Source organism: Lysobacter sp. CCNWLW3 (genome assembly GCF_036697405.1).
Taxonomy (GTDB): Bacteria; Pseudomonadota; Gammaproteobacteria; order Xanthomonadales; family Xanthomonadaceae; genus Lysobacter.
Genome location: NZ_JBAHWA010000006.1, coordinates 1 through 45,517, shown reverse-complemented (window position 1 = coordinate 45,517; position 45,517 = coordinate 1). Strand labels below are relative to the sequence as shown.

Genomic DNA, 45,517 nt, shown 5'->3' with positions numbered 1-45,517 from the left:
CAGGACGCGGTAAGCCGGTGAACCTGCACGCGCCGCCGGCGACTTCGGCGTGGTGGCGCACGGGGCGTTGATCCAAAACGAAGCCGTAGGATGCGGTAAGCCGCGGGCGCACCGCATCGTGCGCGCAAACTCGGAATCGCGGCGTGACCTCGCCGCCGCGCCACCGGCTGCTCGAACGCGCGCCTCACTCTCCGATGGCGAACAAATCCGACTGCGCGACGTAACCGTCCTCGTCGACAAACCCCGACAAGCCCACGCCGACCAGACGGTACAGGGTGTCGGCCGGATGCTCCACGCGCGCGCGCAGCGCGCAGGCGATGTCGGCCAGCTCCTGCTCGCTGGCCGGCGGCGCCGGCTGGGTCAGGCTGCGGGTGAGGGTGCGGAAATCGGCGGTCTTGAGCTTCAGCACCACCGTGCGCGCGAGCCGTCCGGGTTCGCGCTGGTAGCTGGCCCAGGTCTTGCCGGCCAGGCGACGGATATGCGGCTCCAGCTCGTCCAGGCGCAGATCCTCGGCGAAGGTGTCCTCGGCGGAGATCTGCAGGGTCGGCCGCTCCGGCTCGACCGCGCGCTCGTCGAGGCCTAGCGACAGCTCGTGCAGGCGCCGGCCCCAACGGCCGAAGCGCTGCTCCAGCGCCAGCGCGCCCAGCGCGCGCAGGTCGGCGACCACGCTCACGCCCAACTCGGCGAGCTTGGCTTCCATCACTTTGCCCACGCCGGGCAGGCGGCCCACCGGCAGCGGCTCGAGAAAGGCCTGGACCTGGTGCGGGCGGATCACGAACAGCCCATCGGGCTTGCGCCAGTCGGAGGCGATCTTGGCCAGGAACTTGTTCGGTGCCACGCCCGCCGACGCGGTCAGCCGGGTTTCCTCGCGGATCGCGGCGCGGATCGCCTCGGCGGTGGCGGTGGCCGAGGGCAGCCCGGTCTTGGTCGTGGTGACGTCGAGGTAGGCCTCGTCCAGCGACAGCGGTTCGATCAGATCGGTGTGGCGGGCGAAGATCTCGCGCACCTGCCGCGAGACCGCCTTGTAGCGCACGAAATCCGGTGGCACGAAGATCGCGTGCGGGCACAGGCGCTCGGCGCGCACCGCCGGCATCGCCGAGCGCACGCCGAACTTGCGCGCCTCGTAGCTGGCCGCGCACACCACCGAACGCGCGCCACGCCAGGCCACCACCACCGGCACGCCGCGCAGGGCGGGATCGTCGCGTTGTTCGACCGACGCGTAGAACGCGTCCATGTCGACATGCAGGACTTTGCGGCTGGGGACGGACACGGCGATGCGGGATGCTGCGAAGGCGGCATGGTAGCGCGCCGCGGCGGGGCGCAGCGGTGGTTTGCGCCGCCCGCTTCTTTAGGCGCGCAAGTACGAGGCCCAAGCTCTGTGCATGCGAGCGACGGCCGCAAGGCCGGCCCCGCCTGACGGGGTAGCGATCATGCGATCGGCGCCCTCTGTGGGAGCGACGTAAGTCGCGATCAACGGCCGACGCAGCCGCGAAGCTGCTCGCAACGTCCATCGCGGCTTACGCCGCTCCCACACAAAGCGGGCACGGCCTCGCGGTTCCCGCTGCGGATGCCGCCAGCGGGCAAGGCGAAGCCGTGCCGCCGCCCCCATTCCTGCCAGCGGCCCAAGCCCGGCGCGGCGGCGCCCCACGCGCCGCCGCGCCGTCCCCACCGACGCTCAATTCGGCGTCGGATAGGCCGTGTACACCACCCAGCGGTTGTTGATCCGCCGCATCACGATCTGCACCGCGTTGACCTGCACGTCGTGGCCCGCCGTGCATAGGCCGTTGCCGTCGGCGGCGGTGCACTGGCGCGCGAAGTACTGCCATTGCAGCGTGCGCGCGGCCTCCGAACCGTTGGGCGCCGGCTCCGGGCAATAGAGCGGATTGGGCTGGCGCGTCAGCCGGTCGAAGGCCTCGGCCCAGGCCTGCGCGTCCCAGAACAAGGTGCGGCCGTACTGGCTGAAGCCCGCCGGCGGCTGCACGCCGGGGATGTGCGCGGCCAGGTGGCCGCCGCCCTGGGCGTTCATCTCCGGAATCGCGCTCATCTGCACGGTGACCAGATTGGCGCAGGGATCCACGGCATGGGCGGGCAGGACGACGGCGGACAGCAATGCGGCCAGGGCCGCGGCGAGGATGCGCGTGCGCATGAGCTTGCTCCGGTTGCGGTGCGTGGAGATCAGTAGGTCGGTTCCAGCGCCGAGGCCGGAGCGGCGCTGATGCCGGCGCCGTAGGTGCCGTCGGCCAGCGAATAGATCTGCGCATTGGGCAATGCCGCGATCAGCGCGTTGTAGGCCGCCAGCGCCGACGCCTGCCAGACCGCGGTCTCGCCGATGATGAAGCACTGGTTGGGGTTGTAGTTCTGGCCCTGCAGGATCGCGGTCACCGTCGGCACGTCGGCCGCGGTGAACGCATTGCTGTTGGCGTCGTAGAGCGCCAGATGGACGCCGATCACCTGGGTGCCGGCGAGGTTGCGCGCGGCGATGCCGATGCAGGAAGTGAAGGCGGTGAACTGGATCGTCGGCTGGGTGTCGCCGGTGGCGGTGGCGGCGACGTTGGCGGCGGCCGCCCATTCGCATTCGGCGATGGCCAACGGCGCGGCGCCGGCGTTGATGGTGTAGGGCATGACGGACTCCGGAGCGGGATAGGGAGTGGACCTTGTAGGCCCCTCGCCAGCCCGGCGACATGCGGAAGCTGCGCCCAGCCGCGGCGCTTCACAGGCTTTCGGCCGCCCGCGTTGCCGTTTCACGGCCGCGGCGACGCCGCGTTGTGGTCGGTATGGACATCCTCGCCTCGTCGCACCCCAAGCCGCCCGCATCGCGGCCGCCTGCCGCTACTCCCGGCGCCGCCGCCGCGGTACGTGCGCCGGCCGCGCTGTTCCTGGGCCTGCCCTGCCCCGGCACCCCGGCCTTCGACGCCTTGTGCGACTTCTGCGACGAGCACCGCGTCGCGGTGCTGGCCTCGCTGCCCTGGGTCGCGGCCGAGATCGCCGGCCACGACGGCTTCGACGCCATGCTGCGCTTCGTGCGCGCGCTGGGCGGGCGCCGCGTCTACGTGCCGCGCGATCGCCGCGGCTTCGCCGACCGCCTCGGCGTCGAACTCAGCGCCACCACCCACGCGCGCCTGCTCGCCCATACCAGCGAAGCCGGCACCGTCGAGGTGCCCTCGGCCTGGGGCGTGTTCATCGCCCTGCGCCGCATCGCGATCCGCGCCGCGATGGCGGCCGGCGGCGACCTGCGCTCGGTGGCGCAGTCGTTCGGGGTGAGTGAGCGGCATTTGCGGTGTAGGTGAGCGCTACCGCAAATCGCATCATCCAGCGCGTCCCCTGATGGCGATGCGACCAAGATTAAACATCGAAATTCACTCTAACGCGCTGCTACCACCAATGAAACGAGTAGCTTCTCGTCGAACTCGCTGTCACCGGCTCCTGAGTAGTATCTTGAAGCCAAATCGATCTCATTGCGTAGAAGAATGACCTTCAGCCTGTCGGCAAAGACCCGGGCGGAGTACTTTGCGATGGGTTGATCGCATAGTTCTAGCAAAGCAAAGCGACGATCGACTTCTCCCACTATCTTTCGCCTAGCCACCGACGAGTTCTTTGCCTGACTCTGCGCCTCGATCTGCGTCGCGGTCGCTGCAACATCACGAAATATCTGCCTCTCCTTCTCGGGAAGCGCTTGTAGCAAGTAGACAAAGAATTGGTTATCTAAAGGCCTCTCGTAGACCGGACGCAATGCGGGCTCAAGCCTACTGTCTATAACTGCCATACAGCGACTCTGAACCTTGGCAGCGATCGAAAATCCCTGCAAAGGCATATCTGTGCCCCCTCTAGGATTGGCACACGCTGATAAACTGATGCTAAGAAAAATCGAAGCAAAATACAGAGCCTGCGAGCGTATAGCCATTACTGACACCCTCCGACGCATTCACCGTTGACTCCGCCATTCGCTTGAATGTATCCATTCGTACGCTCCTGATTTCCGTCGCAGCCCATGACGTTTACGACTCCGTACGGCGCCGTTCGCGCGCCCGCAACGGCGATCCGGCCCGAAGCAGAGAAGGTTGCGGGCTAACGCGATCACTGCGTAACCGCGGGCGTCCGCCCCAGCACTGCCGGGTCGGTAGCTTGCCAAAGAACATAGATCGCGAGCAGGGCCACCCCGGCTGCGATCAGATAGGAACACAGAACGCAGGGTTTCGACGCACCGACCCCGAAGCGCAGCGGCCTCCCGAAAATCAGGAAGGCCAGGACAAAGACCCCATAGATCGGCAGCAGACGGAAGCCGAGCGCGAAGCTGCGCCCCGCCGCCGCCATCCCCAGGACGATGCAGACCAGCGTTGTCATGCCGAGCGCCGCGCGAGCGCATAGGGACCTCAATCTGCCGGTTACTGCGGTCATGTCGGCCTCGTTTCGACTTTCGGCTCGGCGGGCTGTGAGTCTGCGCTTTCCGATGCTGGAGCGAGCGCAATGGCCAGCGATGGTCTGGACGGGTTCATTTAGCGGTCTCCACGATGATGTCATGTATATGCTGTCAATCGCTCGCTTTTTTTCGGGCCCGATACGTTCGAACGGCCTCGTCGGTGTAAGTCCGCTTGATCATGGAAAACCCTGCCACCTTCGATCCATGCATGTTCACGGAAGCTAGGCAAATGTGGACGGGGGGACGCTCCGCGTACTCGTCGCAGACGATTTCGAAACCGACGGAATATACCGTGGGGTTCGGGTGGCCTTGCGTGTAGGTCAAGTAGAGATTGCTTGGAATGATCTCGACGTCCGCCGGCAGCATCTGTTCCGTGATCCGGTACGTCTTGCCGGCGAGCTTCACGTTAAGGTGACAAGGCCCTTGTTTCCTGCAAACTGCCTCGACGCTCGCCGAGTCGCCGTAGTGCACGATCGCGCGCGTGCGTTCTGCCTCCATCAACGCGATCGCATGCGCCGAGGTGCAACAGGCAAGCAGCGTCAACAGGCACAGTTTCGTTTTCACGCAGCCCCCTTCGGTTGCGACGCCATCGGCTGAACGGCGGATGCCGCTCGAGAGTGATCCGGCGCACATGCGAGGGTCAAGCCGGGGAGCCCGAGCGCCATGGTTTCGTCCTCGGCCGCTTCGGGCTAGCAGCGCAGGTCGCGGTGCTGCCTGGACGACAGGGATAGGCGACAATGGCGGCTTCGCCACCGCCTCCAGCCCCGCCATGACCCAGGCCCCCAGCGCCAGCACCGCCGTATCCCTCACCCGCTACCTGATCGAGGAGCAGCGCGCCGGCCGGATCAGCCCGGACCTGCGCCTGCTGATCGAAGTGGTGGCGCGCGCCTGCAAGACGATCTCGATCGCGGTGGGCAAGGGCGCGTTGGGCGGCGTGCTCGGCGATGCCGGCACGGGCAACATCCAGGGCGAGGCGCAGAAGAAGCTGGACGTGCTCAGCAACGAGATCCTGCTGGAAGCCAACGCCTGGGGCGGCCACCTGGCCGGCCTGGCTTCGGAGGAGATGGACACCTCGCACCCGATCCCGGACGTGTATCCGCGCGGCAATTACCTGCTGCTGTTCGATCCCCTGGACGGTTCCAGCAACATCGACGTCAACATCTCGGTCGGCACCATCTTCTCGGTGCTGCGCTGCCCGGACGGTGTGACCCAGGCCCAGGACGAGCACTTCCTGCAACCGGGCACCGAGCAGGTCTGCGCCGGCTACACCACCTACGGCCCCAGCACGATGCTGGTGCTGACCATCGGCAACGGCACCCACGCCTTCACCCTGGACCGCGAGGTCGGCAGCTTCGTGCTGACCACGCGCGACATGAAGATTCCGGAAGAGACCAAAGAATTCGCGGTCAACATGTCCAACCAGCGCCACTGGCAGGCGCCGATGCAGGCCTATGTGGGCGATCTGCTGGCCGGCAAGGAAGGCCCGCGCGGCAAGGACTTCAACATGCGCTGGGTGGCGTCGATGGTCGCCGACGTGCACCGCATCCTGACCCGTGGCGGCATCTTCAGCTATCCGCTGGACGCCAAGTGCGCCGCCCAGGGCGGCAAACTGCGCCTGATGTACGAGGCCAACCCGATGAGCTTCCTGGTCGAGCAGGCCGGCGGCGCGGCCAGCACCGGCCGCCAGCGCATGCTGGAAGTGCAGCCCACCGGCCTGCACATGCGCGTGCCGGTGTTCCTGGGCAGCAAGCACGAGGTCGAGACCGCGGTGCGCTACCACATCGAGCACGACGCCCGGGCCTGACCGGCGCGCGGCCGCGGTTCGTCCTCGGATGAACCGCCCGTGGCGCGATTCGTGCTTGGGCCCGCGCGGTCGGCTACACCGCGACGATCGTCATCGCGGTGACCGCTTCGCGTCACCCGCGGCGTTGAATACTCTGCCCACACGGTATCGGCGCGCATGCGCCACGGGCGGGAGGGCACGATGGCCAACGGCGGACCGCGCAAGCCCAGCGTCCGAGGCGTGGGCAAGCACGATCCGGCAGGCACGGATGCGGCCCCGTGCGAGCCTGTGCCCCGGCCGGCCCTGTCGCGCGAACTGATCTACGTCGCCCGCGGCAGCGCCGGACGGGAGTTGTCGCTGGCGCCGCTGCAGCGCATGGGCTGGAATCTGCGCCACGCCCCGGACTCGCGCAGCGTGCTGCGCATCCTGCAAGGCGACCCCCGCCAGCCGCACGCGGCCCTGCTGGACTTGCGCGAGGGCTTCAGCCACCACGACCTGGCCGAGTTCGGCAGCGCGCTGTCGGCCAATAACGTCGGCTGGGTCGCCGGCGTCGAGGCCGCCCAGCTCGACCAGGAGCCGGTACGCCGGCTGATCCGCGACTACTGCTACGACTACGTCACCCTGCCCTGCCCCGAGGCCGTGCTCAACACCGTCGTCGGCCACGCCCACGGCATGGCCACCCTGGCCTGCGAACGCGGCGAGACCACCAGCGAAGCCGGTTTCGACGGCATGATCGGCGAGAGCGCGACGATGCGCGCACTCTGCCGCACCCTGCGCAAGGCGGCGCTGACCGAGGCGCCGGTGTTCATCGCCGGCGAGACCGGTACCGGCAAGGAACTGGCCGCGACCGCGGTGCACCGGCATTCGCGCCGGCACGCGCATCCGTTCGTGGCGATCAACTGCGGCGCGATCCCGCACAGCCTGGTGCAATCGGAGCTGTTCGGTTACGAACGCGGCGCGTTCACCGGCGCCCAGCACCGCAAGCTGGGCCGGATCGAGATGGCCAACGGCGGCACCCTGTTCCTGGACGAGATCGGCGACCTGCCGCTGGAAAGCCAGGCTTCGCTGCTGCGCTTCCTGCAGCAGGGCAGCATCGAACGCCTGGGCGGCCACGAGCAGATCCCGATCGATGTGCGCATCATCTCGGCCACCCACCACGACCTCGACGCCGCGGTCGCCGACGGCCGCTTCCGCGCCGACCTCTACCACCGCCTGTGCGTGCTGCGCCTGCAACAGCCGCCGCTGCGCGACCGCGGCAGCGATATCGACCGCCTGGCCGAGCACGCGCTGCAGCGCTATTCGCAGGAAAGCCAGCGCAGCCTCAAGGGCTTCTCGCCCTGCGCGCGCCACGCCCTGCACAGCCACCCTTGGCCCGGCAACGTGCGCGAGCTGATCAACCGCGTGCGCCAGGCCGTGGTCATGGCCGAGGGCCGCCTGATCACCGCCGCCGACCTGCACATCGACAGCGCCGACAGCGCCCCGCCGCCGACCCTGGACGAGATCCGCGACGCCGCCACCAAGGACGCGATCGAACGCGCCCTGCAGCGCAATCGCGGCCGCCTGATCGACGCCGCCCGCGAGCTCGCGGTGTCGCGCGTCACGCTGTACCGGCTGATGCAGCGGCATGGATTGCGTAGCGGCGACGATCCGGGGGCGCCGGACAGGATCAGTGCGGCTTAGGCCTGCCGCTGGCAGCCGTAGGCGCCGTCCGTCCTGAGTTCGTCGAATCTCGAAGGGCGGACTCCGCCGGCGCACGGGGACGCGGCCCATCGGCGCGAGCTTCGCGACACATATCTAAAATATTGATTTATCTATTGTTTTTATCGATAGCCGGGAAGGCAGCAAGACGCGCCCCGCCCGGCCGAGCCTGCGTTTTTGCAAGGCCGTTTGCGCGTGCGAGGATGTCTGCTTTCCCGAAGCTTTGCGTAGAGCCGCGCATGACCGACGCCCCATCGCTGGACGACAGCAACGATTTCATCGAGGTCTACCCGCAGGCGCTGGACCGCGCCGCCTGCGCCGCCTTGTTGCAGCGTTTCGATGCCAGCGGCGATGTCGCGCCCGGCCGTGTCGGCGGCGGCGTGATGCCTGAGCTCAAGGACAGCCGCGACCTGACCATCTCCGGACGCGAGGAATGGCGCGACGCCGAGGCGGCCTTGAACAACGCCGTGTTCGCCGGCCTGCTGCACTACCTGCGCCGCTATCCGCACACCCTGATCGCCCCGCTGATGCTGGAAGTGGCCGGCACCGACGGCCAGGGCCGTCACCGCCTCACCGGCGAGCGCCTGGGTGCGATGGACGACGCGGCCCTGGCCCCGGTGGTGCAGGCCGTGCTGCGTCCCGGCGCGATCAATCTGCAGCGCTACACCGCCGACCGCGGCGGTTATCCCTATTGGCATTGCGAGTTGTTCCCTCGCGACGCCAACGCCGAAACCCTGCACCGCCACTTGCTGTGGACGATCTACCTCAACGACGGCTTCGAACAAGGCGAGACCGAGTTCCTCTATCAGCGGCGCAAGGTCGCCCCGCGCACCGGCGACCTGCTGATCGCGCCGGCCGCCTTCACCCACACTCATCGCGGCAACCGGCCCAAGGGCGGGGACAAATACATCGCGACGAGCTGGATCCTGTTCCAGCGGGCGGAGCGTTTGTACGGGGGCGGGTGAAAGCCGGCATTGGTTTGAATGTGGATGGCCGTGATGATCGACGCCGAAGAAATGCTCCTGAAGGCGGCCGCAGAGGGAGACGAAGCCGCGGCACGTCGCGCCCTTGGCGACGGTGCGGCCGTCGATGCGACCAACGACGTGGGATCGACGCCGCTGATCTACGCGGCCACGAACGGCCACGCCTCGCTGGTCAGGATGTTCGTCGCCGCCGGCGCCAGCATCGAGCACCGCGCGCACTACGGATTATCGGCGCTGCATCAAGCCGTCGCCTGGCAGCATCCACAGATCGTGGAGATTCTTCTCGATGCCGGCGCGGCCGTCGACGGCGTGAGCGATGTGGGCATCACGCCGCTGATGATTGCGGCGGCAAGGGGAAACCTGGCGCTGGTCCGCTCGCTTCTGGATCGCGGCGCAACGGTCAACCACCGCGACGTCGACGGCTTCAACGCCTGGGCCTGCGCGGTCGAGAAAGGACACGACGAGATCGCGGCGCTACTTGTCGACAACGGAGCGGAGCCGTTTATTCTTGAGCAGGATTGACGTGTCTCCCTGGAAATCCGGAAAACGTCCATTTCAACTCAAGCAGCAGGCACGCGAGCCCATGTCCGAGATCACTTTCAGCAAGGAAGAAAAGACCCTCATCGTGCGGAAGCTGCAGCTGTATTTCTCCGAGGAGTTGAAGCAGCAGATCGGGCAGTTCGACGCGGAGTTCCTGCTCGACTTCCTTTCCAAGGAGTTGGGGGCGTACTACTACAATCGCGGCCTGTACGACGCGCAGGCGGTGTTGAACGCCAAGCTCGAGGATGTGCAGGACGCGATCTATCAGCTCGAACAGCGCACGGACTTCAGAAGGTAAGCGCGTGCGCAGGTCGGTGGGCATGTCCGTGTTCCTGGGCTGGGGCGCGATCTTTCTCTCCGCGGTTTAGCGGGATCGTACTGGGACGGCTATATGATCTCCCGGGATTCTGTGGCCACGTCGACGCCGGTAGCCGGAGCTATGGCGAGCGTACAGTCGGTTGGCCGGGTTTGGGCCGCTTGCTCCGAACGCGGGGCGAGGTTTGCTGGAAATCGTGCGGGCTTGCCGGCTCGGGCCCGCTCGCATTCGCGTCGCAACCAACCTTCCACCACTCGGTGAGGCCCCATGAGACACAGCGAACGACATCGAACACATCGAACGGGCTGGCTGCGCGCCGCGGTGCTCGGGGCAAACGACGGAATCGTGTCCACGGCCAGCCTGGTGCTGGGCGTTGCGGCCGCTGGGGCCGATACCCGCGCCATACTCGTCGCTGGCGTCGCCGGCCTGGTCGCCGGCGCCATGTCCATGGCCGCCGGCGAGTACGTGTCGGTAAGCTCGCAAGCCGACACCGAACGCGCGGACCTTGCTCGCGAGCGCAAGGAGCTGGACGACAACCCCGAGCAGGAACACGAGGAATTGGTGTCGATCTACGTCCAACGCGGACTGGATCGGTCGCTGGCTTCCAGCGTCGCCTCGCAGCTGATGAGACACGATGCCCTGGGTGCGCATGGTAGAGACGAACTGGGCATATCCAATACCTTGGCGGCCAAACCGGTCCAAGCGGCCTTCGCTTCGGCCGGAACGTTTGCCGCGGGCGCGGCACTGCCCTTGTTGACCGTCCTGATTCTGCCGAAATCCTCGCTCATGTGGGGCCTGGCCGGCAGCTCGCTGTGCTTCCTCGCGTTGCTGGGACTGCTGGCCGCGCGCACCGGCGGCGCGCCCGCGCCCGCCTCTGTACTGCGCGTTTCTTTCTGGGGCATGCTGGCAATGGGTTTGACCTCAGCCGTGGGCGCCCTGTTCGGAGTCTCGGCGTGAGTGCGGGCCGCCAAGACGCGAGTGCGGCATAGCTCCACCAGCAAGGAGTCGGCGTAGATGCGTTGGCGCAGCATGACGAAACTGGTTCTCGTCGCGATCTTCTTTGCAGTCACCTTCTTCATGTTGGCCGACGTCATCGGCTACCGCTCAGCCTGGCTGGGCCTGTTGCTGATGTTCTATTTCATGGGACTGGCCAAATTCGCCGAACCGCTGTTCGTTCTGCGTATGCCCGGCGCCCTGCGCGCCGTTGCGCGCGATTTGCCCGACAGCCCCTGCTATCGCCGGCTGGGCGTTCGCGTTTTCGGCCGTCTTCTGCGCGATACGCCGCTTCGGTATTTGAACAACACGGTATATCGCGCGGCCGGCCGGCGCAGCCTGGCGGCGCTGCAGCGTCAGGCGGAGTCCGCCGAGGCGACCCATTTCTGGGCGGCGGTGCTGTTCACTCCGTACATCGTCTACGTCGCGGCCCGCGGATTCGTACTGGAGGCGGCGGTGTTCGTGCTGGTGCAGATCGCGTTCAATGTCTACCCGGTGCTGCATCTGCGGGGAGTTCGCGCACGTCTGGCCGGGCTGGTTCGCCGCGGCGCCGGCAACTAGGCCAGGAGTTCGCGAGCCTCTGTCCTGCGCACGCACCGCCGATTGTCGCATAGCCTGATGATGTCCTGGATTCTATAAGGGGAAGTCGCCAATGTCCGAGCTATCGGATCGCATCGCCGCGAGCTTCGCGGCCCAGGGCCTCATGGCCACCCTGGGCGCGCAGCTGGTCCTGGTTGCGCCGGGCGAGGTACAGATCGCACTGCGGCCGCGCCCGGAACTGTCCCAACAGCACGGCTATATCCATGCGGGCGCCCTGACCAGCGTGCTCGATAGCGCTTGCGGCTACGCCGCCCTGAGCGTCGCGCCGCTGGGGCTGGACGTGCTTACCGTCGAGTTCAAGATCAACTTCGTCCGTCCCGCCGTCGCGGACCGGTTCGTGGCGATCGGCAGGGTTGTCAAGGCGGGTAAAACCCTTACCGTTTGCCAAGGAGAGGTGATCGGTGAGCGCGGTTCGGAGCGGGACGCTATCGCGGTCATGCAGGCTACGATCATCAATGTCCCGGGGCGGACTTAGACGTACCTCGATCCCCTCTCGCGCGTTCAAGCTAACAGGCCTAGGCTTTCACGATGCAGTTCATGGTTCGACCCGCCCATGCCTCCGACGCCGATGAGATCAGCGGCCTGATCACCGGCTGGGCGCACCACTACCTGGAAGATCCGGCGCCACCGGAAGCCGGACCGTTTCTGGCCACGCTGACGCCGTCGGCCACGGCCGAGCGCATCGAATCGCCGAGCTTTCGCTATTACGTGGCGGAGGGCACGACCGGCCTGTGCGGGGTCATCGCGTTACGCGAGCGATCGCCCCTCTACCATTTGTTCGTGCGCTCGGATTCTCACGGGCAAGGCATCGCTCGCGCGCTTTGGGAGCAGGCCAGGTCCGATTCCGGCAGCCAGACGTTCGTCGTGAACTCCTCGCTGCCCGCGATTCCCGTGTACGAGCGTTTCGGTTTCGTCGCCAAAGCGGAACCGCAAACGAAGAATGGATTGGTGTACGTGCCTATGGAGTGTGCGCATGGCGTTTAGCGATATCGTCGATCCGCGGCCGGTACCGGCCGGATCGACGCGGTCCGTCGGCCGGGCAACGTCGGCATGACGTCCGGCCCCCTGGAGGCGAAAGCGCTCGATTCGCTGGAGCCGCAGATCGGCTTCCTGATCTACGACGACTTTTACTACGGCCCCGATCGCCATCCGGAGGTGTCGGAGCGGAGTATGGTGCTGAAGCTGGATCCGCCGGCGATACCGCGCGAGTTCCCGTCGGTGGCGCGCAGCTTCGAAGTCTTGGGCCACGAGCAGGCCTTGGCCGACTACTACTGGCGGATCGTGGCGGCGGCCCGGAGCCGCGGCAAGGACTTCAACCAGATCCGCAGTTACTTTTGGATGCGGCTTTGGCTGTCGCAGCCGAAGGACGGCCTCAGCATCTCCTTCCCCTGGTACGACTCTCTATCCGAGATGCGGCGTTTCTCCGACGCCATCGCATCGCAGAGCGTCGGCGACCTTTACTGGGATGCGGACCAAGGCTGGGGCCTGGACGTCAAGGGCACGCACGATCGCCTGGCGATACACGAGCACGATCCGGACGACGGCGGCGAGGGGCTGCTGGTATCCGTCCCGCGCGCCGAGTTCCAGCGGCGGATGAGCGCCGTCATGCAGGACGCCGAAGCGATCGTGGCGCGCTTGGCGCACGAGTTGGGCGTGGATGTCTGGACCGCTTATGTGCGCGACGAGCCGCGTTTCACGCGCCGCGGCTCCTGATCGGGAATGCAGTTGGCGCTGGCGGATCGTCGACCGAGGCCGTTTAGCGGGCCAGAGAGCCTGTGGCGCCGATTACGGTGCCGAGGTAGCGCAGACTTCGCGACTGCAAGGCTGATCGTTCACGGCCGGACAGGCTCGCCACGAGCGCTATGGAGTACGGCGCTGCGTCCTTAAGGCGTGCGCGGGTGGTTCAGCACCAGCCAGTACAGACCGACCTGCTTGACCGCCCACACGAACTGTTCGAAATCCACCGGCTTCTGGATGTAGCTGTTCACGCCCAGGGCGTAGCTGGCTTCGACGTCGAAGGGTTCGGTGCTGGTGGTCAGCACGACCACCGGCAGGGTACGGGTGGCTTCGTTGGCGCGGATCGCCTGCAGGACTTCGCGGCCGTCGACCTTGGGCAGGTTGAGGTCCAGCAACACGATCGAGGGCAGGTCGGCGGGGGCGCGGTCGGCGTAGCGGCCGCGCGCGAACAGGTAGTCCAAGGCCTCGGCGCCGTCGCCGACCACCACCAGTTTGTTGGCGACCTTGGCCTCTTCGAACGCGAGCCGGGTCAGCTCGACGTCGTCGGGGTTGTCTTCGACCAGCAGGATGACCTTATGCATGCGTGGCTTCCTCGCCCACGGCTGCGGCGGGCAATTCGACGGTGAAAGTGCTGCCCACGTCGGGCTCGGATTGGGCGCGCAGCTGGCCGTGGTGGCGGTCGACGATGCGCTTGGCGATCGCCAGCCCCAGGCCGTGGCCGCCGCCCTGATCCGGTCCGTGCAGGCGCTGGAAGGGTTCGAACAGTTTGTGAGCGTATCGCATGTCGAAACCGGCGCCGTAGTCGCGGATCGCGACGCGCAGGCGGCCGTCGGCGCGTTCGCCGGTGATCTCGATGCGGATCGGGTCGCGATCGCGCGAGAATTTCCAGGCGTTGCCCATCAGCTGGGTCAGCAGCAGTTTGAGCAGGCGTTCGTCGCCTTCGACGAACAAGCCGGGCTGCACGCGGATGTCGGCGCGGCGATGCGGATCGGCGTCCAGCAATTCGGCGCTGACCCAGTCGGCGAGCAGGCTCAGGTCCACGCGCGTCGGCCGCATCGCGGTGCGGGTGACGTGGGAAAGATCGTTGAGCGCGGCCAGCAAGGCGGTCATGCGGCCGGCGGCGGCGCGGATGCGGTCCAGATAGTCGCGATCGGTCTCGTCCAGGCGCTCGGCGGCGCGGTCGGCGAGCAGGCCGGAAAAGCTTTCGATCGATCGCAACGGCGCGCGCAGGTCGTGGGCGACCGCGTCGGCGAACAGTTGCAGATGACGATTGGAGGCGTCCAGCGCGTTCGCGAACTCGTCGACGTCGGTGCGCGCCTGGGCTTCGGCCGCGAGCTGCGCGCCGATGTCGCGGATCTGCACCAGCAGGCAACTCGGCGCGCCCTCGGCGTTGCGCACCAGGGCCACGTTGGCGTGGGTCCAGATCGCCGTGCCGTCGCTGCGCAGGTAGCGCTTGCGCATGTCCAGGGCCGGAATGCCGCCGTCGCTCAGGCCTGCGAGGAAGCTGCGCGAAAGCGCGACATCGTCGGGATGGGTGAACTCGGCGGTGGGGCGGCCGATCATGTCGGCGGCGGAGTAACCCAGCAGACGCTCGAACACCGGATTGACCTCGACCCAGCGACCTTGCAGATCGACGATGGCCATGCCGATGCCGGAGGCCTGCATCGCCATGCGGAAACGGTCCTCGCCCGTTTCGTGAGCGGCGGCTTCGGTCATTCGGTACGGGCTCGGGGTTCCTCTGGCGGGCAAGTGTACCGGCTGCGACCGTGATGGCGCGGTGCAGGGTGGGCCCAGCGGCTGAACCGTCCGCTACCGTCGTGGCGCATGCCGCGACCGTTCCGGCGCGGGTCGGGGGCGGCGGTCCGCGACCTTCCGTCCGCAGCCGGCCGGAGGCCGGCCGGGGCCGTCGGAACTGTCGCCCTGCGGCGAAGCCGGGCGCGGCGGGTGTCAGCGCAGCGGCGCCAGGTGCGCGCCCCTACTTCACGTATCGCGACAGCAAGCGGATGTAGGCGGTCTGGTAGCCGTTGGAGTTCTCGGTGACCGACCACGAATTCAGCGGCCAACTGTCGTTGAAGTCCTTGTACGCCTTCTGCCCCGGTTGGCCATACGGCGGCGAGGGTCGGGCCGAACCGCATCGGGCCGATATGCCGGGGCAGCGGCCGTCCCAGTCGTACTGCGTGTTGTTGGCGCCGCCTACCAGGAAGCCGGGCGCGGGGCCGTACTGCGAGTCCCGCACACTGTCCCACGGGCTGCCGTCGGCGAACCACGAGTGGTAGAACTGATCCACCGAGTTCTCCGCGCCGTAGGCCCCCATGTTCGACAGGTAGGCCTTGCCCAGCGGATTGACGCCATGCAGGTAGTGCAGATACGCCGCGCCCGCGTCCGCGATCTCCGCGGCATTGTGCTGGCCCATGCCGTACAGCCCTTGGTCGGCGAACATGCCGCCCGCGAGCGCCTTGATGCCGTTGCTGCCCCATACGTAGCTATCGAGATAGGCACGATAGGGATCGCGCTGCGCCGCGATGGCGCCCCAGCCGCCATAGTCGGGGCGATCCCACAGCTCGGTATAGCGAGTGCGGATGTTCTGCGCGACGCTGGCGGTCGCGCCCGGCAGCGATGCGTAGTAAAGCAGCGGACGGTTCACCCCGGAGCCGTAGGGCGACAACCACCAGGACGAGAACATCTGCATTTCGGTGTAGTGGCTGTCGACGTAGCTGCGATAGGCGGCATCGCCGGTCAACGCATACAGATAGATCGCCGCCACCAGGCGCAACTGGGCACGGCCGTTGTCGTCGGTTTCCTGTTGACCGGCGCCCAGGCCCTGAGTGCCGCGGGACGCGTCGTTGTTGTAGAAGAGCACGTTGGGATTGGCGCTGGCCCAGTTCCAGGCCCGCACCGCGCGCAGCCTCAGGTCGGCGGCGTAGGCGTCGTAGGCCGGCTTGTCCAGTGAGGCGTAGACCCGGGCGCCATGGGCGTAGGCCGCCGCCGCGGCCAACGTCGCCGAGGTGCTCGCATCGCCGTACAGGCTCTGCCCGGTGGCCGCGGAAGGCCGGCCACCGCCGTCGGCCGAAGCGAGCCCGACGATGGACAGCACGGAACCGTCGCTGTTCTGCATCCGCACCAGCCAGTCCATGCCCCATTTCACTTCGTCCAGGACATCGGGTATGCCGTTGCCGGATTCGGGCAGGTTGAAATCGTCGGTCCACACCGCTTGGTTCTCGGCATAGGCATGCAGCAGGTCGACGACATAGTTTGCTCCCCAACTGGTGTACTTGTTGAAGTCGCCGGCGTCGTACCAACCGCCATGCAGGTCGCGCTGCGTCGATGCATCGCCGGTCGCGTTGTAGCGGCGCGCCTGCGTGTCCTGCAGCGGGCCCATGTGGCTCGCGCCGTCGGCCCACCTGGCACCCGCGTACTGCGCAAGCTTGGCGTGACCGGCGCGTTGGTAGAAGAAGCTGCGCACCGCCTGCACCAGCACGGGCCGGTATACGTTGGCGCCGACCTCGAACCTGGCCGATCGGATGTTGCGCGCCGGGTCCACCACCTCGTAGGTCCCCGGTGCGGTGACGGCGCTGAAGTCGAAATGCCAGGCGCGATCGCCGGACGAGGTGTCGACATCGCCGTTCTTCCAGGGCGTGGGCGAACCGCTGAACACCACGGTTTTCGTCGCCGCATCGACCACCTGCAACATCGCGCCCGGCACGTACTGGTCCGCGCTGTCGAAGCCGTCCGATGGATCGCGCAGCACCGCCACCTTCTTCAGGCTGGGCAAGTAGCCGAACTGATCGACCACGATGAACGGGCCGTTGCCCACGAGCTCGCTCAGAAGCGGCGGGAGTCGGCCTCCCGTTGCCCGCTGCGACGAAGCAGCGGATATCGCAGCGGTATTCGCGCCCGCCCCGGCGACGGTTACGGCTCCGGTTGCGGTTGCGGTTGCGGCTGACGCTCCAGCTCTGGCACCGGGTTTGCGCGCGGCCGCGGCCGGTGACGAGGTACCGCCGCCTCCGCAGGCCGGCAGGCCGGCCACCATGCCGAGCAGAACCGACAGGACCACCCCGCCCCGCAGATATCGTTGTGTCATTGCTTTACTCCACTTGCCGTCAGTCGCGACGGCTTTTACGGGTCGGGTTTCGGACCGGCGAACTAGGCTGAGACAGGTCGGTGCTGGCTCGATAACGCTCATCGATCGACGACTGCGGGCCCGAAGCGGACCCGTCGCATCGTCGCGGAATGCCGACAGGCGCTACCAACTGTGCCGCAGCCCTGCCTGGACGGCCCAATGCCGCCTCGTTTCGACGCCTGTGGCGCCGGATGCCTCCAGGAACAGTGAGCTGCGCTGGTTGCCGAAGTCGACATCGCCGCCCAGCATGAACTCGCCGCTCATGCCTTTGCGGTCGGACGTGTCGGGGGCGATGCTGCCGCCATCCTTGGACGCGGCGATGTCGAGGTTGCCGCCCAGGTAACGCAATGCCGATGCGCGGACGTATACGTTCCCCGCCGACCGCGCGCCCTGCAGCGTCCTGCCGAAGGCGACGCCGGCGCGCGCGTACGAGGTATCGAGCTTGTCCTGGCCGATCCGCACGCCATTGCCGGTGGTGTGATCGCGGCGGCCGACGGCGCCCAGCGAGAGGCCAAGTAGGGGCTCGACGTAGTAGGACCTGGCCAGCTTGAAGGTATGGCCGCCTTCGGCGTACAGCTGGCCGGCTTGGATCCGGTATTTGCCGACGATGTCGCGGCCTTCGGAATCGCGCCCGGCGTACCGGTTTTCCAGCGACGACACGCTGGCTCCGAACAGCAGATAGCGGCCGTTGTCGGCGTTCCAGCGGCCATGAAGCCCCAGCGTGGTTGCGCTCAGCTCGCCCTGGCCTTGCATGTAGTCGGCGTTCGATCGGGTCCGTCCCACGCTCGCGCCGATGGCGCCGGTGCCGGCATCCAGCGCGAAACCGCGGTCCGCGCCGATGGTCAGGCCGCGGTAGGTCTGGCGGTAACGACGCGAATACGGGGTCTTCGCGGTGATTTCGCCGGCGTCGGCCTCAGCCCAGACCTGGTAGTCGTCCGTGTCGGCGCCGCGCGGTCGGCCCCGCCGCTGCTGCAGCGCGCCTTGCTCGCCGGCCTGCCACAGATCGACCAGGCTGTCGGCGGCATCGGCCGCTGTCAGCACCGTCTGCGATGGCAGTATCCCGATGCCGTTTCCGGTGCCGCTGCCCGTGCCGCCTCCCACGTTGCCCCCCGTGTTGCCCCCGCTACCGCCTCCCGGACCGCCCCCGGAGCCGCCGCCGGAACCGCCGCCGGAACCGCCACCGGTCCCCAAGATGTCGATACCGGTCAGCACGATCTTCTTCCCGTCGGCGGTCAATGCGACCTGCGGCCGGTAGGTGAACTGCACCAGATCGTTTTCGTAGGTCCCGCTCCAGCGGCCGTCCAAACCGGCCACCGCCGAGAACGCGGCGCTGCCGCCCGCCGCGGCGCTGGCGTCGACGATGGCGATCGGCGTGGCCGAGGCGATCGACCGGCCGGTGCGAATGGTCGCGGCGTTGACCCAGGAGGTGTCGTCCAGCACCGGGTCGTACACGATGCCCACGCGCTGCGTGCCGCGCGCGGAGAAGTTCTTGATGCCGCTACCGAACGCGATCTGATCGGCGGTGACGGCGCCGGACTTGCCGGTGATGTCGCTGAGCAACATGAACCTGGCGCCGTCGGCCAGGGCGACGCTGGCGCCGGTGCCGGTGTTGCTGCTGTCGACGACCAGCCGGCGGTAGGCATGCGCCGGTACCGCGCCGGGTGCGAAGCGGCCCCAGGCTCCCGCCATGTCGATCGCGCCGTCGCCGCCGATGCTCAGCGACCCCACGCCGAAATCGTTGCTCAGCGTGCCGGTGCCCTGCGGAATCCATGCCGCGCCGTTGGCGAACGCCAGCTCGGCCTTGCCCACCGTGAAGCCGGCATCGGTCTGCCGGCCTTTGACCAGCCCGCGCAGCCAGGAGTCGGAGGTGTCGAAATTGACATCGACCGAGCCGATGTGGCCGTTGACGACGTCGGTCGCGGTCGCGATGTCGCCGTCGAGCTGCACGCGCTGGCCGCCGGCCTGGTTGACGGCGACGCTGGCGTCCTGGCTGTCGAGCGGCACGCTCCAGATCGAATACGCGGTGCCGGTGCCGAACGGGCTGGTCGACACGGTCAGCCCCCCGGCAAGGTTGACGGTGCCGAAGTTGCGGATGCCGTATACGTCGCGGTCGCAGTTCGGGACGTCGGGCGGGTTGCAAGCGGCGGCGACGGTGAACGACACCGGCGCGGTGGGCGAGGTGAACTCGATGAAGCCGGTGCTGACCAGGCCGTAGGTTTCCGCCTCCGAGGCGACATCGACGTTCACTGCGCCCTCGAAGCGCATGCGCGCACCGGGCGAGCGGTCGTTGCTGAGGCCGGAGGGATTGCCGAACGGTGCGTAGCCGTTTTCCGGCCCTTCGCTGCGTACGCGCACGTCCACGTCGCCGTGCCAGATCATCCACGCATTGCGATGGGTATTGGCGATGCCATGCGTGGAGCGTGTGCCCGTCACGCTGACGGTGGCGTCGCCGAAGACCTCCATGTCGCCCTGGTTGCGCACGCCGAATGCGGTCGAACCCATGGCGACCGTGGTCAGCGACAGGTCGCCATTGACCGTCAGCCGGCTGTTGGTGTTGTCGTTGTAGATGGCATGGGCGTTGTCGCTGGGCCAGATCGACAACGCCGAGATGCGGGTGTCGCCGTTGAATGTGATGGTGCTGCCATCGGAGTTGTAGACCGCATCGAGCGTGCCGCGGCTTTCGGCGAGGATCGTGGTCGGGCCGTTGAATACGATGGTGCTGCGCCCGGAGGCCCAGACCGCGCGCGCGAAGCCCTGCGTGCGGGCATGGAAGTCGGTGGCGCCGTTGAACACCGTGGTGCTGCCGCCGCGCCCGATCACCGCGTACGCGCCGTTGCCCAGGCCGGCGCCGAAATCCGCGTCGCGGGCGTTGGCGGAGATCCTGGTGTTGCCGTTGACGGTGAGCGTGTTGCCGTCGTTGAGGATGCCGATCGCCATCCCCCGGTTGCTGCTTTGCGGGCGGACCGCCGACAGGTTGAGCCAGCCGCCGCCGACCACGTCCAGGACGACCGGCGGGTTGCCGCGGGTGACGGATACGGCGAGCACGTCGCGGTCGACGCCCTCCAGCGCCACGTTGTCGCCGCCGGCGAAGCGGTAGTGCAGGCTGCCGTTCTGGTCCGCGAGGTCGTAGCCGGGATCGTAATCGCCGCTGCCGCCGGGACGGTCGTTGTCGGCGACGCCGGTGAGCGTGTCCTTGTAATCGGTCGCCTGCACCACGGCGGGTCGCGCCATCGCCCCCGCCACCAGGGCGGTGACGACGGAAAAATACAGCGTCTTGCGGCGGCGCTGCACGAGATCGCGCTCGACGTCCTGGCGCGCATTGTCGACGATCGATTGCCGCCACAGCGGCGGCAGCTTCGAAAAATCTTCCTTGCCGCCTGCGGCGGAGCGCGAACTGGACATGGATTTCCCTGGATTGCGTTCAAAAAGGCGGCACGAGTAGCCAGCCGATGACAGGAGCATGCCGGGCATGTTCAAGCGCGCGCTGTCCTCCCGGCTTGCGCTGGGACGGCGGCCAAGTCAGCCCCCTACTCGACGTTGCGGCCCACAGCTTGGCCTCGATCGCAACGACGGCGCATGCATCGCAGACGCAAGATTCATGCAACGCGCATGGGCATTTGCCGAATGTCGGAACGGCGGCACGCTTGTACCTGGACCGGGGTCACGGTGCGCGGGATGGCCCCGCCGCCTGCGGCGCCGGCCTGCTGCTGCAGGCACGCCACCGGCTTACCGTGGAATCGTCGATTCGCAAGACGCCGGTTCGACCGGTTCCTACGGCAACCGGCGCTCTCCAGCCAGCCGCCTCGCCCGCTGCTCCGCCGCCCGCGCGGCCTCGCGATCGCCCAGCGCCTGATGCAGGCGCGCCTGCACCCAGGCGGCGCGCATGTCCTGATCGGCCCAGGCACCGATACGGCCGCCGATCACGCCGGCCTGGTCGAGACGGCCCGCTTCGATCAACGCCGGCGCATAGGAGGAGCCGACCGCGACCAGCCATTCCGGCACGCCCAGGCGTTCGGCGCTGGCCATCGCCTCGGCATAACGGCGCAGGGCCGGTTCGAGCCGGCCATCGCCCAGGTCCTGCTCGGCTTCCATCAGCAGCGCGCCGGTGCGCAACCAATCGTCCGGCGCCGCATCGGCCCAGGCACGCAGGCGCTGGACCTCGCGCCGGGCGGCATCGAGCCGGCCCAGGCTGCGCAAGCCGCGGATCAGCACCATCTGGTTGCCCAGATATTCGCGGCGGTCGCTTTCCTCGAGTACCGGTTCGGCCACCTGTTGCGCCCGCCGTACCGCTTCCTCTGCCTGCCCTCGCTGCAGCGCGATCCGCGCCAGCAAGGCCTGCGCCTCGGCGCGCAAGGCCACCTCCTCGGTCGCGTCGGTTTCGGCAAGGATCGACTCGGCCAGGGTCGCGGCCTCCTGCAAGCGGCCGTTCTGCGCCAGCACCCAGGCACGGCAGATGCTGCGCCCCCAGTCGCGGGCGAATTGCGGCGACCAGAAGCGGTCGGTGGTCGCCAGCGCTTGCTCGAATTCGAGCAGATTCTCCTGGATCTCGGCGGTCGCGATCAGGGTGATGGCCAGATCGCTCTCGGCACCGACTGCCTCGAAACGGTCGGCGGCGCGCTGCAACAGCGCCAGCGCGGCTCCCGATTGGCCGCGTCGACCGGCCACCACGCCCAGGCGCTGGTCGGTACGGGCGATCTCGCGGATGTCGCCGCTGCGGACGAAAGCCAATCGCGCCAGGCCCAGATCCGCCACCGCCTCGTCCAGACGCGACAGCGTCAACCGTACCCAGCCGCGCAACGAATGGACATGGCCGAGCACGCCCGGCGCGTTCTGGCCTCGCAACAGCGTCAGCGCCTGCGTCAGGATGCGCTCGGCCTGATCGTATTCGGCGCGGTTGGCATGCAACCAGGCCACCGACGTCAGTACGCGCGCCCGGAGCACCGGATTCTTCTCGGCCGGAAGCTGCTCCAGCAGCAGGTTCAACCGTTGCTCGCACGCTTCGCGTTCGCCGCGATCGCAGTCGACCCTGGCGGCGACCAGCGCGACTTCGGCTTGCTGCAGCCATTGCGGCGGAGCGCGCTGCAGCAGTTCCAGCGCCTGCGGCAAGCGCCCCGCCAGCCGCGCGGCGGCGACCTGTTGCAGCAGTTTTTCCGGATCCGCCGGCGAGCGGCTGGCGTCTATCGGTGGCGCATGTCCCAGCGCGACCAGCAGATCGTCCGTGGCCCGGCGTGCCGCGACCAGAACATCGTTGGCGCGGGCCTCGGTGCGCAAAACGCGCCCCTCGTTCGGATACGCCGCCAAGCTCACCCGCCAGGCGCCGTCGATGTGTTCGACCTGCGGTTGCACACGCAAGGAAATGCCGAGCCGTGGATCGGCTGCGACGCCGGGCTCGCCGGGCTTCCATTTTGTCGATAAGGCCAACGCCGTCTCGCTGGGCACCGTCGCCAGCGCGCCGAGCCGCAGCCGGTTCGCCACCAGATCCATCAGCCCCAGACGCAACCAGGCCCAGTCCTCGGACGCATTGATTTCGGCCGGCATCACCCATGCCGTGTACGGTTCCGTCGGCGCGGCCGGGGTCGGAATCGGCGGTGATCGGCTTGCGAACAGGACGATAAGGGACACGGCCACCAGCAGCGCCGCCACCGACCCGAGCCAGCGCGGCCGCAACAATGAGGGTTGCCGTCGGGATGTCCGCGACGGGGCGTCGGCTGGTCCCGGGTGCGGTACTGGCATCGCGTCCGATATCGGTTCTTTCGCAGCGGCGACGGCCGCAGCGATTTCCGTTTCCTCGATCGCGACATCGGCGACCCAACGAAAACCCAGCCGAGGTACCGTGCGGATGCTGTGCTGGTCGTTGCCGTTATCGCCCAGCGCCTGGCGTAAACGCACGACGGTATGCGCGAGCGTGGATTCGCTGACGTCGGTGCGCCCCCACACCGCGGAGATCAGCTCGTCGCGGCCGACCGGACGGTCGCGGTGCTCGATCAGATAGGCGAGGCAGTCGAGGGCGACCAAGGGCAATGCCACCGGCTGGCCGTCCCGGAGCAGTTCGTGTGCGTGCGTATTCAGCTCGAAACTGCCAAACCGATAGCTTCTTTTCCTTGTGGACATGGGCGGCCTGTGCTGCTTCCGGATAACTGCACGTCGGAACGCACGCACGACGCGGGACGAGTCTATCGCATGGTTCGCGACCAGTGCCGTTGCTCATCTGACGGAACTCGACGTACCGGCGCTTGCCGTTTTTATTGCGAATCCGGAATTTACGGCCGCTCCAGGCAAAGCGGACAGCCGTCGAACGTCCGTCGCCAACTTTCACCGTGGGCCGAGCGGATCCAAGATCGACCGTCTTGCGGGCGACGCCACACATGGATGCAGCTCATCACGGTCTTCAGGCTGCCGTGGCCAAGCGGCAATGGAATGCTGCGAATGCCGTTGCCGCCGCCAGGTGGCTTGCGAATCAGTGCCGCGGCGTATGGATCAAAGCAGCCTGGTGACATCTAGGCGCTAAGCCGGTCCGCACGTCCTTGCCGGGTATTCCGTTGCGCGCGAGGACGGCCTGGACCGCGGCTCAGAACAATTCCCCCTGCGGCGAGGGCGGGCGCGGCGGCAGGAACTGGCGAGTGTCCAACGCGGGCAGGCGGCCGTAGCCGCAGCGGCGCCAGGCCTTGGCGAAACGCTGCTCGATCAGCTGGGCGAAGGGGCCGGTGCCGCGCATGCGCGTGCCGTAGGCGCTGTCGTAGTCCTTGCCGCCGCTCATCTGCTGGACCAGGCTCATCACGTGTTCGGCGCGCTCTGGATAGTGCAGGGCCAGCCATTCGCGCCAGATCGTCTTGAGCTCGTGCGGCAACCGCAGCACCACGTAGCCGGCCGCGCGCGCGCCGGCATCGAAGGCCGCGGCCAGGATGTGCTCGAGCTCGGCGTCGTTGATCATCGGGATCATCGGCGCCGCCATCACCCCGACCGGCACGCCGGCGTCGGCGAGTTCGCGCATCGCGCGCAGGCGCGCATGCGGCGCCGACGCGCGCGGCTCCATCTTCGCCGACAGGTGATTGTCCAGGGTGGTGACCGAGAAGTACACGGTGACCAGGCCGCGTTGCGCCATCGGCGCGATCAGGTCGAGGTCGCGGACCACGCCGGCGTTCTTGGTGATCAGGCTGAAGGGATGCGCGCATTCGCTGAGCACTTCGATCAGCGAGCGGGTGATCTTGTAACGGCGCTCGATCGGCTGGTAGGAATCGGTGTTGATGCCCAGCGCGATCGGCGCGCAGCGGTAGGAGGGCCGCGCGAGCTCGGCGCGCAGGCGCTCGGCGGCGTTGGTCTTGGCGTAGAGCTTGGTTTCGAAGTCCAGCCCCGGCGACAGGTCCAGATAAGCGTGCGAGGGCCGCGCGAAGCAGTACACGCAGCCGTGCTCGCAACCGCGGTAGGGATTGATCGACTGGCCGAAGGCGATGTCCGGGGATTCGTTGCGATTGACGACGCTGCGGGCGCGCTCCTCGGTGACCTGGGTGTCCGGGCGCGAGAGCTCGTCGGCCGGGTCGTGCAGGGAGCCCCAGCCGTCGTCCTCGCCCTGGGCGGTGGTGACCGCGTAACGGCCCGGCACGTAGGAAGCCGCGCCGCGGCCTTTGAGCGCGGCGGGCTGGATCGAAAGCTGGGAACGGCGGGTGTCGTTCATGGCCGCAGACTAGGCGGGGGGCGTCGCAGCGGGTGCGACGGCGGTGGCGGCTGACGACGAGCGGTGGTGGGCCGCGGGATCTGCGGGGGAAGCAAATTCTCCTCAATCTCCAGAGCAAATCCCCCTCAATCCCCCTTTTTCAAAGGGGGAGGTAGAAGCCAAAGGGAGAATGCTCCGCGCAGGGGTGGCGCTACTCGATCGCGAAGGTGACATCCACCGAGGCGGTCACGCTGATCTGGCCGACCGACAGGGTCGAGCCGTCCGCGCTTTCGCCGCCGCCGGTGCTCTGCGACACGTTCTGCGTCATCTGCCCTCGCCCGCCGCCCCAGGCCGCGCCGCTGCGCCACCAGCCGCCCGAATAGGACTCGGACACGCTCTGCACCGGGCCGCGGCGCGCGCCGAGCCCGGCGGTCAATGCGTCGGCTTTTTCCTTGGCCGCCTGCACCGCCAGCGCGCGCGCGGCGTCGCGGTGCTTGCGCAGCTGCGAGGTGCGGAACTCGATGCCGTGGATGTGCTGCACGCCGTTGTCGAGCAGGCCGGCCAGCACCGTCTCGAAGTCGGCGACGCGGGTCAGGCGAATGCCGATGCTCTTGCGCACCACATAAACCACCGGCACCACGCGCGAACGCTCCTGGGCGGCGCGGCTGCTGCTGTCGTCGTATTCGTACTGCGGTTCGATGCTGATGAAGTCGGTCTGCACGTCCTTGCCGGGTACGCCGTTGCGGGCAAGGAAGGCCAGGGCCGCGGCCACGCGTTCGTCGTTGAGGCGCTTGGCCGGGGCGAGCTCGACGTTGCGGGTCTCGACGCCGACGTTGAGCAGGATTTCGTCCGGCGCGACCTTGATCTCGGCGTTGCCGGATACTGCGACGTTGCGCACGGGAGCGGCGCTCCTCTCGGCCGCTTGCGCCGCGGCGGGCAGCAGCGGGCAGGCCAGCAGGATCGGCAACAACAGCGATGCGATTTTCATGGGCTGGAGTCCTGGGTCGAGGTTTGCGTCGATGGGGCGCGGCGATCGGCACCGCCTGCGGGACGCATCCAGTCCGCTGCGCGGCGATTGGGCCGTGGCGGGTGCGCGCATCATCCCAGGCGGTGCGTGTGCCGGTGCATCGTACCGCCTGCCTATAAGCGCACACTTTGCGCGGCCGGCGCCGCGGGCTAGCCTTGGCCTGCGGTGGACGCGCCCGCGCCGATCGCCCCCTGGAGTAGCACTGTGCCCGACTCGCTGTCCTCGCTTTGGAAGGCCTTGACCGGCATCCCCCATCTGGGCTTGTACCTGACCCTGGGCTGGGCCGCGTACCTGGTCGGGCTGGGCCTATGGATCGTACTGCAGAAGCGCGAACCGGCAGCGACGATCAGCTGGCTGGTGAGCCTGGCCGCCCTGCCCTACCTGGGCTTCTTCATCTACTACGTCTTCGGCCCGCAGCGCATCCATCGTCAGCGCCTGCGGCGGGTGCGCGCGCGCGCCGCGCTGCCGGCGACGATGCCGGGGCTGAGCGAATCGCCGGAGGCGGTCGAGCTGGCCAAACTGGGCCAGGCCACGACGGGCTTGCCGCCGACCACGGCCACCCAGGCGCGCCTGCTGATCGACGGTGGCGCCAAGTACGCCGCCTTGTTGGAGGCGGTGGGCCAGGCGCGCGAGCACATCCACCTGGAGTACTACATCTACCAGCCCGACGCCTGCGGCCTGGCCCTGCGCGACGCGCTGGTCGAGCGCGCGCGCGACGGCGTGCAGGTGCGCCTGCTGCTGGATGCGGTGGGGTCGGGTTCGACCTCCAGCCGCTTCCTGCAGCCGCTGGTGGACGCCGGCGGCGAGGTCGCCTGGTTCCATCCGATGAAGCTGCGCTGGTTCTGGAAGCGGCCCTGGTTGAACCTGCGCACCCATCGCAAGATCGTGGTGATCGACGGCCTGGTCGGGTTCACCGGCGGCATCAACATCACCGACGAGGAAGACGAGCGCATCCGCAAGGACGCCTATCGCGACCTGCACCTGCGCCTGGAGGGCGATGTGGTGCGCGAGCTGCAGCTGGTGTTCTGCGAGGATTGGGCCTACGCCACCGGGCAGCCGCCGCCGCGCCTGCAGCATCCGGCGCCGCAGCCCGGCAACATCGCCGCGCAGGTGCTGGTGTCGGGGCCGGATTCGTCCTGGGAAGCGATCCACCGCCTGCACGTGGGCGCGATCCATGCCGCCCGCGAACGGGTGTGGCTGGTGACGCCGTATTTCGTCCCCGGCGAGGCCGCGCGCATGGCCCTGACCTCGGCCGCGCTGGGCGGGCTGGACGTGCGCCTGCTGGTGCCGCGGCTCAGCGACAGCCGCCTGGTCACCTATGCGGCGCGCTCCTACTTCGACGAATTGCTGGAGGCCGGGGTCAAGATCCACGAGTACGGCCCGCGCATGCTGCACACCAAGGCGCTGCTGTGCGACGGCGACCTGGCCATCATCGGCAGTGCCAACTTCGACCACCGCAGCTTCCGGCTCAATTTCGAGATCTCGGTCATGTTCCACGACCGCGCCCTGGCCGCCGAGCTGGCCCACCTGATCCAGGCCGAATGCAGCTACGCCCCGCGCGTGCGCGGCGACCGCGAACAGGGGCTGTGGCGGCGGCGCCTGCCCGAGGCGCTGGCGCGGCTGGTCTCGCCCCTGCTGTGAACGCGCACTGGGTCACGTCGCGCGCGACGAGCGGTCGCCGCGGCCGGGTTGTCGGGCTGTAGGCGGGCGGGCGGCGCGCTACACTCGCGGCGACTGGCAACCACCTACCGACGGGAGCACCGCCGCGATGTACTGGCTGTTTTTGCTGCTGGCCCTGGCCGCGCTCGTAATCGCCTTCAAAGCCTCCTCGGGCCTGCTGCTCGTGGTGTCGCTGTTGGCCTCGTTGGGTTTCTTCATCGCCTGGATCCTGGGCCTGCTGGCCGCCCGCATCGGTAGCAGCAGCCGCGATGAGGGACTGATGCTGGACCCGAACGAATTGCGCCGTCTGCGCGAGCAGGCCGAGGCGCGCAAGCTGGCTGCGGCTTCGCAACAGCAGCCGTCGTCGGAGCCGCAGCAGCAGCGTTGAGGTTGGCCGCGCACGCGCGGCGGTTGCGTGGTGTGCCCTGTCTCGTTGCGCCGGCAAGGTCGGCGCAGGTTCGTTCGCCCTCGAGTCCCTCCCCCGTGGGAGCGGCGTAAGCCGCGATGCTTTTGCCTGCATGGCGGCATCTACGTTGCGACGGTGGGCGAATGGCGGCGGCCCGGTGCCTGGTGATCGCGCGGGATCCGGGATTCGTCGTGAATGGAGCTCATCGCGGCTTACGCCGCTCCCACAGGTGGCAGGGCCGGCCTGCGACAAGGCGTCCGCTTTGCGGTCCATGGGTTCCGCGGTGCGGGCTTGGGAAACGCCGCGTCGCGGCCTAGACTGCGCGAATGACCGTACTCAGCGTCAACGTCAACAAGATCGCGGTGCTGCGCAATTCGCGCGGCGGTAACGAGCCGGACGTAGTCGCAGCCGCGCGCGCCTGCCTGGACGCCGGCGCGCATGGCGTCACCGTGCATCCGCGCCCCGATGCGCGCCATATCCGCGACTACGACGTCGCCGCGTTGGCCGGGCTCACCCGCGAGCGCGGGGTCGAGTTCAATCTGGAGGGCAATCCCTTCGCGCCGGCGCGGGCGGGCTATCCCGGCTTCCTGGCCCTGTGCGCGCAGGCGCGGCCCGCGCAAGCGACCCTGGTGCCGGACGGCGACGCTCAGCTGACCTCCGATCACGGTTTCGATTTCCGCCGCGACGGCGAATCGCTGCGGCCGCTGATCGCCGAGCTCAAGGCGCTGGGCTGCCGGGTCAGCCTGTTCGCCGACGCCGGTTCGCGGGATTTCGAGATCGCCGCGGCGATCGGCGCCGATCGGGTCGAGCTCTACACCGGGCCTTACGCCGAAGCCCATGCCGCCGGCGATCCCGGCGCGGCCCTGGCGCTGTTCGCCGACGCCGCGCGGCGTGCGCAGGCGGCCGGGCTGGGCGTGAACGCCGGCCACGATCTGAGCCAGGCCAACCTCGGAGAGTTCCTGCGCGCGGTGCCGCAGGTGCTGGAAGTGTCGATCGGCCACGCCTTGATCGGCGAGGCCCTGTACGCGGGCCTGGATGCGACGGTGCGGGCCTACCTGCGTCTGCTGTAAGCCCGCCCCGCTGCGCTGTAGCGCTTATTCCAGCGCCAGATTCTTCAAGCCGCTGTCCTGGGCCGCCGACACGGCGGTGGCGAAGCCCTGGTAGTCGGCATCGGCATTGGCGCTGATTTCCAGCACGGTGCGCGGCGCGGCATCGGCCAGGCTGGCCAATGCCGTACGCAGAGAGCCGGCGGCCACGGCCTGGCCGTCCAGCACATAGCTGCCGTCGGCCTGCACCGACAACTGCGCGCGCGGCGGCGGCGCTTGCGCATCCGGCGGCGCGACGCCAGGCAGCTTCATGTCCAAGGTGCCCGTCATCACCGGTGCGGCGACCATGAAGATCACCAGCAGCACCAGCAGCACGTCGACCAGGGGGGTGATGTTGATTTCGGCGACCGCGCGCGCGTCGCGGCGGGACGGAGACTCGAAGTACGCGGAGACGGCCATTGCTCTACCCCCACATGGGCGGGATGCCCGGCTTCCACGCTAAACCCAGCCCGCCCCGGCTGACAAGGGGGCAAAAAAAACGCCGCCCGGAGGCGGCGTTTTCACGACGGTAAGCGTCAAACTTGTCGATCGGTCAGTCGTTTTGGACGAAGCCGATCTTTTCCATATTGGCGTTCTTTGCCTTGGCCAGCACCTTGGCGAGGATGCCGTAATCGGCATCGGTGCTGACGTCGATCTCCAGCATCGGCTGGTTGGTCGGATCACGCTGCACTTCGGCGCCCATCATGCTTTGGAGCGCCGTGATCGGTTGCGGCGTGTCGTTCCAGAAGATCTGACCCGAGGCGTCGATGCGCAGACGGATCGGATCCTTCGGCGGCGTCGGCGGCGGCGGCGTGGTCGTGCGCTGCGGCAGGTTGACTTCGATCGGGTAAGACATCACGGGCGCCGTCACCATGAAGATGATCAGCAACACCAGCATCACGTCCACCAGGGGCGTGACGTTGATGTCGGCCATCGGTGCGCCTGCGCCGGAGCCAGTACTGAATGCCATAAATAGTCTCCGGGTGCCTTAACGTTCTTTGATCGCTACGAAGCCGACCTTACGCATGCCTTGGCTCTGCGCGATCTTCACCACGTCTTGCACGATGCGGTACTTGGTCGTCTTGTCGCCGCGGACGTTGATCTGCGGCTGCGGCGTCTTCTGCGCTTCGATCGAGAGCCGGCTTTCCAGCAGGCCCTTGGTGATCGGTTCGTCGTTCCAGAACAACGAACCGTCTTCCAGCACCGCCAGAGTGATCGGCGGTGTCGGCGGCGCTTTGTCGCCCGGCTTTACAAGAGTGGCTTCGGGCAATTCGACCTTGACCTTATGCGACATCAGAGGCGCCGTGATCATGAAGATGATCAGCAGCACCAGCATCACGTCCACGAGGGGCGTGACGTTGATCTGTGCCATCGGGCCGCCGCTATCGCTGTCTGTACTGAAGGCCATGTCCGAACTCCAACTACTACAAGTAAGGTGAAGACGTCGCGGTTAGGCGACTTAGCGCTTGGCGGCCAGTTCGCCGACACGCGAACCGGTAGCGAAGAAGTCGTGCAGGTCGTGCGCGAACGTATCGAACTTGTTGTTCGTGACGCGGTTCAGGCGGACGAAGAAGTTGTACGCGAGCACCGCCGGGATGGCGACGAACAGACCGATGGCGGTCATGATCAGCGCTTCACCCACCGGGCCGGCGACGGCGTCGATCGAGGCCTGGCCGGTCGCACCGATCTTGATCAGGGCGTGGTAGATGCCCCACACGGTGCCGAGCAGACCGACGAACGGTGCGGTCGAACCGACGGTGGCGAGCACGGTCAGGCCGCTTTCCAGACGCGAGCTTTCGCGGGTCACGCCCTGACGCAGGGCGCGATCGACGAACTCGGAACGGTTCAGCGACTCGACCAGGCGCGAACCTTCGTGGCGCTGGTGGTGAGCGGCGGCCTGGGCGGCGTCGAGCGCGATCTTGGAGAACGGTTCGCTACGCGACTGTTCTTCCATGAAGCGGATGGCGTCCTGCGCGTTCGGGGTTTCCCAGAACGTGCTGACGACGCGATCCGAACTGCCGCGCAGGCGCAGGTTCTTCACGAAGTTCACGACGATCCAGTAGACCGACAGGACCGACATGATCGCGAGCGTGAGGAACACGACCCAGCCGACCAGGTCGAAGTTTTGCAACAGATGGGCGAAGCTCATCTGCTGGAGGGCTTCGGCGTTGGAGCCCCCGGCAGTAGCAGCGGTGGTGGTTTCCTGCAGCATGACGCTTACCTTTGAATGTCGTGGATAAGGAAAGAAGTGTTACGTGGTGCGTTACAACCGTCTCGCGAACCCGATCAGTTCGGCGGGACGAAATCGACCGGGACGCGAACCTTGCTGGGCACGCCCACGCCGTTGCGCATCTCGGGGTTGAACTTCCACTTCCGTGCGGCATCCATGGCGGCGCGGTCGAGGTTGCGGTTACGGCTGGATTTCTCGACGGAAACGTCGAGCACGTTGCCCGAGGCATCGATGCTGATGACCAGGACCACGGTGCCGCCCACGCCCTGACGCGCTTCGGTCGGCGGGTACTTAGGCGGATTGAGCCGCTTCGACGACGGATCGACGCCGGAGCTGATGGTGGTGGCCGGGGCCGGAGTCGTCGGCGGAGTCGGCGGCTCGGCAACGACGTCGGTCGGGGCCGGGTCGTCGAACACGACCGGCGGCTCTTCCGGCGGCGGCGGCAGCGGAGTCGGCTGCGGTGCGGCCAACTGCTTGATCTGTTGCGGCGGCGGCGGTTCCGGCGGCGGCGGCGGGGGCGGCGGCGGCGGTTCCGGCGGCTTGATCAGGTTGACGACGGTCACCTGTTCTTCCGCTTTTTCGGTTGCCGGCGGCGCCATCGGCGCGAGCAGCAAGAGCAGCGCCGCGACATGCACGGCGATCGCGGAGGTGATACCGGCGATACGTGCCCAGTTCAGCCCTTCGCGGTCGTCATCTTTCTTAGCGTGGATTTCGAGGTCTTGCGTCATGCCGTCAGCTCGGGAAGTGTTTCCGGACGCAAGGGCGCCACGGGCCGTCGTTCGGTTCCCGCAACCGTTTCCAGTCGCGTGAACCTCCTAGCATATACCAAACCGCGCCCTAGGTTCCAAGGGCGGATTTGCATATCGAGCGCCGATTATTTACCCGGCAGCGCGATGATCTTCTTGGCGTCGTCGGGCTTTTTCACGCCCTTGGCGATCGCCTGCTTGGCGGCTTCCTTGGCCTCTGGAATGCGGTCTTCCTGCCACAAGACACGAGCGAGATTGAGGTAGGTCTCGCCATCGGGTGCGAGCGGGGCGGCCTTCTTGTACGCCTCGATCGACGGGTTCACCTGGTCGGAGAAGTAGTAGGACTGGGCCAGGGCCAGGTAGGCCTGGAAGTCCGGCTTCAGGATGCCCTTGCTCAGGCCTTCGTTGATGACGTCGGCGGCCTTCTTCTCGTTACCGTCGATCTGCAGGTAGGTCGAGTAGAGCTGACGGTAATCCTTGTCTTCGTTGAGCTGGCCGGCGGCGCGCAGCTTCTCCAGCACCACCGCGGCCTTGTCGTACTGGTCGGCCTGCAGGTAGGTCGCGACCAGGTTGAGCTGGGCGCGCTTGTCGTTGGGGTTCTTGCTGGCCACGGCTTCGGCCATCTTGGTGGCTTCGCCGGTTTGGCCGGACTCGGCGTAGGCCGCCATCAGCAGCTGCTGCCAGTCGGACTTGGGCTCGGGCGAGGCGTCGATGGCCTGCTTGATGATCGGCGCGGCGTCCTTGTAACGCTCCAGGCGGTACAGGGCGTTGCCCTTGACGATCAGGTGCTCGGGCTTGGTGCTCTTGGTCTCGCTCAGGAAGCGGTCCATCGTCGCCAGCGCCTCGGCGTACTTGTCTTCCTGCAGCTGCAGCTGGGCCATCATGAACATGGCGCCGTAGTGGCCGTTGTTGTCCAGGCCGTTGAACTCGATGGCCTTGGTCAGATAGGCGATGGCCGCCGCGCTGTCGTCGGCGCCGTAAGCCAGCTGCGCGCCGATCTGGGCGGCGAAGGAGCGGTCGTAGGCGTTGGCGGCCGGGTTGGCGATGATCTCGTCGGCGATGGCGCGGCCTTCGGCGGCCTTATCCTCGTCGTAGAAGTCCATCATCTTCTTCAGCTTCGGCGTGACCTTGGCCGAGGCCTTGGCGTCGGGCTGCTCGCGGGTGGCGTTGGGGTATTCGACCTTGGACGCCGCGGAGGAGGACTTCTTGTCTTCCTTCTTGTCCGCGTGGCGCTGGCGGCGCTCTTCGGCCCGCTCCATCGCCGACTGCGCGTGAACCTGGGCGATCGAGCCCAGCGCGAGCACGGCGCCGATGGCGGCCGTCAGCACGGTGCGATGGCGGGTGGAGAGCTTGTTCATGGTCACCTCAATCAGCTGCCGCCATTACGAGCGGGGTCGATGGCCGCAGGGCCGGGGGGCCGTCACGCTAACAGAAACGCGGGGCCGGGCGATACGGGGTTTTGCCGCCATTAATGCTTAACGTTCATCCACACTTGGGCGTACGGCCGGCCGAACGCGCCTGCTGGTACGCCGGCATGAGCCCGCCGGCCCGCGCGCGCAGTTCCTGGATACGCGACTGAGGGTCCGGATGGGTGGACAACCACTGCGGCGGCCGGCTGGAGCTGGCACTGGCGGCGATCATGTTCTGCCACAGGTTCACCGCCTGCTGCGGGTCGAAGCCGGCCTGGGCCATGAGCTGCTGGCCGACCACGTCGGCTTCGGTCTCCTGGGTGCGTGAGCCGGGCAGCAGGAACAGGCCCTGCACCGCGGCGCCGCCGAGCTGGCTGGTGGCGTTGGCCGCGCCCTCGCCGTAGCGCGAGCCGAGCAGGGCGCCGGCGATGCTCAGGCCGGTCTGCGCGGTCATCTGGCGGGTGATGCGCTCGTCGTGATGGCGCGAAACCACGTGGCCGACCTCGTGCGCGATCACCGCCGCCAGCTGGTCCTGGTTCTGGGCCACGCTGAAGATGCCGGTGTTGACCCCGACCTTGCCGCCCGGCAGGGCGAAGGCGTTGGGCGAGCTGTCGACGAACAGGGCGGTTTCCCACTGCGCCTGCCAGCCCGGCGGCAATTGGCGGGTGACCGCGTCGACCACGCAGCGCACGTAGGCGGTCTGGCGCGCGTCGGTGCTGAGCTTGCCCTTGGATTTGGCGTCGACGAAGGCCTGCGCGCCCATCTGGTTGAGCTGTTCGGGCGAGACCGCGCCCACGCTCTGGCGGCGCCCGGTGGGCGAGGTGGTGGTGGCGCAGGCCGTCACGACCAGCGCGATCGAGACACCGAGCAGTAGACGCTTCACTGAGAGCAATTCCCCTTGCGTATGACCGCGTTGTAGACCGATCGGGATTAACTTTTCGTCAAACATGCCAGGCCGGGGACATCAGCCCTGCAGGACCAGCAAGGCGCAGGCCAGCAGGTTGTTGATTCCATGGGCGGCGACCGCCGCCCACAGCGTGCCGGTACGGCGGTAGACCCAGGCCAGAGCGGCGCCGATGCCGGCGTAGGTCAGCCACAGCAGGCCGATCGCGCCGGGGCCGTTGCCGCTCAGGCCCGGCAGTTCGTGCATCAGGGCGAAGGCCAGGCTGCTCAGCACCAGGCCCAGGCCGGGCAGGCCGGCGGCCCAGAAGCGCCCGAACAGCACCCGCCGGAACAGCAGTTCTTCGTAGGCCGGCGCCAGCACCACCGCGAACAGCAGGGTCAGGGCGAACTGGCTGCGCAGGGCCTCGCGGATCATCTCGACGTTGCTGGGCAGGGGTTCGATGCCGAATTGCTCGCCGATCCAGCTCAGCGCGCTGCTGAAGCCGAAGCCGATTAGGCCCACGCCCAGGGCCCAGGCCCAGGTGGACGGCCGGCGGGCGGCGCGCCAGGAGGCGGCGCGCTCTTCGCGCCCGGCGCGGCGGCGCAGCAGGTAGACCGCCAGCGAGGCGCCGCCCATCGCGACCAGGGCCATGCCCAGTTGCGCCAGGCCGCCGGGCTGGCCGATCGCCTGCAGGGTTTCGTCGGGGGAGAGGGCGCCGCCGCCCTGCATGCCGATCTGGATGCCGCGCAGCATCGCCCAGGCGATCATCGTGGCGAAGCTGAGGGCGAGCATGATCGCCACCGCGATGGCGAAATCCAGGGTGGCATGGCCCAGCACCGCGCGGACGCGCGGCGCGGGCAGGGCCGCCGCCGGAGGCTGCGGCGGCGGGACGGCTGCGGGCAGGGCGGCGGCCGTGGGTTCGGAACCGTGCGCCATCGGCGTCGGCTCAGACGTCGAGATTGGCGACCTTGAGCGCGTTGTCCTCGATGAAGGCGCGGCGCGGTTCGACCACGTCGCCCATGAGGGTGCTGAAGATCTGATCGGCGGCGACCGCGTCCTCGATGCGCACCTGCAGCAGGCGGCGCGTCTCGGGATTGACCGTGGTGTCCCACAGCTGCTCGGGGTTCATTTCGCCCAGGCCCTTGAAGCGCTGGATCTGGCGGCCCTTCTTGGCTTCCTCGAGCAACCAGGCCTGCGCCTGGGCGAAGCTGTCGACCGGCTGGGCGCGGTTGCCGCGCACGATCTGCGCGCCTTCGCGGACCAGGCCGTGCAGCAGCGAGGCGGCTTCGCGCAGGGCGCGCAGCTCGCCGCCTTCGAACGCCGCCAGCGGCAGCACCTGGGTCAGTTCCTGGCCCATGTGCGTGCGCGTGACCAGCAGCGCGGCCTGGCGCGCCTCGTTGGCCGGGTGCAGGCGCAGGCGATAGCGCGGCTTGCCCAGACCGGTGCGGTTGAGGCGCTTCTCCAGCGCTTCGAGTTCGTGCTGCTCGTCGACGTTGGCCAGCAGGTGGGCGCTGTCCAGCGGGGTGAAATCGATCAGCGCCTCGAGCACGTTGGGATCGTAGCGGTGCGCGTTGCGCACGATCGCTTCGCGCGCGCCGGCGTAGGCCAGCAGCAGCTTCTCCAGCGCCGCGCCTTCGATCGGCAGCTCGCCCTCGGCCGGGATCAGGCCCGCGCCTTCGACGGCGTTGTTGGCCAGATAGACGTCCAGCGCGGTGTCGTCCTTGAGGTAGATCTCGTTCTTGCCCTGCTTGATCTTGTACAGCGGCGGCAGGCCGATGTAGACGTGGCCGCGCTCGATCAGCTCCGGCATCTGCCGGTAGAAGAAGGTCAGCAGCAGGGTGCGGATGTGCGAGCCGTCGACGTCGGCGTCGGTCATCAGGATGATGCGGTGGTAACGCAGCTTGTCCGGGTTGTACTCGTCCTTGCCGATGCCGGTGCCCAGCGCGGTGATCAGGGTGCCGACTTCGGCGCTGCCGAGCATGCGGTCGAAGCGCGCGCGCTCGACGTTGAGGATCTTGCCCTTGAGCGGCAGGATCGCCTGGGTCTTGCGGTTACGGCCCTGCTTGGCCGAGCCGCCTGCGGAGTCGCCCTCGACGATGAACAGTTCGCTCAGCGCCGGGTCTTTTTCCTGGCAGTCGGCGAGCTTGCCGGGCAGGCCGGCGATGTCGAGCGCGCCCTTGCGGCGGGTGAGGTCGCGCGCCTTGCGCGCGGCTTCGCGCGCGCGCGCGGCGTCGATGATCTTGCCGGTGATCGCGCGCGCTTCGTTCGGATGTTCCTGCAGGAACTCTTCCAGGCGCGCGCCGAAGGTGCTCTCGACCACCGGGCGCACTTCCGAGCTGACCAGCTTTTCCTTGGTCTGCGAGGAGAAGCTCGGGTCGGGCACCTTGACCGACAGCACCGCGATCATGCCTTCGCGCATATCGTCGCCGGACAGCGCGACCTTGGCCTGCTTGGCGATGCCGCTGTTCTCGATGTAGTTGGTGAGCGTGCGCGTCAGCGCGGCGCGGAAACCGATCAGGTGGGTGCCGCCGTCCTTCTGCGGAATGTTGTTGGTGAAGCAGAACATCGTTTCCTGGTAGGAATCGGTCCACTGCAGCGCCACGTCCACGGTGATGCCGTTCTGCTCGCCCGACACCGAGATCACGTTCGGATGCAGCGGCGTCTTGACCTGGGCCAGATGCTCGACGAAGGAGCGGATGCCGCCTTCGTACTGGAACACGTCGCGACGGCCTTCGCCGCGCTCGTCGACCAGGGTGATCTTGACGCCGGAATTCAGGAACGACAGTTCGCGCAGGCGCTTGGCCAGGATGTCGTAATGGAATTCGACGTCGGTGAAGATTTCCGCCGCCGGCTTGAAGCGCAGCAGGGTGCCGCGCTTGTCGGAGGCTTCCAGTTGCTTGAGCGGATACACCGGCTCGCCCAGCGCGTATTCCTGCTGGTGGTGGTGGCCGTCGCGCCAGATGTCCAGCCACAGCTGTTCGGACAGCGCGTTGACCACCGACACGCCGACGCCATGCAGACCGCCCGAGACTTTGTAGCTGTTGTCGTCGAACTTGCCGCCCGCGTGCAGCACGGTGAGGATGACCTCGGCCGCCGACACGCCTTCTTCCTTGTGGATGTCGACCGGAATGCCGCGGCCGTTGTCGTAGCACGACACCGAGCCGTCTTCGTGCAGGGTCACGATCACATCGTCGGCGTGGCCGGCGAGGGCTTCGTCGATCGCGTTGTCGACGACCTCGAACACCATGTGGTGCAGACCGGTACCGTCGTGGACGTCGCCGATGTACATGCCCGGCCGTTTGCGTACGGCTTCGAGTCCGCGCAAGACGGTGATCTTGCTGGAGTCGTAGGTCTGGTTCGGGGTCGGCTCGGGAAGCTGGTCGTTGTTTTCAGACATGCGCTGTGGGATTCCGCGGTCCGCCTACGGAGGTCGGAGACGCGACACATTAGCTGTAGGGACTGAGGCCGAGTATACCGCGCCTGGGCCCTGCCAGCCTGTGCCTGCCACAGCCCCGGTCAGACGGCAGCGGGAGAGGCTCCGGGTGGTCGCTCCCGGGCTAGCCAGGCCGTGCGCCGGGGTCGGCCGGCCCCAGAGACCTGCTGGACGCTGGGCGCGCTATGCGGCGGATCGGGCGTCGCGGCGCGATGGCGCCGGTGGCGAAGAACGCAGCCGGTGTTTGCGAGTGCAAGGATGGATCGAACCTGACTTCGATCGGGACGCAGCATGGATGCTGAGGGCGGCTCGACAGCACGACGTGGCTGGCCTCGCCCCCGACGGCATCGGGCGGCCTGAAGGGAGTTCGCCCGGCATGTTCCACGTGGAACACTCAAGCCAAGCGAATCTCGCCTTGTTCCACGTGGAACACCTGGGTCTCGACGCCCAGCTCCGCAAGCGCGCTGGGCGGCTCGGTGCCGGTGATGAAGACTTGAGCACCGCAGGCGATCAGGCGCTGCAGCACCCGGCGCTGGTGCTGGCGGTCGAGTTCCGAGGCCAGATCGTCCAGGGCGATCACCGGCCATTCCCGGCGGGCCTGGGCGTGGTGCTCGGCCTGGGCTAGCAGGGCGGACAGGGCGGTGAGCTTGGCCTGGCCGCGCGACAGCGCCTCGCGGCCGGGCAAACCGGCGAACTGGATCCGCCAATCGGCGCGATGCGGGCCCACCGAGGTGTAGCCGGCGATCTGGTCGCGCTCGCGCGCCAGCAGGAGGGCGTCGGCCAGCGGCAGCTCGTCGCGGCGCCAGCCGGGCAGGTAGTCCAGGCGGGTGTCGCCCAGCGCCGGCGCCAGTTCCGCGGTCAGGGCGGCGAAGCGCGGCTGCAGGTCTTCCAGGTAATGCTGGCGGCGGCGGCTCAGCGGTTCGCCGGCCTCGGCCAGCTCGCGGTCCCAGGCGTCGAGCTGACCGTCGCGGGCGCGGGCCTTGAGCAGGGCATTGCGCTGCTTGAGCGCACGGGTGTATCGCCGCCACAGGGCGATGAAGTCGTGTTCCACGTGGAACAAGCCCCAATCCAGGTAGCGCCGGCGCGCCTCGGCGCCACCGGTGATCAAGGCATGGCTGCCAGGCTCGAAGCTGACCACGGCCAGGGCGGCGCAGAGTTCGCCCAGCTGGGCCACCGGGCTACCGTCCAGGCGCCCGATCCAGTCCTGGCCGGTGTGGCGCAGCCCGGCCTTGCGCAGCCGCAACGGCTCCGGGCCGCCGTCGGCGACCGCGGCCGCGTTCGGGCCCAGGCCCTCCCGCCATTCCACGAACACCTCTAGGGCCGGTTCGCCGGCCCGGACCAGGCCGTCGCGGACCCGGCCACGGAAGCTACGGCCGTAGGCCATCAGGTGCAGGGCCTCGAGCAGGCTGGTCTTGCCGGCGCCGTTGTCGCCGGTGATCAGGTTGATCCCGGGGGCAGGCGCCAGCCGGACATCGGCGAAGCGACGCAGGCCACGGGCTTCCAGGCGGGTTACGTGCATGTGTGGATGATCGCAGATCGGTTTCGGCAGGCGCGGAAGGAAGAAAGAGGGGCTGGTGGCCGGAGGGCCAGGAGTTAGGAAGGAGAGGGCAGAGGGCAGAGGGGCAGAGGGGCAGAGGGGCAGAGGGGCAGAAACCAATGATCTGTCGATACGGCCTCCCCCTTTGAAAAAGGGGGATTGAGGGGGATTTGCTTCTGGCGCGATCAGCCCAAGCCGCAACCAAGAGCCAACCATTCCCACCCCGTCCGGCCAGCAGGCATAGCCCGCTGGCGCTCAGCCACGCACGAACTTGCAATCTGTATGCCGCCCAGCTCGCCCAAAACGAAACGCCCGGCAGCGCCGGGCGTTTCATGTTCCACGTGGAACCGATCCTCCCGGACCGGTGGCCGATCAAAGACGCAGCGGCATGACCACGTGGCGGCACTTCTCGTTTGCCGCTTCGCGCACCAGCGCCGAGGAATTGGCGTCGCGCAGGGCCAGCACCACGTGCTCGTCGCGCAGCGCGGTCAGGGCGTCCAGCAGGTAGTTGACGTTGAAGCCCACCGCCAGGTCGTCGACCTTGGTGTCGGCTTCCACTTCTTCCTGCGCTTCTTCCTGCTCCGGGTTGTGCGCGCTGATCTTGAGCTGGCCGGGCGAGACCTCGATGCGCACGCCGCGGTACTTCTCGTTCGACAGGATCGCCGCGCGCTGCAAGGCCGCACGCAGGATCTCGCGCTCGATCCGCACTTCGCGGTCGGCGCCGATCGGGATCACCGCTTCGTAATCGGGGAAACGGCCGTCGATCAGCTTGCTGGTAAAGGTCACGTCGTCGCGCTTGACCCGGATGTGGCCGCGGCCCATCTCGATCTCGATCTCGCGGTCGCCGCCTTCCAGCAGGCGCTGCAGCTCCTGCACGCCCTTGCGCGGCACGATGATCTGGCGCTTGGTCTGGCCGCTGCCTTCGTAGGCGGTTTCGCACAAGGCCAGGCGGTGGCCGTCGGTGGCCACGCAGCGCAGGCTGTTCTCGCGCAGATCGAACAGCAGGCCGTTGAGGTAGTAGCGCACGTCCTGCTGGGCCATCGCGAACGCGGTGCGTTCGATCAGCTCCTTCAGCGCCGCTTCCGGCACGCGCACGCGCTCGGTGGCTTCGACTTCGTCGATCGACGGGAAGTCGTTGGCCGGCAGGCTGGCCAGGGTGAAGCGCGAACGCCCGGCCTGCACCGTGATCTTCTCGGCGGTCTGGGTGACGGTGACCTTGCTGCCGTCGGGCAGGGCCCGGACGATCTCGAACAGCTTGCGCGCCGGAATCGTGGTTTCGCCGTCTTTGGCGTCGTCCACGGCGATGCGCGAAACCATCTCGACTTCCAGGTCGGTACCGGTCAGCGAGAGCTGCCCGTCCTTGACCTGCACCAGCAGGTTGGCGAGAACCGGCAGGGTCTGCCGGCGTTCGACTACGTTGACGACTTGCGCCAACGGCTTGAGAAACACTTCTCGTTGCAGGCTGAAACGCATGCGGACCCCTTAGCCCCTAGTCGGTTCGGGCGGCAACGCCCAATACAAAAGAGATGGATAAATCAAAAGCATGGTGGTGATGGTGTCGCCGAAAACCCGGGAAAACTTCATTAACTACTTGTTTTTAATGGATTTTTCCTGAGTGCAAAGTCCGGTAGAACCGGGCCCTGAGCTCCGGGACAATCTGTGGATAAGATTCGAGGCCGGTCGCCGGCTCCGATCTATCCACAGCTTGTACGCGTGCCATGCACCGCTTTGTTCGAAGAGTACCTGCACCAGCGCCGTTCGTCGCCTGCGGGCTCATTCGCTGAGCTTGCGGATCAGCTCGTATTTCGTTCCTTTTCGACTCACACCGGCCTGAGATAGCGCTGGTTCGATCATTCGCTGAGCTTGCGGATCAGCTTGTCCCAATCCTCGCGCAGCTTGCCGTCGGTCTCCATCAGGGTGCGGATCTGCCGGCAGGCATGCAGCACCGTGGTGTGATCGCGTCCGGCGAAGGCGTCGCCGATCTCGGGCAGGCTGTGCTCGGTCAGTTCCTTGGTCAGCGCCATCGCGACCTGGCGCGGGCGCGCCAGCGAGCGCGTGCGGCGCTTGGACAGCAGGTCCTTCATCTGCAGACCGTAGTAGTCGGCCACGGTCTTCTGGATGTTGGGGATGCCGATCGCCTGCTGCTGCGCGCGCAGCAGGTCGCGCAGGGTTTCCTGGGCGAACTCGGCGGTGATCGCGCGGCCGGTGAAGTTGGCGCGCGCGGTCAGGGTGTTGAGGGCGCCTTCCAGGTCGCGCACGTTGCTGCGCATCTTCTTGGCCAGCAGGAACGCGACCTCTTCCGGAATCGCCGCGCCGCGCTCCTTGGCCTTGGAGATCACGATCTGGGCGCGGGTCTCGAAGTCCGGCGGCTCGATCGCCACCGACAGGCCCCAGGCCAGGCGCGATTTCAGGCGCGGCTCCAGGCCCTCGACCTCGCGCGGGTAGCGGTCGCAGGTCAGGATGATCTGCTGCTTGCCGTCGAACAGCGCGTTGAAGGTGTGGAAGAACTCTTCCTGGGTGCGGTCCTTGCCGGCGAAGAACTGGATGTCGTCGATCAGCAACGCGTCCACGCGCTGGAACTGGCGCTTGAACTGATCCATGGTCTTGTCCTGCAGCGACTTCATCATCGCGCTGAAGAACTGTTCCGAACGCAGGTACATCACGCGCATGGCCGGATTGGCCTCGCGCATGGCGTTGCCGGCGGCGAACATCAGATGGGTCTTGCCCAGCCCGGTGCCCCCGTACAGCAGCAGCGGGTTGTGCGCGCGTTCGCCGGGTTTCTGCGCCGCCTGCCAGGCCGCGGCGCGGCCGAGCTGGTTGCTGCGGCCTTCGACGAAGTTGTCGAAGGTGTAATGGGTGTCCAGATTGCCCTGGAAGGGTTCGACCGGCGCGACCGGCACCGCGCGCGCCATGCCGGCCGGCTCTGCCTCGCGCGCCGGCGCCACCCGCGGCAGCGAGCCGATTTCCAGGCTGACCTCGGCGCTGCCGGCGAAGTAGTTCAGCAGCTCGCGGATGCGCCCCAGGTAGCGCTCGCGCACGTGCTCGACGACGAAGGCGTTGGGCGCGTACAGCACCGTGACGTCGTCGCGCTGGGCCGCTTGCAGCGGCTTGAGCCAAGTGTGGACATCCTCGACCGGGTATTCGGCTTCGAGTCGTTCGAGGCAGCGGGGCCAAGCTTCCATCGGTCGGCAGGTCTTCTATGCAGTGCGGCCGGCCCGGGGGCGCGGCGGTCGAAACGCCGCCGGCCGCGCGATGCGACTCGCGGCGAACGGGGCAGGGGGGTCGGCCAGACTATCACCGCGGCGAGGTCCGGAACAGGACTTGTCCACAAGCCTGAACACAGGCTAGTCCACAGGCCCGGGCGCGACGCGAGCCAGGCAGGACGCGGATCGGCGGAGTTTTCCACCGCGTCGGCCGGCGCCCGCGAGCGCCCGGCCCGATGCCCGCGCGGCTTCCGCCACCGCTGGCCCGTCCCGCGCCGCTGTTCAGTTCAACTTGACCGGCCCCCGGATGACCGCTAAGATCTCCGGTCTTTTCCGCCGTATTAATTGAGCCGGACCATGGCCACCAAGCGCACCTATCAGCCCAGCAACCTCAAGCGCAAGCGCGACCACGGCTTCCGTGCCCGCATGGCGACCGCCGACGGCCGCAAGATCCTGGCCCGTCGTCGTGCCAAGGGCCGCAAGCGTCTTTGCGCCTAAACGTCGTTCCGGCTGCCTGCCGCTGACGCGGCGCGGGGCAGCCGTCCGGCGTTCGCCGGTACCGACCCGATGATCTCCACCCGCTTCCCGCGCACCGCGCGGGTACGCGCGCGTTCGGATTTCGACCGCATCTTCAAGCACGGCCGGCGCATCGCGCTGCCCGTGCTTGCTTTGCATTGGCAGGTCGTCGACTGCGAGCCGCGCCTGGGCCTGGCGGTGTCGCGCAAGGTCGACCCGCACGCGGTCGGCCGCAACCGCATCAAGCGCGCCCTGCGCGATACCTTCCGCAAACTGCGTGCCGATCTGGCCCGCGGCGATTACGTCGTGGTCGCCCGTCCCGGGGCCTCGCGCTGCACGCGTGAGGAACTCGACCAGGCCTTCCTCGGTCTGCTCAGGCGCGCCGGCGCGTTGCCCGCACCTGCGGTGCCCGGCACAATGCCGGCCGATCCCATTCCCTCCCCACTGCCGGACCCCGGTCCCGGCTGAGCCCGCCTGCTGCCCATGAACCAGACCCGTGTATTCCTGATCTTCGCCTGGCTGATGGTGGCGACCCTGCTGTGGATGGAATGGGGCAAGGAGAAGTCCGCGCCGCCGGCACCCGCCGTCACCGCCGCGGCCGCCGCCGCCGCGACCAGCACCGTGCCCAGCGCCACCGTGCCCTCGGCCGTCGCCGCCAACGGCGTCGTGCCCAGCGCGCCGGCCGCGCCCGGCACCACGCCCACCGCCGCGGTCGCCGCTCCGAGCGCGGCCCAGACCATCACCGTCACCACCGACGTGCTCAAGGTCGTGTTCGACGGCGGCACCCTGCACCGCGCCGATCTGCTCAAGTACCCCAGCGAGGCGGCCGACGACAGCGCCCCGGTGCGCCTGCTGGCCGAGGACGCGACCAACTACTTCGTCGCCCAGAGCGGCTGGGTCAGCCAGAGCGGTGCTACCCCGACTCACGAATCCGGTTTCGTGCCCGAAAGCCCGCAGCGCGACTATGTGCTGGCCAAGGGCGCCAAAGAGATCGCCGTGCCGTTCGTGTGGACCGGCGCCAACGGCGTGACCATCCGCCGCACCTATGTCTTCCAGCACAGCGGTTATGCCGTCACCGTGCGCGACGAGGTGATCAACGCCGGCACCGCGCCGTGGCAGGGTTCGGTTTACCGCCAGCTGGCGCGCGTGCCGCGCGCGCTGACCCGCAGCGGCCCGATGAACGCCGAGCAGTACAGCTTCCAGGGTGCGGCCTGGTACAGCGAGGCCGAGAAGTACGACAAGCGCAAGTTCGACGCGTTCGTCGACGAAGGCCCGCTCAACCTGAAGGTCACCGGCGGCTGGGTGGCGATGCTGCAGCACCACTTCTTCGCGGCCTGGATCCCGGGCGTGAACGACCAGACCGAGTTTTCGCTGGCGACCGCCGCCACCAACGGTGGCCTTCCGCAATACCTGATCCGCGACATCGGCCCTGGCGTCAACGTCGCCCCCGGCGCCAAGGCGCAGACCACGGCGCGTTTGTGGATCGGCCCCAAGCTGGTCGAGGCGATGAAGGCCGAACAGGTGCCGGGCCTGGAGCGCGCGGTCGACTGGAGCAGCTACAGCGTCATGGCCACGATGGCCAACGCGATCTTCTGGCTGCTGTCCAAGCTGCACGATCTGTTCGGCAACTGGGGCTGGTCGATCATCGGCCTGGTGGTGCTGATCAAGCTGGCCATGTACCCGCTGTCGGCCGCGCAGTACCGCTCGATGGCGAAGATGCGCAAGTTCCAGCCGCGTATCGAGCAGCTCAAGGAGCGCTACGGCGAGGACAAGCAGAAGTTCCAGATGGCGATGATGGAGCTGTACAAGAAGGAGAAGATCAACCCGGTCGGCGGCTGCCTGCCGATCCTGGTGCAGATGCCGGTGTTCCTGGCGCTGTACTGGGTGCTGCTGGAGTCGGTGGAGCTGCGCCACGCGCCGTGGATGCTGTGGATCCACGATCTGACCGCGCGCGATCCCTTCTTCGTGCTGCCGCTGATCAACATCGCGGTGATGTGGGCCACCCAGAAGCTGACCCCGACGCCGGGCATGGACCCGATGCAGAAGAAGATGATGCAGCTGATGCCGCTGGTGTTCGGCGTGATGTTCGCCTTCTTCCCGGCCGGCCTGGTGCTGTACTGGATCACCAACAGCGGCCTGGGCCTGCTGCAGCAGTGGTGGATGACCAAGCGCTACGCCGAGGCGCCGGCGAAGGTTTGATCCTGCGCCTGGTGTCGCCCACGAAGCCCGCCGTTCGGCGGGCTTCGTGTTTGTGGGGGCGGCTCGACTTCGTGTGGGAGCGGCGTAAGCCGCGATCCCGAATTCCGGCTACTGCGCAGGCTGGGATCTTATTGAGATCCGCTTGAGTCGGATTTGCTTTGGATCAACGGCTTCCGCCCGCTGCGCGTGCGGGTCACCTTGTCTGCCTTTAGCTCTCTCCTTTAACAAAGGAGGGTTGGGGAGGATTTGCTCTTGCCCTTGCTCTGCAGGGTTGGCACGAAGGTCAACGGCTTCCGCCCGCTGCGCGTGCGGGTCACTTTCTCTTGCTAGCCCAAGAGAAAGTAAC

Annotated in this window: 42 protein-coding genes; 17 read left to right on the top strand and 25 right to left on the bottom strand. The window is 67.7% G+C overall.

From position 1 onward, the window contains the following. Positions 1 to 184: 184 nt before the first annotated feature. The 3 genes from dinB to V1318_RS11855 form a co-directional block, all read right to left on the bottom strand. Positions 185 to 1,270, bottom strand: a complete 1,086-nt coding sequence (gene dinB / locus V1318_RS11865; protein WP_332939883.1) for a DNA polymerase IV — start codon at positions 1,268 to 1,270, stop codon at positions 185 to 187. A 405-nt stretch (positions 1,271 to 1,675) separates the two neighbouring features. Then, positions 1,676 to 2,146, bottom strand: coding sequence for a hypothetical protein (locus tag V1318_RS11860; RefSeq protein WP_332939882.1), 471 nt, complete (start codon positions 2,144 to 2,146; stop codon positions 1,676 to 1,678). 29 nt (positions 2,147 to 2,175) lie between these two features. After that, a complete protein-coding gene (locus V1318_RS11855) occupies positions 2,176 to 2,622 on the bottom strand; it encodes a hypothetical protein (RefSeq protein ID WP_332939881.1) in 447 nt (148 codons plus the stop codon). Between the two features lie 152 nt (positions 2,623 to 2,774). Here V1318_RS11855 and V1318_RS11850 point away from each other — a divergent pair, with 152 nt between their 5' ends. Further along, positions 2,775 to 3,287, top strand: a complete 513-nt coding sequence (locus V1318_RS11850) for a hypothetical protein (protein ID WP_332939880.1) — start codon at positions 2,775 to 2,777, stop codon at positions 3,285 to 3,287. Positions 3,288 to 3,361: 74 nt separating this feature from the next. On the opposite strand, the gene V1318_RS11845 is transcribed toward V1318_RS11850, so the two are convergent. The 3 genes from V1318_RS11845 to V1318_RS11835 form a co-directional block, all read right to left on the bottom strand. Next, complete coding sequence (locus V1318_RS11845; RefSeq protein ID WP_332939879.1) at positions 3,362 to 3,763, bottom strand: hypothetical protein; 402 nt, start codon at positions 3,761 to 3,763, stop codon at positions 3,362 to 3,364. Between the two features lie 311 nt (positions 3,764 to 4,074). Then, positions 4,075 to 4,395: a hypothetical protein gene (locus tag V1318_RS11840; RefSeq protein WP_332939878.1), complete on the bottom strand. Its 321-nt coding sequence runs from the start codon at positions 4,393 to 4,395 to the stop codon at positions 4,075 to 4,077. Between the two features lie 133 nt (positions 4,396 to 4,528). Further along, the gene (locus V1318_RS11835; RefSeq protein ID WP_332939877.1) at positions 4,529 to 4,981 is read right to left on the bottom strand and encodes a hypothetical protein; all 453 of its coding nucleotides are present in this window, start codon (positions 4,979 to 4,981) and stop codon (positions 4,529 to 4,531) included. Between the two features lie 205 nt (positions 4,982 to 5,186). Here V1318_RS11835 and V1318_RS11830 point away from each other — a divergent pair, with 205 nt between their 5' ends. The 10 genes from V1318_RS11830 to V1318_RS11785 all read left to right on the top strand — a co-directional run bounded on the left by V1318_RS11830 (position 5,187) and on the right by V1318_RS11785 (position 13,043). Further along, positions 5,187 to 6,221, top strand: coding sequence for a class 1 fructose-bisphosphatase (locus tag V1318_RS11830; RefSeq protein ID WP_332939876.1), 1,035 nt, complete (start codon positions 5,187 to 5,189; stop codon positions 6,219 to 6,221). Positions 6,222 to 6,488: 267 nt separating this feature from the next. Then, positions 6,489 to 7,880: a sigma-54 dependent transcriptional regulator gene (locus V1318_RS11825; RefSeq protein ID WP_332939875.1), complete on the top strand. Its 1,392-nt coding sequence runs from the start codon at positions 6,489 to 6,491 to the stop codon at positions 7,878 to 7,880. Positions 7,881 to 8,137: 257 nt separating this feature from the next. Then, complete coding sequence (locus tag V1318_RS11820) at positions 8,138 to 8,863, top strand: 2OG-Fe(II) oxygenase (RefSeq protein WP_332939874.1); 726 nt, start codon at positions 8,138 to 8,140, stop codon at positions 8,861 to 8,863. A gap of 33 nt (positions 8,864 to 8,896) precedes the next feature. Continuing rightward, positions 8,897 to 9,403 carry an ankyrin repeat domain-containing protein gene (locus V1318_RS11815; protein WP_332939873.1) on the top strand — a complete coding sequence of 169 codons (507 nt, stop codon included), beginning with the start codon at positions 8,897 to 8,899 and terminating at the stop codon, positions 9,401 to 9,403. Between the two features lie 61 nt (positions 9,404 to 9,464). After that, positions 9,465 to 9,719, top strand: a complete 255-nt coding sequence (locus tag V1318_RS11810) for a DUF2164 domain-containing protein (RefSeq protein WP_332939872.1) — start codon at positions 9,465 to 9,467, stop codon at positions 9,717 to 9,719. Between the two features lie 285 nt (positions 9,720 to 10,004). Then, positions 10,005 to 10,694: a VIT family protein gene (locus tag V1318_RS11805; RefSeq protein ID WP_332939871.1), complete on the top strand. Its 690-nt coding sequence runs from the start codon at positions 10,005 to 10,007 to the stop codon at positions 10,692 to 10,694. 57 nt (positions 10,695 to 10,751) lie between these two features. Continuing rightward, complete coding sequence (locus tag V1318_RS11800) at positions 10,752 to 11,291, top strand: hypothetical protein (protein ID WP_332939870.1); 540 nt, start codon at positions 10,752 to 10,754, stop codon at positions 11,289 to 11,291. 91 nt (positions 11,292 to 11,382) lie between these two features. After that, complete coding sequence (locus V1318_RS11795; protein WP_332939869.1) at positions 11,383 to 11,805, top strand: PaaI family thioesterase; 423 nt, start codon at positions 11,383 to 11,385, stop codon at positions 11,803 to 11,805. Positions 11,806 to 11,858: 53 nt separating this feature from the next. Next, a complete protein-coding gene (locus V1318_RS11790; protein ID WP_332939868.1) occupies positions 11,859 to 12,314 on the top strand; it encodes a GNAT family N-acetyltransferase in 456 nt (151 codons plus the stop codon). A 66-nt stretch (positions 12,315 to 12,380) separates the two neighbouring features. Continuing rightward, entirely contained in the window at positions 12,381 to 13,043 is a 663-nt protein-coding gene (locus tag V1318_RS11785) for a hypothetical protein (protein ID WP_332939867.1), read from the top strand. 170 nt (positions 13,044 to 13,213) lie between these two features. Here V1318_RS11785 and V1318_RS11780 read toward each other — a convergent pair whose 3' ends face one another. The 7 genes from V1318_RS11780 to V1318_RS11750 all read right to left on the bottom strand — a co-directional run bounded on the left by V1318_RS11780 (position 13,214) and on the right by V1318_RS11750 (position 25,826). Then, the gene (locus V1318_RS11780; protein ID WP_332939866.1) at positions 13,214 to 13,648 is read right to left on the bottom strand and encodes a response regulator; all 435 of its coding nucleotides are present in this window, start codon (positions 13,646 to 13,648) and stop codon (positions 13,214 to 13,216) included. After that, on the bottom strand, positions 13,641 to 14,783 hold the full coding sequence (locus tag V1318_RS11775; protein ID WP_332939865.1) for an ATP-binding protein: 1,143 nt from the start codon (positions 14,781 to 14,783) through the stop codon (positions 13,641 to 13,643). The genes V1318_RS11780 and V1318_RS11775 overlap by 8 nt, the downstream gene beginning before the upstream one ends. 259 nt (positions 14,784 to 15,042) lie before the next feature. Beyond that, a complete protein-coding gene (locus V1318_RS11770) occupies positions 15,043 to 17,148 on the bottom strand; it encodes a glycoside hydrolase family 9 protein (protein ID WP_332939864.1) in 2,106 nt (701 codons plus the stop codon). A 162-nt stretch (positions 17,149 to 17,310) separates the two neighbouring features. After that, on the bottom strand, positions 17,311 to 20,589 hold the full coding sequence (locus V1318_RS11765) for an autotransporter outer membrane beta-barrel domain-containing protein (RefSeq protein WP_332939863.1): 3,279 nt from the start codon (positions 20,587 to 20,589) through the stop codon (positions 17,311 to 17,313). 369 nt (positions 20,590 to 20,958) lie between these two features. Continuing rightward, positions 20,959 to 23,298: a transcriptional regulator gene (locus tag V1318_RS11760; protein ID WP_332939862.1), complete on the bottom strand. Its 2,340-nt coding sequence runs from the start codon at positions 23,296 to 23,298 to the stop codon at positions 20,959 to 20,961. Between the two features lie 457 nt (positions 23,299 to 23,755). Beyond that, positions 23,756 to 24,859, bottom strand: coding sequence for a PA0069 family radical SAM protein (locus V1318_RS11755; RefSeq protein WP_332939861.1), 1,104 nt, complete (start codon positions 24,857 to 24,859; stop codon positions 23,756 to 23,758). A gap of 190 nt (positions 24,860 to 25,049) precedes the next feature. Beyond that, entirely contained in the window at positions 25,050 to 25,826 is a 777-nt protein-coding gene (locus tag V1318_RS11750; protein ID WP_332939860.1) for an SIMPL domain-containing protein, read from the bottom strand. A gap of 243 nt (positions 25,827 to 26,069) precedes the next feature. Here V1318_RS11750 and cls point away from each other — a divergent pair, with 243 nt between their 5' ends. The 3 genes from cls (at position 26,070) to V1318_RS11735 (ending at position 29,000) form a co-directional block, all read left to right on the top strand. Continuing rightward, the gene (gene cls, locus V1318_RS11745; RefSeq protein WP_332939859.1) at positions 26,070 to 27,506 is read left to right on the top strand and encodes a cardiolipin synthase; all 1,437 of its coding nucleotides are present in this window, start codon (positions 26,070 to 26,072) and stop codon (positions 27,504 to 27,506) included. A 127-nt stretch (positions 27,507 to 27,633) separates the two neighbouring features. Further along, positions 27,634 to 27,912 carry a hypothetical protein gene (locus tag V1318_RS11740; protein ID WP_332939858.1) on the top strand — a complete coding sequence of 93 codons (279 nt, stop codon included), beginning with the start codon at positions 27,634 to 27,636 and terminating at the stop codon, positions 27,910 to 27,912. Between the two features lie 344 nt (positions 27,913 to 28,256). Further along, on the top strand, positions 28,257 to 29,000 hold the full coding sequence (locus V1318_RS11735) for a pyridoxine 5'-phosphate synthase (RefSeq protein ID WP_332939857.1): 744 nt from the start codon (positions 28,257 to 28,259) through the stop codon (positions 28,998 to 29,000). Positions 29,001 to 29,024: 24 nt separating this feature from the next. Here V1318_RS11735 and V1318_RS11730 read toward each other — a convergent pair whose 3' ends face one another. From V1318_RS11730 to dnaA, 12 genes are all read right to left on the bottom strand, one after another. After that, the gene (locus tag V1318_RS11730; RefSeq protein WP_332939856.1) at positions 29,025 to 29,435 is read right to left on the bottom strand and encodes a biopolymer transporter ExbD; all 411 of its coding nucleotides are present in this window, start codon (positions 29,433 to 29,435) and stop codon (positions 29,025 to 29,027) included. 133 nt (positions 29,436 to 29,568) lie between these two features. After that, positions 29,569 to 29,985 carry a biopolymer transporter ExbD gene (locus tag V1318_RS11725; RefSeq protein ID WP_332939855.1) on the bottom strand — a complete coding sequence of 139 codons (417 nt, stop codon included), beginning with the start codon at positions 29,983 to 29,985 and terminating at the stop codon, positions 29,569 to 29,571. An 18-nt stretch (positions 29,986 to 30,003) separates the two neighbouring features. After that, positions 30,004 to 30,423 carry a biopolymer transporter ExbD gene (locus tag V1318_RS11720; RefSeq protein ID WP_332939854.1) on the bottom strand — a complete coding sequence of 140 codons (420 nt, stop codon included), beginning with the start codon at positions 30,421 to 30,423 and terminating at the stop codon, positions 30,004 to 30,006. Between the two features lie 51 nt (positions 30,424 to 30,474). Then, the gene (locus V1318_RS11715; RefSeq protein ID WP_056177423.1) at positions 30,475 to 31,227 is read right to left on the bottom strand and encodes a MotA/TolQ/ExbB proton channel family protein; all 753 of its coding nucleotides are present in this window, start codon (positions 31,225 to 31,227) and stop codon (positions 30,475 to 30,477) included. A gap of 74 nt (positions 31,228 to 31,301) precedes the next feature. Next, positions 31,302 to 31,973, bottom strand: coding sequence for an energy transducer TonB (locus V1318_RS11710; protein WP_332939853.1), 672 nt, complete (start codon positions 31,971 to 31,973; stop codon positions 31,302 to 31,304). A gap of 146 nt (positions 31,974 to 32,119) precedes the next feature. Then, entirely contained in the window at positions 32,120 to 33,250 is a 1,131-nt protein-coding gene (locus V1318_RS11705; RefSeq protein ID WP_332940056.1) for a tetratricopeptide repeat protein, read from the bottom strand. Positions 33,251 to 33,473: 223 nt separating this feature from the next. After that, positions 33,474 to 34,283 carry a M48 family metallopeptidase gene (locus V1318_RS11700; RefSeq protein ID WP_332939852.1) on the bottom strand — a complete coding sequence of 270 codons (810 nt, stop codon included), beginning with the start codon at positions 34,281 to 34,283 and terminating at the stop codon, positions 33,474 to 33,476. Positions 34,284 to 34,364: 81 nt separating this feature from the next. Continuing rightward, positions 34,365 to 35,219 carry a type II CAAX endopeptidase family protein gene (locus V1318_RS11695; protein WP_332939851.1) on the bottom strand — a complete coding sequence of 285 codons (855 nt, stop codon included), beginning with the start codon at positions 35,217 to 35,219 and terminating at the stop codon, positions 34,365 to 34,367. Between the two features lie 10 nt (positions 35,220 to 35,229). Continuing rightward, a complete protein-coding gene (gene gyrB, locus V1318_RS11690; protein ID WP_332939850.1) occupies positions 35,230 to 37,680 on the bottom strand; it encodes a DNA topoisomerase (ATP-hydrolyzing) subunit B in 2,451 nt (816 codons plus the stop codon). A 430-nt stretch (positions 37,681 to 38,110) separates the two neighbouring features. Beyond that, positions 38,111 to 39,235 (bottom strand): DNA replication/repair protein RecF, encoded by a 1,125-nt coding sequence (gene recF, locus V1318_RS11685; protein WP_332939849.1) that lies wholly within the window; start codon positions 39,233 to 39,235, stop codon positions 38,111 to 38,113. A gap of 390 nt (positions 39,236 to 39,625) precedes the next feature. Further along, the gene (dnaN, locus tag V1318_RS11680) at positions 39,626 to 40,726 is read right to left on the bottom strand and encodes a DNA polymerase III subunit beta (protein ID WP_332939848.1); all 1,101 of its coding nucleotides are present in this window, start codon (positions 40,724 to 40,726) and stop codon (positions 39,626 to 39,628) included. A 377-nt stretch (positions 40,727 to 41,103) separates the two neighbouring features. Further along, complete coding sequence (gene dnaA, locus V1318_RS11675) at positions 41,104 to 42,435, bottom strand: chromosomal replication initiator protein DnaA (protein ID WP_332939847.1); 1,332 nt, start codon at positions 42,433 to 42,435, stop codon at positions 41,104 to 41,106. A gap of 378 nt (positions 42,436 to 42,813) precedes the next feature. Here dnaA and rpmH point away from each other — a divergent pair, with 378 nt between their 5' ends. The 3 genes from rpmH (at position 42,814) to yidC (ending at position 45,171) form a co-directional block, all read left to right on the top strand. Then, on the top strand, positions 42,814 to 42,954 hold the full coding sequence (rpmH, locus tag V1318_RS11670; protein ID WP_031374044.1) for a 50S ribosomal protein L34: 141 nt from the start codon (positions 42,814 to 42,816) through the stop codon (positions 42,952 to 42,954). Between the two features lie 69 nt (positions 42,955 to 43,023). After that, the gene (rnpA, locus tag V1318_RS11665) at positions 43,024 to 43,440 is read left to right on the top strand and encodes a ribonuclease P protein component (protein WP_332939846.1); all 417 of its coding nucleotides are present in this window, start codon (positions 43,024 to 43,026) and stop codon (positions 43,438 to 43,440) included. A 15-nt stretch (positions 43,441 to 43,455) separates the two neighbouring features. After that, positions 43,456 to 45,171, top strand: a complete 1,716-nt coding sequence (gene yidC, locus V1318_RS11660; protein WP_332939845.1) for a membrane protein insertase YidC — start codon at positions 43,456 to 43,458, stop codon at positions 45,169 to 45,171. The last annotated feature ends 346 nt before the right edge of the window (positions 45,172 to 45,517 follow it).

What these genes read in the sequence shown, in the direction of transcription:
- V1318_RS11855 (WP_332939881.1), bottom strand. Translation starts at nt 2,622, where the DNA reads ATGCCCTACACCATCAACGCCGGCGCCGCGCCGTTGGCCATCGCCGAA.
- V1318_RS11790 (WP_332939868.1), top strand. Translation starts at nt 11,859, where the DNA reads ATGCAGTTCATGGTTCGACCCGCCCATGCCTCCGACGCCGATGAGATC.
- V1318_RS11770 (WP_332939864.1), bottom strand. Translation starts at nt 17,148, where the DNA reads ATGACACAACGATATCTGCGGGGCGGGGTGGTCCTGTCGGTTCTGCTC.
- V1318_RS11860 (WP_332939882.1), bottom strand. Translation starts at nt 2,146, where the DNA reads ATGCGCACGCGCATCCTCGCCGCGGCCCTGGCCGCATTGCTGTCCGCC.
- V1318_RS11850 (WP_332939880.1), top strand. Translation starts at nt 2,775, where the DNA reads ATGGACATCCTCGCCTCGTCGCACCCCAAGCCGCCCGCATCGCGGCCG.
- V1318_RS11810 (WP_332939872.1), top strand. Translation starts at nt 9,465, where the DNA reads ATGTCCGAGATCACTTTCAGCAAGGAAGAAAAGACCCTCATCGTGCGG.
- V1318_RS11725 (WP_332939855.1), bottom strand. Translation starts at nt 29,985, where the DNA reads ATGGCATTCAGTACTGGCTCCGGCGCAGGCGCACCGATGGCCGACATC.
- V1318_RS11805 (WP_332939871.1), top strand. Translation starts at nt 10,005, where the DNA reads ATGAGACACAGCGAACGACATCGAACACATCGAACGGGCTGGCTGCGC.
- V1318_RS11780 (WP_332939866.1), bottom strand. Translation starts at nt 13,648, where the DNA reads ATGCATAAGGTCATCCTGCTGGTCGAAGACAACCCCGACGACGTCGAG.
- V1318_RS11705 (WP_332940056.1), bottom strand. Translation starts at nt 33,250, where the DNA reads ATGGAGCGGGCCGAAGAGCGCCGCCAGCGCCACGCGGACAAGAAGGAA.
- V1318_RS11755 (WP_332939861.1), bottom strand. Translation starts at nt 24,859, where the DNA reads ATGAACGACACCCGCCGTTCCCAGCTTTCGATCCAGCCCGCCGCGCTC.
- dnaN (WP_332939848.1), bottom strand. Translation starts at nt 40,726, where the DNA reads ATGCGTTTCAGCCTGCAACGAGAAGTGTTTCTCAAGCCGTTGGCGCAA.
- V1318_RS11795 (WP_332939869.1), top strand. Translation starts at nt 11,383, where the DNA reads ATGTCCGAGCTATCGGATCGCATCGCCGCGAGCTTCGCGGCCCAGGGC.
- V1318_RS11750 (WP_332939860.1), bottom strand. Translation starts at nt 25,826, where the DNA reads ATGAAAATCGCATCGCTGTTGTTGCCGATCCTGCTGGCCTGCCCGCTG.
- V1318_RS11820 (WP_332939874.1), top strand. Translation starts at nt 8,138, where the DNA reads ATGACCGACGCCCCATCGCTGGACGACAGCAACGATTTCATCGAGGTC.
- rpmH (WP_031374044.1), top strand. Translation starts at nt 42,814, where the DNA reads ATGGCCACCAAGCGCACCTATCAGCCCAGCAACCTCAAGCGCAAGCGC.
- V1318_RS11730 (WP_332939856.1), bottom strand. Translation starts at nt 29,435, where the DNA reads ATGGCCGTCTCCGCGTACTTCGAGTCTCCGTCCCGCCGCGACGCGCGC.
- V1318_RS11760 (WP_332939862.1), bottom strand. Translation starts at nt 23,298, where the DNA reads ATGTCCACAAGGAAAAGAAGCTATCGGTTTGGCAGTTTCGAGCTGAAT.
- V1318_RS11735 (WP_332939857.1), top strand. Translation starts at nt 28,257, where the DNA reads ATGACCGTACTCAGCGTCAACGTCAACAAGATCGCGGTGCTGCGCAAT.
- V1318_RS11815 (WP_332939873.1), top strand. Translation starts at nt 8,897, where the DNA reads ATGATCGACGCCGAAGAAATGCTCCTGAAGGCGGCCGCAGAGGGAGAC.
- V1318_RS11830 (WP_332939876.1), top strand. Translation starts at nt 5,187, where the DNA reads ATGACCCAGGCCCCCAGCGCCAGCACCGCCGTATCCCTCACCCGCTAC.
- recF (WP_332939849.1), bottom strand. Translation starts at nt 39,235, where the DNA reads ATGCACGTAACCCGCCTGGAAGCCCGTGGCCTGCGTCGCTTCGCCGAT.
- V1318_RS11740 (WP_332939858.1), top strand. Translation starts at nt 27,634, where the DNA reads ATGTACTGGCTGTTTTTGCTGCTGGCCCTGGCCGCGCTCGTAATCGCC.
- V1318_RS11775 (WP_332939865.1), bottom strand. Translation starts at nt 14,783, where the DNA reads ATGACCGAAGCCGCCGCTCACGAAACGGGCGAGGACCGTTTCCGCATG.
- rnpA (WP_332939846.1), top strand. Translation starts at nt 43,024, where the DNA reads ATGATCTCCACCCGCTTCCCGCGCACCGCGCGGGTACGCGCGCGTTCG.
- V1318_RS11695 (WP_332939851.1), bottom strand. Translation starts at nt 35,219, where the DNA reads ATGGCGCACGGTTCCGAACCCACGGCCGCCGCCCTGCCCGCAGCCGTC.
- V1318_RS11845 (WP_332939879.1), bottom strand. Translation starts at nt 3,763, where the DNA reads ATGGCAGTTATAGACAGTAGGCTTGAGCCCGCATTGCGTCCGGTCTAC.
- V1318_RS11840 (WP_332939878.1), bottom strand. Translation starts at nt 4,395, where the DNA reads ATGACCGCAGTAACCGGCAGATTGAGGTCCCTATGCGCTCGCGCGGCG.
- V1318_RS11800 (WP_332939870.1), top strand. Translation starts at nt 10,752, where the DNA reads ATGCGTTGGCGCAGCATGACGAAACTGGTTCTCGTCGCGATCTTCTTT.
- V1318_RS11720 (WP_332939854.1), bottom strand. Translation starts at nt 30,423, where the DNA reads ATGGCCTTCAGTACAGACAGCGATAGCGGCGGCCCGATGGCACAGATC.
- dnaA (WP_332939847.1), bottom strand. Translation starts at nt 42,435, where the DNA reads ATGGAAGCTTGGCCCCGCTGCCTCGAACGACTCGAAGCCGAATACCCG.
- gyrB (WP_332939850.1), bottom strand. Translation starts at nt 37,680, where the DNA reads ATGTCTGAAAACAACGACCAGCTTCCCGAGCCGACCCCGAACCAGACC.
- V1318_RS11765 (WP_332939863.1), bottom strand. Translation starts at nt 20,589, where the DNA reads ATGTCCAGTTCGCGCTCCGCCGCAGGCGGCAAGGAAGATTTTTCGAAG.
- V1318_RS11710 (WP_332939853.1), bottom strand. Translation starts at nt 31,973, where the DNA reads ATGACGCAAGACCTCGAAATCCACGCTAAGAAAGATGACGACCGCGAA.
- yidC (WP_332939845.1), top strand. Translation starts at nt 43,456, where the DNA reads ATGAACCAGACCCGTGTATTCCTGATCTTCGCCTGGCTGATGGTGGCG.
- V1318_RS11715 (WP_056177423.1), bottom strand. Translation starts at nt 31,227, where the DNA reads ATGCTGCAGGAAACCACCACCGCTGCTACTGCCGGGGGCTCCAACGCC.
- V1318_RS11785 (WP_332939867.1), top strand. Translation starts at nt 12,381, where the DNA reads ATGACGTCCGGCCCCCTGGAGGCGAAAGCGCTCGATTCGCTGGAGCCG.